Source organism: Paenibacillus tyrphae, assembly GCF_027925525.1.
Taxonomy (GTDB): domain Bacteria; phylum Bacillota; class Bacilli; order Paenibacillales; family NBRC-103111; genus Paenibacillus_G; species Paenibacillus_G tyrfis_B.
Map to the genome: position 1 here is coordinate 173,015 of NZ_BSDJ01000010.1, position 57,671 is coordinate 230,685.

Consider the following 57,671-nt stretch of genomic DNA (forward strand, 5'->3'; position numbering starts at 1 on the left):
AAAGCTGATCGCCATTCAGCGGATTTTCATGCTTGATATGATCGCGTTGGAAATGAGTCTGCAGCAATTGGAGAAGACGAACCCCGATTACGCGGAGGTGCTTCCCGGGAGCGTCCCTTCCCATATTTTGAAGCATGTGGTCTCTAAAGCGGGAGTGCCCATATGGGCCGGAGGCTTGCTGCAGGAAGCCTCGGAAGTGCGCAACGCGCTTGACGCCGGAGTGTCGGCGGTCACCACATCGGCCAAGACCTTATGGCGGCTCGGGAACGCGGTTTAGGTTCGCAGCGAAGAGGGTTGAGGAGCAAGGTAAACTACCTTTGGAGTTTATCAGGACATAAGGGATCTTACGAAAGAGTACGAAGGAGCTACCCGGGACTATCGGGGTAGAGCCACCACAGCCTTAAGCGAAGGCGTTATGATGTATTTCATCTGAATCGAAGAATCGGTGCAGTTGACTGGAAGTGAGTCCGGTCATCCAACACTTCCTTCATCACATTCCTTAAAGTTAGCAAGTGAAAAGAAATCCAGCTGCCACTTACATGCTATAATAGTTGTAAGTAAAATAGAATAACCATTTATGGAGGATATGTAATGGGAACAGGTAAACCGGTAATGATAACAGTAGAAGCCATCGTTCATTCTCCCGTCGAAAGCGTGTGGCAGTATTGGACGGATCCGAAGCATATCACGCAATGGAATAAGGCTTCCGATGACTGGCACACGCCCTTCGCCGAGAATGACCTGAAGGTCGGCGGGAAATTCGTCTCGAGAATGGAAGCCAAAGACGGCAGCTTTGGATTTGATTTCGGCGGAGTATACGACGAGGTGAGCATCAACGAGAGCATCTCCTATACGATCGCCGACGGTAGAAAAGTGAAGATCGCCTTTATTCGCCAAGACAACGATACGAAAATCGTCGAATCGTTCGAAGCGGAAGAGACCAACGCCATCGAGATGCAACAAGCCGGATGGCAAGCAATTTTAGATAATTTCAAAAAATATGTGGAAAATGTTAAAGAACAATAAAAACTTCTCAGAAGCGCATGCCGATGGTCGGCATGCGCTTTGCTATGTCCCCGGCATAGGCAACGACTCGCGAACGATACAAAAAAGCAGAATGAGTATTGACGCTGTCTTGCATTATAGGTATAATCTTCCTTGAATCATTAATAGTAATTATTACAAATTAAGCTGACGGAGCAATAGAAACGCTACATCAAAATGATAGCCAGAGGATAGTTGCGATGAGACAGGAAATCGACTTTATAAAATTTAACCCTACGCAAAATATGACGGTTCTTGTTAAAACGAATCATCCGGTTGAAGAGCATGAGCACATTGCTTCAAAGCTTATGTCTTACGACAACGTGTATGCCGAACAAGTAGGGTTTATTGAACAACCGGTTAAACATGCTGCTGCTGCTCGTCTGCAAATGGCCGGAGGCGAATTTTGCGGGAATGCGTGCATGGCACTGGCCGCTTTTATTGCAGCCGAAGAAGGACTTAAGCCTAATGATGTGACAAAAATCGTATTAGAAGCTTCGGGAACGGATCATTTCGTCATGTGTCAAGTGAGAAGAACTGCAGACGAATATGTTTGTCAAGTGACGATGCCTCTTCCGAAAAAGATAGAACGGACAACCATAACGTATGATGGTCACGATTTGGATATCGTGATTGTGAGATATCACGATTATATTCATATCGTCATTGAAGTGGAGCAATTCCATCAAACGGTGAGAAAAACGGCGCAAGCTTTAGCCAAGTTGCTTGGAGTAACTTTAGGGTCCAGCTTGATCGGCATTTTATTGTATAAGTCCGGCCCGGATGAAATGGCACCGCTCATTTATGTACCGTCTCTGGACAGTATGGTATGGGAAAGGGGGTGCGGTTCGGGTACAGCTTCTTTAGGAGCCTATCTGGCTTGGAAAAATAAAGGGGCCGTTGCTGCGCAAATCAGGCAGCCCGGCGGCACGATTCGCGTGACTGCCGATTGGGATCAAGAAGAATTGACGAGTCTGGCCATTGAAGGCTCGGTCGGAATCGTAGCGCAAGGTAAAGCCTTTATAGAGATTTAGCCACTTACATAGGGAGAGAAACGAATGAATGCGACGGAAAACTTACAGTTACATTTGACGGAATATTCCGAAAATTTTATCGAGCTCGCGGGGAAATATGACCGTACCATCCATCATAGCTCAGAGTTGGAGAAGATCATTAATGATTATTCCAATTTCATAACCAACGAGAGGAATAAAGAAGCTTGGGATCAACTGGAACAGCAAGAGCCCGGCGGATTTCAACAACTGGTGGAGGCTGTGAGAAAAAACTCGGCCCTTTGCGTTGCGATTATGGAGAAATACCGCGCACTGAAGCTGCTGGACGGGCAGGCCGGGATCACCGATTATTTCAAAAATATCGAAGCCTGCATTGAACAAGAATTTGGCAGTTTTCAAGTGACTTCCGAATCCAAAGTATTGCTGATAGGCTCAGGTTCGTTTCCGATGACGCCGTTACTCATTGCCAAGCGGACAGGAGCAGAGGTGGTGGGCATCGACATTGACGATGAGGCGATCGAACTCGGATCACGAGTTGTCGGTGCATTGGGAAAAGGATTGAAGATCAGATTGGAAAACACGTTCGTCGAAAATCTTGATTTTACGAAAGACGCGACCCATATCATCTTTAGTTCGACGGTTGAAAATAAATACGACCTGTTGGATCAATTACATGCGTTAACCAATGAACATGTGATTGTGGCGATGAGATATGGCGATCGGTTGAAGTCTTTGTTCAATTACCCGAGGAGAGCAGTGGACGGGCGGAAGTGGGAGGCGGTTGAAACCGTACTGCGTCCGGATCATGTGTTCGATATTGCATTGTATGCCAAAGCTTAAACTACTTTTTTTGCAGCAAAGGAGCTTGGATGAATGATGAGCGATTTTAGGCGAGTGTTAGTGTTGGGAACGGGTCCTGTATCGATTCAACTTGCCGTTATTTTAAAAAATCGGTTGAATGGCTGCGTAGGCATCGTCGGGAGACAATCCGTCCGTTCGGAATCGTTTTTTACCGCCCTTCAGCAAAATAACCGTTTCATTCGCGCAGACATTCAAAATGAAAAGCACCGGGCAATGAAAGGCGAATGCTTCGTCGATCACGTTTTTCACGGGTACAGAACCATTACGGGGGAATGGGATACCTTGATTTTGTCCGTCACAACGGATGCCTATATCGGGGTTTTAAAGCAAATCGATGAGCAGCTTTTAAAACAAATCAAGTGTATCGTTCTGGTCTCTCCGACGTTCGGTTCTAACAGCTTAATCCGCAATTACATGCACGGCCTTGATTCGGACGCGGAAATCATCAGTTTTTCGACGTACTTGGGCGATACGCGGTGGATGCATGACAGACCGTCCAATCATGTCATCACAACGGCGGTCAAGAAAAAGCTTTTTATCGGCTCGACGCGGCATCCGTCCCGGAATGTCGAAACGCTTTGCGAGCTATACGAACAATTGGGCATCGCTCTGGAAGTCATGCCAGCTCCCCTAGACGCGGAAACAAGAAATATATCGCTCTACGTTCACCCGCCGTTGTTTATGAACGATTTTTCGCTCAGCGTCATATTTGGAGAAGTCCGGACCAAGAAGTATGTGTATAAAATGTATCCTGAAGGACCCATCACACAATACTTGATTCGCGATATGCTAGCCCAATGGAAAGAGATTACGGATATGATCGAAACCATGAATATGAAAGGCATTAATCTGCTTAAATTTATGACGGATGACAACTATCCGGTGAGATTAGAGAGCTTATCGCGTCATGATATCGACAATTTCAACGATCTGGAGACGATACATCAACAATATTTATTGTATATTCGTTATACCTCGCTGTTGATCGACCCGTTCTCCGAGCCGGATCAGGAGGGCAAATATTTCGACTTTTCCGCAGTTCCCATTCGAACCCTATTTGTCAACAGGGAAGGGGAGTGGGACATCCCAAGAATGCCGAAGGAAGACTATTACCGGATCAAGATCATCCAAGGAATCGCAAAATATGTAGGCTCGAAGTGCCCCACCATAGACAAGTTCATTCGGACCTACGAAAGCAAAATTGAACAGGCCGCGCAAGCTCATCAAGGCGAACGGTTGTCCGATGCCTTTGTCGTCCGGAGCTTTGCCGAGGATTTGCAGATGATATGCAGCGAAATCGGAAAAAGCATGGGAATCCAAGCGTTGAAATAGCCGTTATTGTAGGGGGAAACAAAGTGGAAATCAGAAAGCTGTTTTTTTTAATCGTCGTTATGTATGCCATGCTCCTTGCCGGCTGCAGCGACGGAAAAGAAGCGCACACGGGTTCGGACCATACCGGCAAGGAGTTAGTGTATGCAACCGCCAAAGATATAAACGACATGAATCCTCATTTATACGCAGGTTCTATGCCGGCCCAAGGAATGGTGTACGAATCGCTGGTTGAAAATACGAAAGATGGGATAAAACCATGGCTTGCCGAATCGTGGGAAATTTCGAAGGATGGAAAAGTATACACCTTTCATCTGAGAAAAGATGTGAAATTCCATGACGGGGAGCCGTTTAACGCCGAAGCGGTGAAGAAAAATATCGATGCCGTACAGCATAATGCCAAAAAGCATTCCTGGATCAAGCTGTCGACAAAAATAGCGAGCTGCCATGTCAAAGACGAGTATACGGTTGAATTGGTCTTATCCGAGCCCTATTACCCGACATTGCTTGAATTGTCGATGACCCGGCCTTACGTATTCATCTCGCCCAAAAATTTGATCAACGGGGAAACAAAAGACGGCGTAAATGGCTACAAAGGAACGGGACCCTATATTCTCACGGAACATAAAGTCGACCAATATGCCGCTTTTGAAGCAAATGAGAGCTACTGGGGCGGCCCGCCGAAAGTGAAGAAAATTATGGCCAAAGTTCTTCCGGCGGGAGAGACGACCTTTTTAGCTTTGCAAAAGGGAGAAGTGAACTTTGTATTTACGGATGATCGGGGGACCGACAGTCTCGATGTGGAAGCTATGAATACGCTGGTGAATTCAGGCAAGTACCAGATGGTAAGAAGCGAAGCGATGAATACGAAAGTGATCGTAGCCAATAGCGGTAAAGCCGATCATCCGGTACATGAAACCGCCGTTCGCGAAGCGATTTGGTATTCGATCGATAGAGACACCATCAGCAAGCAAATTTTTAACGGTGTTGAAGCGCCGGCTCATACGTTATTTTCGCCCAACGTCCATTATGCGAACGTCGATTTGAAGAAACGGGGCTTTGATTTGGACAAGGCCAAGAACATTCTGGAAGAAGCGGGCTGGCGTTTGGAGAACGGCAGCGCAGTCCGAACGAAAAACGGAAGCAAATTGTCCATGAAGCTGTACTACGATGTCAATTCTTCTTCCCAAAAATCGCAGGCGGAATTTATTCAAAATTCGTTAAAAAAGATAGGGGTCCAACTGGACCTAGTCGGCGAGGAGTCGACATCCATCGCCAAGAGAAGATCAACCGGCGACTACGATTTGTTATTTAATCAAACGTGGGGACTTGCGTACGATCCGCAAAATACAATCTCCGCTTTTACGTCCGAATCTTCTTATTTACATACGACAAAAGGCATGGCGAAAGCGGACGAGCTTTACAAGAAAATCGATGAAGTCATGGTATCTGCGAACGAGGAAACAAGAAAATCGTTGTATGCGGATATTTTAACCATGGTTCATGACGAAGCCGTCTTTATTCCAATTACCAATGGAAGTGTGACTGTCGTTGCTCCAAAGCATTTAAAGGGCATCTCGTTTAAGCAAACGCAGTATGAGCTGCCTTTTGAGCAAATGCACTTTGAGTAGAGGATAAAAGGGGATGCTCTCCCCTTTTTATTTATGAGCAGAGGAGATTTTCGATGGGAAGTTACATCGTGAAAAGGTTGTGCCTGTCCGTTCCATTGCTTGTAGTCATTTCGTTTATGACGTTTGTTCTGGTCAATTTATCTCCTATGGACCCGGCCGAAGTGGTGCTGCAAGCGCAGGGTGTTCCCACAATCACGGATGAATTAATTGCGCAGACGAAAGAAAAGCTGGGGCTGGATAAGCCCTTCCTGATACGCTATCTCGATTGGATCACGGCATGCTTGCAGTTGGATTTCGGGCATTCCTATGTCACGGGAAAACCGGTCTGGTCATTGCTTGGCCCGGCATTTCTGAATACGTTAAAGCTAACGTTAGTTTCCGTAGTTGTCATTATTGCGCTTTCTATTGGGCTAGGCGTGATCTGTGCGATGAAAGAAGGGAAAATGACGGATAAGTCGGTCAGAGGCGTTTCCTTTTTCCTCACGGCCATGCCGTCCTATGGGCTTGCGGCGATATTGATTTGGTATTTTTCCGTGAAGTTGGATTTGCTGCCCACCAGCGGGATGGATTCATACAAAAGCTATGTTTTACCGGTTATTGTGATCGCCGTCGGTTATGCAGGCATTTATTTCAGAATCGTCAGAAGCTCGATGTTAAGCCAGTTAAATGAAGACTATGTTCTGTACGGGAGAGCATGCGGCTTGCCGGAGAACAAAATTACGATGCATATTTTAAGAAATTCGTTGCAGGTCGCCATTTCCGTCTTTTGTATGGCGATCCCCATGATATTGGGAAGTACGGTCGTGGTAGAAAATGTTTTTGCATGGCCGGGGCTGGGGAGTCTGAGCGTTAAAGCGATTCTTGGCCGAGATTTTCCGATAATTCAGGCGTACGTTCTTGTCTTGGCGGCGGCTTTTGTTTTGTTTAACACCCTGTCGGATATTATGAATGCGGCGATGAACCCCAGATTAAGAAAGGATCTCTAAATGACACTATTCAAACATTTACTTAAAGATAAGTTAGCCGCATTATCTTTAGGCGTCATTGTTATAACCATTGTGGTTGGTATAGGAGCCCCATTATTCGCGCCGCATGATCCGGAGGAGGTCAACATGGAACTCCGGTATGCAGCTTCATCGTGGGAATATCTGTTAGGCAACGATCACCTGGGGAGATGTATTTTATCCAGATTAATTTATGGAATTCGCCCCAGCGTGTTATGGGTGTTCGTGGCATTGGTCCTGTGTATTTTGATCGGGGCTGTTCTGGGGTTTATAGCGGGTTATTTTAGAGGCAAAACGGATGCCGTTGTGATGAGAATTTGCGATACGATGCTTTCTTTTCCAGGATATGTGATGACCTTGGCGGTCGTCGGGATTTTAGGCGTGGGACTTGAGAATATATTGATTGCCTTGGTGTTGATGAAATGGGCGTGGTTTGCCCGGGTAATCAGAACGTCCGTTATGCAATATGCCGAATCGGAATATGTCAAGTTCTCCAAAGCATCGGGTGTCCGCGATATCCAAATTATTTATAGACACCTTGTTCCTGTTACATTTGCCGAGATTGCCGTCATATCAAGCGGTTCTTTCGGTTCGACGATTTTGCAAGTATCGGGATTTTCGTTCCTCGGGTTAGGCGTTCAAGCTCCTGCTGCCGAATGGGGCATGATGTTGAACGAGGCAAGGGAAGTCATGTTTTCAAGACCGGAGCTCATGTTAGCCCCGGGGTTAGCCATCATTGTGGTCGTATCGGCGATCAATTTTTTGTCAGATGCACTCCAGGTTGCTTTGGACCCTAAATTAAGAACCTCGCACAATAAGCTTCAAGGAAAAGAGGTGGCTTAGCCGGTTTATGAATATGTTGGAAGCTGCAAATTTGAAGCTATGGGATAGCGTCACCGGGAAAGTGTTGATTGCCAACAGTTCGTTCCAATTAAAACAAGGAAGCTGTCTGGCCATTGTAGGGGAAAGCGGAAGCGGGAAGTCCGTGACCTGCAGAGCGATCATGAGATTGAATAAAGCCTGGATTCGCCAATCCGGAGACGTTGTGTTCAAAGGCGAGAACTTAACCGAGCTTCCGGAAGGAGAAATGAGAAAGAAGCGGGGAAAACAGCTGTGCATGATTGTACAGAACGGCATGAGCGCATTCGATCCCTCGTGTGTCATCGGCGTTCATTTGAGAGAGACGCTTGTCGAGCATTTCGGCTGGAGTAAGAACGACATCGAAGCCAGAATGAAACAGGCGATGGAAAGCGTCATGCTGAAAAATCCGATGGAGTTGATGAATAAGTATCCGCACCAGCTATCGGGCGGAATGCTGCAGCGGGTGATGATTGCGCTGGCTATCGTATTGGAGCCGGACGTGATTATCGCTGACGAACCGACAACGGCACTGGATACCATCTCGCAATTTGAGGTGGTGGAACAATTGATTCGATTACGGGAGCGAATGGGCTGCTCGATGATCTTTGTTTCTCACGATTTAGGCGTTGTCCAAAAAATGGCCGATGAAGTTCTGGTCATGAAGGATGGAGAAATTGTGGAAAGAGGAGCCACCCAAACCATTTTCTCGGAAGCGCAGCATGAGTATACCCAACATTTGGTGTCCACTAGACTGGCGCTGAACCATCACTTTAAAAGAATCATGGGGAGGAGTTAACATTGCTGCGCATTGACGGTGTGGAAAAATCTTACCGAAAAGGCGGTTTGTTTTCCGGAGAAAGGCAAACCGTGTTAAAGAATGTCAGTTTCGAATGTATGCCTAGGGAATGTCTCGGGATTATCGGAGAAAGCGGAAGCGGCAAATCAACCTTGGGACGTTTGATCCTGGGGATTGAAAAGCCTGATCGCGGCGACATTTTTTTTGAGGGAAAGAGTGTACGGGATCGAAGGGTGAGAGTAGGCAACATCAGCGCTGTATTTCAGGATTATACTTCTTCCATTAATCCGTTTTTTACGGTGGAAGAAGCTATTAAGGAGCCTTTAACCCTGCTAGGAAAGGTTCGAACCGATGATCGAAGCAAGATGGATCGTCTGCTGCATCAAGTTGGCTTGAGTTCGTCCTATCGAACAAAATATCCTCATGAGTTGTCCGGCGGAGAGGCTCAGAGGGTGTGCATTGCGAGAGCCATCGCATCCGAACCGAAATGTATTTTATTCGATGAAGCCATCAGTTCCCTAGACGGGTCCGTTCAAATGCAAGTGCTTGAATTATTAAAGGATTTGAGAAAAATGTACAGCATGAGCTATATTTTTATCACTCACGATATTCAGGCCGCCGCCTATATTTGCGACAGAGTCGTTATTTTTAGAAACGGTCAAATCGAAGAGATGGCCCCTATTGAACAATTAAAAGACGTTCGGTCAGAGTATGCCAAAAAATTATTGCAGATGATCATGGCTTAACTGGTATTAGGAGGAGAAAACATTGTGAGCGGAGCTTTATCCTGGCCTTTTCTGCGTTTATATGTATTAACCCTGCTTTATTTTAGCGCCAATTCCATTCTGAATGTGATTATCCCGTTGCGAGGGGAATCGCTGGGAGCCAGCAATACAACGGTCGGTTTCATTATGGGGGCGTATTTATTTACGACCATGTTCTTTCGGCCGTGGGCGGGCCATATGATTCAGAAGCACGGGCCGATCCGGGTGCTGCGCATTATTCTTATGATCAACGGCTTTGCCTTAATCCTGTATACGTTTACCGGGTTGGGCGGCTTTTTGGTTGCGCGTATTTTGCAGGGCGTGTCGACCGCTTTTTTTTCAATGGCGCTGCAGATCGGCATTATTGATGCGCTGCCGGAGAAGGATCGCTCCCAAGGAATTTCTCTATACTCTTTATTCTCGTATATTCCGGGTATCATTGGTCCTCTGCTGGCGTTGGGCATTTGGCAATCGGGGGACACGAATTATTTTACCGCAGCGATGGTAACCATCGCCCTGATTACGGGGGCTTTTGGCTACAGTGCCAAAATGGAAAAAGAAGCGGCCCCGCCTGTTTCAAACCCTGCGGAGCAGAGAGCGAGTATGTTTAAGTCCTTTGGCCAGTTGGTACAAAATCCGCATTTATTTAAATGCAGCGTCTTGATGCTGGTCGCTTCCATCATATTTGGAGCGGTTACCGCCTTTATCCCGCTTTACGCGGTGCAATTAAAAAGCGGCAATGCCGGAATTTACCTCATGCTTCAGGCAGGCACCGTGGTGTTGGCTCGTTTTGTTTTAAGAAAAAAAATTCCTTCGGACGGCAAATGGCATTCGTCTTTTATCATGGGGATGATGCTCCTGCTCGCGGCAGCGGCGGAATGTGTAGGCTTTTCGATGACAGGGGGCGCTATCTTCTTCTATGCGGGCGCCATCTTAATGGGAACGGCTCAAGCACTCCTTTATCCGACGCTGACAACGTATTTGACCTTTGTCCTGCCGCAGGCGAACCGCAATGTGTTAATCGGTTTATTTATTGCCATGGCTGATTTAGGCGTTTCGCTGGGAGGCGTCGTGATGGGCCCGGTCGCGGATCTTTCCTCCTATTCCTTGATGTATACGATTTGCGCTATCTTGGGCGCGTCGATGATCGTATTTGCCTATGATCGAGACAAACGGTTGTCGGGTCCGAATGAAGAAGCGAGCTTGCCGAAGTGATAGCTTTTTCCGCTGCTCCAAATGATTGCGAACAAGTAACAGACTCCCGAATCCGAATTGTTGAAGCGAAACTTGTTATTCGAAAAACCTGTAAAGAAAGAAGCTTCCCATCCCTCTAAGGCGGGATGGGAAGCTTCAACCTCACATCAACATCATGGAATGAATCAACGGAACTCCGCTGTCCGGGTCCGGTTGAATCTTTGCACGCACGCCGAATACAGCGCCTATAGAACCTTCATTCATAACTTCATTTGGCACGCCGTACGCAAAAATGCTCCCTTTGTTCATCATGACGATTTGATCCGAATAAGACGAGGCGTGGTTTAAGTCATGCAAAACCATGACGATCGTAAGGCCGTATGTACGATTCAGTACTTTAACCAATTCCATGATTTCAAGCTGATGGCAAATATCGAGATAGGTCGTCGGTTCGTCAAGCAGAAGGATACCCGGTTGTTGAGCAAGGGCCATGGCGATCCACGCCCGCTGCCGTTCCCCTCCCGACAGCGTTGATACGGTTCTATCCTCGAGATGCTTTATCCCCGTTAAGCTTAAGGCCCAGTCCACAATGTGCAGGTCATCCTCATTCATTCTCTTCATGAGGTTTTTGTGGGGAAAGCGTCCGAATGACACGAGATTTTTGATGCTTATATCCCCGATCTGTTCATGACTCTGCATTAAGAAAGCCAGTTGTCGTGCAAATGGCTTTGCCTGCCACTGTTTGACATCTTTGCCGTCTAAATAAACGGTTCCTTCGTATCTCGGCAATTGACGTGCTAACGCCTTAAGCAAAGTACTCTTCCCGCAGCCGTTTGGTCCGATAATACTGGTCACTTGGCCCTGTTTCAATTCAAGATCAAGAGATTCAATTATCGTAGAGTCTCCATATCGGATCGCGAGATGTTCAGCCTTTAACATTCCTAAGCACCTCTCCTTCTCAGCAGCCATAAGAACACGGGGGCACCGAGGACCCCCATCAAGATACCGGATGGAAGCTCTACAGGAGCGAACATGATGCGGGACAGCGTATCCGTAATGGTCAAAACCGTCACTCCAAGCAAGGCGGAGGCTGGAAGCAAGAACCGATAATCGCTTCCAATTAACAGTCGTGCCGCATGGGGAACGGTAAGCCCGACAAATCCCAGCATTCCCACGACGCTGACGGAGCTGGCGGCAAGCAACGTGGCAACAGCGAGCAGATAAAGGCGCATCCCTTCGACACGCAGCCCCAATGACCTCGCTTCGGCATCGCCCAATAGCAAGACGTTCATTCTTTGGACCCCGATGAGTGCAAGCGTTCCGCCTAGCAACGTGTAAGGGGTCAGCAGAGTTACATGAGGCCAACTCCGAGTCGCCAGTCCCCCGACCATGAACAGAAGCGCTCCATTCACCCGATCGCTGTAAAACGTGAGCAAAGCGGAGATTCCGGAGTTTAAGAAGGCCGACACCGCTACCCCCGCCAAAACAACCCGCACGGGGCTAACTCCTCCCTGCCAGGCCAAGAGGTAAATCACCAACGCTGCACCGATTCCGCCAAGGAAAGCGGCGGGCGTCAATAAATAGGCGTAAGAAGGAAATAAGATTAGCACCGCTATGCCGACAAGTCCCGCCCCGGAAGAAACACCGATGATGTGCGGGTCCGCCATCGGATTTCTCATCACGCCTTGCAATATGGCACCGGAGAGAGACAAGTTGATTCCGATCAATGCGGCGACCAGTGTTCTGGGAAAGCGAATATTCCAGATCACATCCCGGTAAGACGCCGCAGGATCTTGGAGCGCATCCCAGATGTCTGCCAAGCCTATATTTACAGCGCCGGCCGACAAGCTGAAGGCTGTGCCGCCGATGGCACTCAAGGCAAACAAAGCAATGATCGTCAGTTTCCAGGGGTTGGTTGTTATCATTCTTTTGCAGGGAACGTATCCGGGTAGACGAGCTTGGCCATCGTCTCCAAAGATTGATCGATATGCAATCCCGGATTCGTTACAAACAGAGGGGAAGGCAGGAAAAACATCTTCTTTTCTTTTACCGCCCGAAGCGAGCTCCACGCCGGGTTATTTTCCAAATCCGATTTGAGCTTCTGATTGCCGAACTCCTGCGTGCCATGAACAAGAAGAAAAATATAGTCCGGATCCAGAACGACCAGCTTCTCCAAACTATACGGGGCCGAACTTGGCATATTCCCCGAAGGCAAGCCGTCGGCGACGTTCTTCATCTTCAGCATATTCGCCATATCGATGGCTATGGAGGAAGATTTCTGCACGAAGACTCCCATAGGCATGATTGTAACCACAGCGTAGTTGGGACCGTGGCCCGGGAGTTTCGCAACGATATTCTGCAATTTCTTATCCGTCTTATGAAGAGCCGCAAGCGACTGGGCTTCGTTTCCGGTCATGTTGCCGACCCACTTGGCTGCGGTTTGAATATCGCTGTAACTTTCGATTTTGATTAGCGCCAGTGGAATATGGGCGGATGCCATGGATGGTTTGAGATTCGCATGGAACATGGGCTGCCCGATGACCAAATCCGGCTTCAAGCTCATGATTTGTTCGAGGCTTACGTTATTGATGTCGCCGACTTCCTTCGCATCTTTTGCGGCTTCGGGAACCATGATCCCAGGTGCGGTTGCGCGCCCCACGGCTTTACCTCCCAGTTGGTAAAACAATTCAAGTACTTCCGTATTGAGAACCACGATTCGCTCCGGTTTCTTAGGCAGCGCGACTTGCTCTCCTGTGCTGTCCTGGAAACTGTAAAAGTTGGTTTGTGTGGCAGAGGCCGGGTCTTTAGTGGTTGCGGCAGCCTGCCCCATATTTGCCGCCGGTTCCGGTGTCCTGCTGCAAGAAGCAAGACAAGCTGCGAAAATAACAGCCAAGAACAACCATGAGATTTTATTCATTGAAACGAGTCCTCCAACAAATTTAATGGTCCGAATTCCTTACAACAGAAACGTTCATTTCGGGCTTTAATCAAACCTCCAGTGTCATACGAAATCAATATCGTACTCCATATGCTTAGCCGTGGCCTTAGCGACATCAACTCCCAGCAATCTGCGCACGATATGAAACGCCATATCGATCCCCGCCGAAATCCCGGCAGAGCTGATCACGTTTCCTTCGTCTACAAACTTCACATGGTCCAGTACGGTCACCGCAGGGAAGTTCTCCTTCATCCATGGAATGCTCGCTGCGTGAGTCGTTGCTTGCTTTCCATCGAGCAGACCTGCTTTCGCGAGCAAGAAAGCTCCCGTGCAGACAGAAGTCATGAGCTCGACTTGAGGAATCCTGCCGCGAATCCAAGAGATGACGTTATCGTTATGCAGCTCGCGACGAGTTCCCAGTCCGCCGGGTATGACAATAATGTCATAATCCGGTGCGGATTCAAGGCTGTAATTCGGAACCACCTTCAATCCGTTTCGTGCCGTGACCATTTGCCCGGATTCGGAAAATGTAGTTACTAAGAAAGGCTTCAATTCATCCGGCTTCCCCCGGTTTATGGAGGTTACGGCCAACACCTCGAACGGTCCGGCGATTTCCAATACCTCTGCATCGTCGAACAAAAAAATGCCCACTTTACGCTGTTTCATAAGTCCCTCCACTTTGTTCAAAATAAATTTGGTTATCCTCGCAAGTTTCTCCCGCCAGTCTTCATCTGTCTAAAGCAGGAAGACCGTTTGGAAGAAGCTTGATCGGCGCTTTGAAGATGAGGCGGTTAACAACTTCCGCCGCACTCAGGTTGATCGCGATGCTCCCGTATACGCCAAACGTATAGCTTGCCTCGTAATTGAACCCGAGCCAATCATGACCTGCGAACAATAGGATGTGGGTCAGCATGTTCGTAAAGCAAAATACATAGCTGCGCACCATCCATTTGCGATGCGATGTTATATTTCTGCGTTTGATGGCGATAAATGCGGTGATCGAAAAAACGAGCCAGATGATATTCAACAGATTGAAGGCGATGCTGTTCACTTTCCCTCCGGTTGAATGCGGCGCCAAATAACCGGATGTAAAGATGACCGCAATGACGGAAACAAGGTATACAATTCCGTTCACTCTGTGAAGCAAACGGTTTCGTTTCAACAGCCGCATGGAGAAATTGGCGACTCCCGTAATCATCGCAAGACAGCCGAAAATAATATGCACGTGTACGACAGTTAGCCATGCCGGCATGACGAACGAGGAAGAAAGCTTCGTCTTATGGCTTAAAAATTCGGTTAATTGCGGGTCGAACACCAGATTTTTGCCTAGTACATAAACAATAAAGACGACGGTTACAAGTACTAATGCGATATACAATTTCCGGCTCACGGTCCGCTTCATGTATACTCCTCCATCCCGAGTGTTCCGTGCGGTGTGGATTTGATTCCGAACGGTCTCTTTTAAGGGTAGCACACGAAAAAAATACATCAATAGCCACAAGGAGCTATTTATTGGCGTGATCTCGAAGTTTTGTGAACGATCGCCCTTTGTTGTTGGCGGCGTTATAACAATAAATCCGCCTCTTTGATAGCCAAAGCGGCGGATTTTTTCGGAAATTTTGATTTAATTTTTCAAGCCAATTAGCTCAAAGTATTGGACCATGTTCTCCATGCTGTACCGAACATGACTGCTGTTCCCTTCCAGCTTGCTAAGAATGATGCCGCCCTCTAAAGCCGATATCAGAAAGGAGGCCGTCGACTCGATGTTCAGATCGGATCGGAACTCTCCGTTTTGGATCCCTTGCTCGAATATTTCTTTGATTGCACTGTAAAAATGGCGAAAGGTGGTTTGAGCTTTCTCGCGCAGCAAGCGATGTCCGTCATCGCACTCCACCGCCGTATTGAGCATCGGGCACCCGCCTGTAAAGGGCGGATTATGGACGACGTCGGCGTATACCTCAAAAAAGGAGAGCAGCTTGTCTTTCGCCGTTGTCTTGCCGGCCTGCGCTTGCAGAAATTTGTTCCTGACCACTTCCGATGCGTAATCGTACGCCAGCAGCGCGATTTCCTCCTTGCTTGCAAAATGACGGTACAGTCCTCCACGCTTAATTCCGGTCATTTCGGTGATATCATTAAGGGACACGCCATTGTATCCTTGTTGGTTAAACAGTGCCGCCGACTTTTGAATGATTTGCTCCTTTGTCAGTTCACCTTTTCTCATAAATCCATACCCGCCTCCATATCTGAATTGATACCAATCTTTCTGTGGATTGTCAACCCGTGAAATTGAAGTATTCTAGCCGGCATCCCCATTTGAAGACGGACCCTGTTTAACAGGCGTATTATAAAAAATATTTACAAAGCTTTAACCTAGACTTATAATTAGGCATATAAATAAAATAAGTAATATTATGTAAAAATTAAAATATTTTTCTATGATTAAAGGGGGCGAATTATATACAAGTCCAGGAGTACGTCGTCCATTGGGAGGATACGATGCGGCTCCCGGGCAGCGATATGGACGAGAAAATAAAAGGCTTGTCCGTTGCAACGCAGCTCGGAGCCCGTGTGCCTACGGGCCTGATTATCCTTCCGGAAGCTTACCGCGTTTTCGCAAAGGAGGGCGCCGTTCCGCAGGGGCTTCGCGCTGCCTTGACATCGCATCTGTCGGACCTCGAGCGCCGGATCGGGCAAAACATCGGCCGTTTCGAATCGGACAAACCTCCTTTGCTGTTTTCTCTGCGATGCGGGGACAAGAACGGCGACGTACGACTGCCGGAGTCCATGGTCAATATCGGACTGGCCCAAGCCGAGGGACAAGCGAAGCGGCCGGATGCGTTCGCCGATCTTCTTCAAGAAGAATACGCCATGCAAGCGCGGCAATTTCAAGGCAGTGTTCTTGCCGGCGCAGCAGCCCGGAACTCGTCGCACGGTCCGTTCGGAAGCGCGGTTGACGAGCTGCTTTACTACATCGAACGGATCTATGCGCATTTTCAAGAGCTGGAGCAAGCGGGACAGGAGCATTTCAACCGCTGGCTAATCGTTCAGAAAATGGTGTATGCCAATTGGAATGCGCATTCTTGCAGCGGAAGGGCCTACACCCGGAACCCGCGCACAGGACAAGCGGGCGATTTCGGGAAATACCTGATGCGGCAGTCGGGAGCATATTTGAACCTAACCCCGATCGAGAGGAAAAAAGATTTGCGCGAATTGTGGGACGATATCCCTGAAGCGTACGATCAGCTCAAAGCATTTTTCGTCGAACTGGAAAGCTATTACCGGACGCCGAGATATGTGGAGTTTGTCGTTGAGGATCGCAAGCTGTACATTCTGCAAAATACGAGGGGGAGCTATACGGCGAGATAAGCCGGCAACGGCGAGCGTGCAGGATCGGTCAACAGGGATTAGCGAGGTATGGAATTAAAGGGCTCTCCCGGGGGAGGCCCTTTTTCCTTTTTCGCTTACTGCATCTGCCCTTGTCCTTGCGATTGACTTTGTTTGGACACGAAGTCGATCGTCCAATCGATCATCCCGTTCATCATATTGATGATCAGATTGATGACATCCTCGTCCGTTAATTGCGAGCCACGGGTTTGCTTGGAAGCATATTCCTGCATCTTGGTTTGCAGGTCGCTCGTCAGCTTTTTGAGCTTGATGAAATCGTTGGCCATCTCGAACAATGCGTCGGAGCCGTTGTTATTTTTCCCTTCTCCCTGGTTACCCTTACCTTGATTCGAGCTTTGGTCTTGGTTGTTGGACTTGCTTTCAAGCAAGCTTTTGATCTGCTGCAGCTCGTCGCTTAGAAACTGGTTTTGCTCGGTCAATTCTTCGATTTGTCCCTTCAGTTCGCGGTTGCTGATCATGGCGGCTCCTTAACGTAAGATTTTATGGATATTTTACCCTAATTTTGTACATCTATCCGTTCAATATGGAAATTTGGAAATTTCAGTTGGCCTCTCATGCGATCCTCCTATACAATAGAAGGATAGGCATGACGACAGATTACACAGCGAGGGGAAATCAAACATGGTACGATTTGCAGTCATCGGAACGAACTGGATTACGGAAGAGTTTATTCGCGCGGCGCGGGAGTGCGAGGCGTTTGCCTTAACGGCGGTTTATTCGCGGACGGAGGAGAAGGTCGAGGCCTTCGCGGCCAAATTCGAAATCCCGCACAAGTTCACGGATCTGGAGACGATGGCGCGGAGCGATGCGTTCGATGCCGTCTATATCGCCAGCCCGAATGCTTTCCACGCGAAGCAGGCCGTGCTGCTGATGAATCACGGGAAGCACGTGCTCTGCGAGAAGCCGCTGGCTTCCAACCGGGCGGAAGTGATGGAGATGATCGCCGCGGCGAAGGCGAACCGGGTACTGCTGATGGAGGCGTTAAAATCGACGCTGATGCCGAATTTCCGTGCCGTTCAGGAGCATTTGCCCAAAATCGGTCCGGTCCGCCGCTATGCGGCAAGCTACAGTCAATACTCCTCCCGTTACGACGCCTATAAGCAGGGGACGGTGCTCAATGCGTTTAATCCCGCCTTGTCCAACGGGTCGCTGATGGATCTGGGCGTGTACTGCATTTATCCGATGGTCGTGCTGTTCGGTCAGCCGGACTGCGTTCAGGCGAACGGTTTGCTGCTCGACTCCGGCGTGGACGGGCAGGGAAGCCTGCTCCTAAGCTACGGGCAGATGGAAGCGGTGCTGACGCATTCCAAGATTGTCAATTCGTACGCGCCGACGGAAATTCAAGGTGAGCACGGTACCCTCGTCATCGACAAAATCAATCAGCCGGAGCAGGTGGAAATTCGTTACCGTGACGGTTCGATTGAGGTGCTGACCCGTCCGCAGAGCGACAAATCGATGGTTTACGAAGTGCAGGAGTTTATCGACGTATTGCAAGCCGGAAAGCTGGAGTCTGCAACGAATTCGCATGCCAATTCGCTGACTGCGATCTCGATCATGGACGAGGCCCGCAAGCAGATCGGGCTCCGTTTTCCGGCGGATGGAGCGGTGTGAATCAGGAATCAAGGAGGACTGGAGATGGCGGTTGAAGAGATCAGATCGTGGATTGCGGACAGCCGGAACATTGTCTTTTTCGGGGGAGCAGGGACTTCGACGGAGAGCCAGATCCCCGATTTTCGTTCGGCAACGGGGCTGTATCAGACGACCTCCCGGCATGCTTTTCCGCCGGAGGTCATGCTGAGCCGCAGTTTTTTTATGGAGCGTACGGCGGAATTTTTCGACTTTTACCGTGCGTGTATGGTCCACAGGGAAGCCAAGCCGAACGCGGCTCACGAGGTGCTGGCGCAGCTGGAGCAAACGGGAAAGCTTCGGGCCGTCGTCACCCAGAACATCGACGGGCTGCATCAGATGGCGGGCAGCCAGCATGTGCTGGAGCTTCACGGGTCGGTGCACCGGAATTACTGCATGAGCTGCGGCAAGTTTTTTGACCTCAATCACGTGACAAGCGACGAGACGATGGTTCCCCGCTGCGATGCCTGCGGTGGAATTGTAAAGCCTGACGTGGTGCTGTACGAGGAAAGCCTCGATTGGGACATCCTGTCGAAGGCGAGAAAGCATATTGCGGAAGCGGACGTACTGATCGTCGGCGGCACGTCGCTGACCGTCAACCCGGCTGCCGCGCTGGTCGGAGAATATGGCGGCGACAAGCTGGTTCTGATCAACCAGTCTTCTACGCCATATGACAGCCGGGCGACTCACGTCATCCGCGATTCGATCGGGAAAGTGCTGAAAGCTTTGGTGTCTTAAAAGACAGCGGTCATCGCTTGCGGCTTCCTTGATTTCCGTCCTGCAGCAACTGGTACACCTTGACGATGGAGGAAGCTACGTCGGACATCCGTTTGCGCTCGTTCATGGCTTGCTTGCGCAGAAATTCGTAGGCTTCCGCCTCCGAAATGCTTTTGATCTCACACAATATCCGCTTCGCCTGATCGATCCACTTCCGTTCTTCCAGCCGGGATAGGAGCTGCTCGCGTTCCCGCTGCCATTCCGTCCGCTGACCATATTGATTGAAGCCAAGCAGCAGCGCGCAGTGAATTTCCAAGGCGCTCATCCCGGGACCAAGCAGGCCGTCGATGCCGGGGGGCAGTTTGCATTCGTGGCTGGGAAACGTTCGGCGGTCGCACCACCACAGCAGAGGAAGGCTGCGTACGGAGGCAATTTTTTGGCGCCACGGCTCAACTTGTTGGGGGGCCACGTATAAGAGCACGGCATCGGCTTTGCCAGCCAGAAACTGAACTTCGTGGAAGGAAGAAGCCGTCTCTACGCGAAAGCCGAGATCTTGCAATATCGTTGCGGCCGTCGCTTCCAAGCCGGAAGGACCGGAGGGCAGGCCGGATTCAGCGGGCGATAGAGAGGAAGAGGGCTCCGGTTCAAAGCCGTCGATGAGTAAAAAGGAATATAACATAAAATTGCCTCCATCAAGGTTTTTATGTTGATTTTTCGATAAAAATGTTAGTTAATATTACAATAATATAACATAAAACTTTTAAATATGTCGATGTTGTTATTTTTTATAAGCGGTTTTGATTTTTAGCGTCATGTTTATTGACAATCGAGACGGTGCAAATTATAATAATCCCATAAAGCTTACCCGGTTCTTTTTGACACAACGGCGTGTCAATTTTTCGGCAACGAGGCCTATCCCTGAACGAATGTACAGGGGTAGGCTTTTTGTGTTTCGGCTACGATGACGCGGCTGCATGGCAATGAGGCCGATGAGCTGTTCCGTCTTCGTGCGTCCGGTTCGTCGTCTTTGTCACATCGCTTGAAGAGAGATACGGCACGAGGGAAAAGGAGAGATCCATATGATCGAACGCAAAGGCTTTTGGCAGAGCGGGCACAAGGGATCGTTGTTCAGTTCGTTTTTGTACTTCGATATGAGCTTTATGGTTTGGGTTTTGCTCGGACCGCTCGCCGTGATTATCGCAGGGGAATTCGAGCTGAATGCCGCGGAAAAAGCGAATCTGGTGGCCCTGCCGACTCTGGGCGGGTCGGTCCTGCGGCTGGTGCTCGGCTATTTGACGGATAAAATCGGGCCGAAGCTGACTGGCCAGATTGGACTGGGGATCACGCTCGTCCCGTTATGGTGGGGCTGGCAGTTTGCGGATACGATCGGCGAGATGTATGCGATCGCGCTGTTGCTCGGCATTGCCGGAGCCAGCTTCGCGGCTGCCCTGCCGCTGGCGAGCCGATGGTACCCGCCGCAGTATCAGGGGCTCGCGATGGGGATTGCCGGCGCGGGGAACAGCGGGACGATCTTCGCAACGCTGTTTGCGAACCGGATCGCCCAGTACTATGGGGACTGGCACGTCGTATTCGGGATCGCGATGATTCCGATCGCTTTGACGTTGATCGTGTTTTCGATTCTGGCGAAAGACAGCCCGGATCAGCCCGCGCCCAAAAAGCTGACCGACTACAGGAAGGTGCTGAAGCAAAGGGATGCTTGGTTGTTTTGTCTCTTGTACGGCGTGACCTTCGGCGGTTTCGTCGGCTTGTCCACCTATCTGACGATCTTTTTCAATACGCAGTACGGGCTGTCTCCGGTGAAAGCCGCCGATTTTACTACCTTATGCGTCATTGGCGGGAGCTTCTTCCGTCCGGTCGGCGGCTGGCTGGCCGATAAGATCGGCGGAATCCGGATGCTGATGGGTCTATACGGAGTCGTCGCTCTGCTGATGGCGGGCCTCTCCACCCTGCCGCCACTTGCGGTAACGACGGCGCTGCTCTTCACGGCCATGATGTGTCTGGGCATGGGCAACGGCTCGGTGTTCCAGCTCGTTCCCCAACGCTTCCGAGAGGAGATCGGGATCGTTACCGGCATTGTCGGCGCGGCCGGAGGGCTTGGAGGATTTTTTCTGCCCAAAATTCTCGGCAACCTGAAGCTCGCCACCGGCTCTTTTGCATCCGGATTTCTGATCCTAAGCGTCATCGCGCTTTCGTGCGTCGTATTGGTGGCGGTGGTCCAAGGCCATTGGAAACGCACCTGGATCGGAGAAGGCGGCAAAGTGAGCGTGTCCCACAGTTCCCACAGGGAAGCGGTAGGAGCCGAAGTTCCTGTACAGTAAGTCGTTGATTCCCTTAATGAAAGGATGATTGCTCCATGTCGAACAAACAAAAGCTCGTACTCGTCGGGAACGGAATGGCCGGGGTCAACGTGATTGAGCATCTGCTCAAGCTGGCTCCGGGCAACTATGAAATTACGATTTTCGGCAGCGAGCCTCATCCAAACTATAACCGGATTCTGCTGTCCTACGTGCTTGCGGGCGATTCCAGCGTACAGGATATCGTCATTCATCCTTGGGACTGGTACAGAGAGAACGGGATCACTTTGTATACCGGGCATACCGTGACGGGCATCGATACGCAGGCGCGGATGGTCACGAGCGACCAAGGGGTTACGGTTGCTTACGACAAGCTGATTCTGGCCACCGGTTCGAATCCGTTCATGCTGCCGCTGCCGGGCGCGGACAAGGAAGGCGTGATGGCATACCGCACGATCCGCGACTGCGAGATGATGATCGATGCGGCCCGAAAATACAAGAAAGCCGTCGTTATTGGCGGTGGGCTGCTCGGGTTGGAAGCGGCGAGAGGGTTTCTGAACCTCGGGATGAAGGTGGATGTTGTCCATATCGGAGATATGCTGATGGAACGCCAGTTGGACCGTACGGCCTCCAAGCTGCTGCAGGAGGCGCTGGAAGCGCAGGGCATGAACTTTTTGCTGGAGAAGCAGTCCGCCGAAATCGTCGGAGACCAGCGGGTAGCGGGACTCAAATTCAAGGACGGCAGCGTGGCGGAAGCGGACCTTGTCGTCATGGCCGTCGGGATTCGCCCGAACGTCGAGCTGGCCAAGTCGATCGGGCTCGAAGTCAATCCCGGCATCGTCGTGAACGATTACATGCAAACGAGCATGCCGGACATTTATGCGGTCGGCGAATGCGCGATGCACCGCGGGGTTGTATACGGCCTTGTCGCCCCGCTCTATGAGCAGGGGGCGGTGCTTGCGAAGCATTTGGCGGCGGTGGAGACGGCTCCGTACGAAGGCTCGATCGTGTACACGAAGCTTAAGGTGTCCGGCGTGGACGTATTTTCGGGCGGTCAATTTCTGGAGAGCGCGGGGTGTAAGACAATCCGCGTGCACGACGAATATTCGGGCGTCTACAAAAAGGTCGTGATCCGCGACAACAAAATGATCGGCGCGGTGCTGTTCGGGGATACGTCGGACGGCACGCGGCTGATACAGATGATCCGCGACGGCTCCGACATCAGCGGCATGGAGAAGGCATCCATCCTTCGGGATTCCGCCGATTCGGGAGGGAGCGCCGGTTCCGGTGTCGCCTCGATGAGCGACGATACGATCGTTTGCGGCTGCAACGGTGTCAGCAAAGGCGCGATCTGCTCGGCCATCCGGGAGCAGGGGCTGACGTCGGTCGAGGAAGTGAAGAACTGTACCGGCGCTTCACGTTCCTGTGGGGGCTGCAAGCCGTTGGTCGGCGAACTGCTGGCCTATACCTTGGGCGATTCCTACGATAGCGCGACCGTCAAAGAAACGATGTGCGGCTGTACGGAGCACTCCCGGGAAGAGATTGTGGCTGCCATTCGCGAGAAAGGACTGGGCTACGTCCGAGAGGTGATGAACGTGCTCAGCTGGAAAACGGAGGCGGGCTGCTCGAAGTGCCGCCCTGCGCTTAATTATTACTTGGGTATGGTGCATCCGACTGTTTACGAGGATGACCGTGCCTCCCGGTTCGTGAACGAGCGGATGCACGCCAATATCCAGAAGGACGGCACGTATTCCGTTGTGCCCCGGATGTATGGCGGCGTAACGAGTCCGGCCGAGCTGAAGCGGATCGCCGAGGTGGCGGAGAAATTAAACGTCTCGACGGTGAAGCTGACCGGCGGCCAACGGATTGATCTGCTGGGCGTGAAGAAGGAGGATTTGACCCGCATGTGGGAGGAACTGGATATGCCGTCCGGGTATGCCTACGGGAAGGCACTCCGTACCGTCAAAACATGCGTCGGCGCGGACTATTGCCGGTTCGGCACCGCCGATTCGATGGGCATGGGCATCCGGCTGGAGAAGCGCTTCGAACGGCTGAACACGCCGGCCAAGGTGAAGATGGCCGTGTCCGGGTGCCCGCGAAATTGCGCGGAATCCGTTATTAAAGACCTGGGCGTCGTCGCCATCGACGGAGGCTGGGAGCTGTATGCGGGCGGCAACGGCGGCGTGAAGGTGCGGGCTGGGGATCTTTTGACCACGGTGAAGACGGAAGATGAAGTCGTGGAGTATACGGAGGCGTACCTGCAATATTACCGCGAGAACGCCAACTACGGCGAACGGACCAGCGAATGGGTCAAGCGGGTCGGCATCGAAAGCATCCGCCAGATCGTCGAGAATGCGGAGGAGCGCCAAGCGCTCTGCGAGCGAATGGACATCACCCTGTCGGTCACGAAGGACCCTTGGAAAGAAGCGATCGAAAGCGAGAAAATTCAAAAAGACCTCTACGAAGTCGTTGAGCTGTAAGGAGGAGAAGCGCATGAGCGTAACACAGGAAAGGGAAAGCATCGTTTGGATCTGGGCGGCCTTATACGAGGAGCTGCCGGTCAATACCGGGAAGACGGTCCGTTATCAGGGCGACGAAGTGGCGCTGTTCCGGCTTGGCAGCGGCAGCGTCAAAGCGATCCGAAACCGTTGTCCGCATAAGAATGGGGTTCTGGCGGAAGGGATTGTCTGCGGCGAGCATGTGTTCTGCCCGATGCATGATCGCAGGATCGACCTTTCCTCCGGACTCGTTCAGGCGCCGGATACGGGATGCGTTCGCACCTATGCGACCAAAATACAAGATGGAGCCGTCTATATCGGGTTTCCGGCACCGGCAGAAAAGGCCGGCTGATGTGATGTTCACGGGGGTGCGACGACGATGGCGAATGCGCCGGATTTGTTAAGTACGAAGGCAGCGGCGAGCGGGGAAACAGCCGCAAAAACAAGCACGGCGGAAAGTCGGTCATCGCACTGCTGCTTTTGCAGTATGCAATGCCAGATGGTGTTGACTCCCAGCGATGATAGTCCGGGCCTGGTCATTAAGCCGAGCCCGGATTTTCCGGTGGCTGCGGGGCGTCTGTGCCAGAAAGGGCTTAATGCCCTGGAGCATGTGCTTCATCCGGAACGGATTACCGAGCCTTTGCGAAGGGTGGACCGGTTTGAGTCTGTCGTTTCGCGAGGCGCTGCGGCAGGCGGGCTTCGCCCGGAATCTTGGGATACTGCCTTGAAGGAGATTGCCGGGCAAATCCGTCGTATCCAAGCGAAATACGGCAACGACGCGGTTGCCGTCTATGGCGGGGGCTCGCTGACCAACGAGGTCGGCTACCTGCTCGGCAAGTTTGCGCGGGTGGCGCTGAAAACGAAATATATCGACTACAACGGGCGGTATTGCATGTCCTCGGCGGCGGCTGCCGCCAATCAGGCTTTCGGCCTCGACCGGGGCATGACGATGCCGCTTCATGAAATTCCGCACGCGCGGTACATTATCCTCGCCGGCACGAATATTGCGGAATGCCAGCCGACTATGATGCCTTACCTGCTGGCGGCCAAGAAGAACGGCGCCACGATCGTCACCGTCGATCCGCGCAATACGATGACCTCGAAGGCAGCGGACATTCACGTGCGGCTGCAGCCGGGCTTTGACTCTGTATTCGTCAACGGCTTGCTTCATGTGATCGTGGCGGAAAAGCTGTACGCGGAATCGTTTGTCCGCGAGCGAACGCACGGCTTCGAGCAGCTTGTCGAGACCGTTAAGGCCTATACGCCGGATTATGTCGAGCGGTTGACCGGCGTTCTCGAAGGCGTCGTTCGCACCATTGCCCGCGGATTTGCCAAGGCGGAAACGGGGATTGTGCTTACGGCGCGGGGACTGGAGCAGCAGGTCAACGGCGTGGAGAATACGCTCAATTACATCAATCTGGCCTTGATCACCGGCAAAATCGGCCGGACCGGCTGCGGCTACGGCGCGGTGACCGGCCAAGCGAACGGACAGGGCGGCCGCGAGCACGGACAGAAGGCGGACCAGCTTCCCGGCTACCGCCTGATCGAGGACCCGGCCGCTCGCGAGCATGTGGCGAAGGTGTGGGGGATCGACCCGACTGAGCTGCCGGGCAAGGGCGTCTCTGCCTACGAAATGCTGCAAAAAATCGACGAAGGCGAAATCAAAGCGATGATCGTACTCGGCTCCAATCCGGTTGTATCGAGTCCCAACAATTCGATGGTCGAGCGCGCCCTGCGGAAGCTGGAGCTGCTTGTGGTCATCGACTTGTTCGAGACCGAAACCGCACGTTATGCCCATTGGTTGTTGCCCGGATCTTCGTTTCTGGAGGGGGAAGGCACCCTGACGAATTTGGAAGGCCGAGTGTTCCACCGGGGAAAGGTGCTTGAACCGCCGGGGAACAGCAGGCTGGACTACGAAGTCCTATGCAACTTGGCAGAAGAGCTGGGGAGAGGGGCTTTTTTTCGCTATGGCGGCATTGAGGAAGTCTTTAATGAATTGGCTATGGCGACAGCCGGGGGCAAGGCGGATTACAGCGGCATCACGTATGAACGGCTGAAGCGGGAGAAGGGCATATTTTGGCCTTGTCCGGCACCTGAGCATCCGGGTACGCCTTATTTGTTTCAGGAACGCTTCCATCATCCCGACGGGAAAGCCAGACTGTTCGGCATCACGCCCAAAATGCCTGCGGAGCCGGCCGACCGCGACTATCCGTATGTGCTGACAACCGGGCGCGTAGCGAGTCATTACTTAAGCGGCGCGCAAACGAGGCGCACCGAGGGACTGAACAAAAAAGCGCCAGTACCCGTGGCGGAAATTCATCCTTGGCTGGCGCAAAAGATTGGCTTGCGTCTGGAGGACCGCATCCGGATCACGAGCCGTCGAGGCTCGTTGGTGTTTCAAGCGAAGGTGACGGAAGGTATCCAGCCGCGTACGGTGTTCGTGCCTTTTCATTGGGGGGAGCAGCTGTCGGTAAACCGGCTGACCAACGACGCCTTGGACCCGATCAGCAGGATGCCGGAATTTAAGCTGTGTGCCGTGAAGGTGGAGCGTGTGCCGTAGTTGTAAGGGGATTTTTATTAGTTTGCATGTAACTGCTATTTCACTGTTATCTGAGAGCAATCTTCCGAACCATGGTTAAAGTGGTGAGAGGGTTGCTCTTTTTGTATGTTTGGGTATATCGCGAAAACCTGTTTTGGTCGCATGAAATGTTGCGACAATTATACTTCATGCAATTCTTTGTCGTCTTCAAAAACAAGTAATTCATGCAAGTCAATTTCTAGCGCTTTACATATTGCGTCTAATGTACTTAAGTGTACGCGGTCAATATTTTCAGAACAGTAGTGATTAATCGTGTTTGGTGTTAATCCTGTTTTTCTTGCTAATTTACGCTGAGACATTTCTCTTTGTTCGAGTATTTCTTTTAACCGAACCTTAATTGCCATGTTACTACCTACTCTCCGAACATCTTTTCATAAATTATAAGATGAAAAGACGGTAAAAGAAAGAATGTATTGATTGTATCGGCTAGATGATATAAAATGTATTCATTAAATAATACATTTTGTCATTCCTAGTGATTACAAAATTCTAAATTTCTGTAGCGGAGGGAATTTTCAATGGATGTGATCGGTTATGTTCGAGTCTTCACAGCGGGTCAAGTAAGAAGTGGTTACAGCTTATCGTATCAACGGAAAGACACCGAAGCGTATTGTCAGGAGCAATGCAAAGCGTTCACCAGAATACATGTGAAATATAGCAGTTTTTATGGCAGGATGTACCCATATGATGCTGACGTTGAACTCGACAAGCATCGGGTGATCTTATGAGAGGTGAAGATATGAATATGAAAGTTACCCTCATGAACAGATTGGATGCCGAGGAACGGGAACTGATGCAGCAAATTCAAACGTACGAAGCTTGCACCATGGCCGTCTTAAACATGGCGAGCGATCAAATAAGACCATTACATAAATTTGCGGTGGAAGACATTGTTTCGAGCCTTCACCGAATGACTATTGAATTGCAAACAGAATTACTTTATTTAAGGCTAGAAAAGGCACTATGCCAACTTAGTGGGATATAAATGAGAGTAGGTTATTGCTGGCGTATCTTTGTAGTTTTCCGCTCGAATATCCTACAACAAGGAAAATTCTAGCATACGAAAAAGGGTTGTTTACGGTTAGGTAGGTATCTTTATAAAGAATTAAGTTGATTTTTTAAGGTCCACTATATACATAAATTATCTCATAGAGGTATAATTTTACAGGAGAAATATTCTTGAATACATACAATGTTCTGCTTCAGTTATCAATGAGTAGAACGATCATTACGATTAAGACAGAGCCCACTTCAAGCCCCTCATTTACGCAAATTTGTAACTGCTTTGTAACCTTCCTATAGTACAAATGAATGGACAGATCATGGACTATAGGGGTCGAGCATATGAGAAAGGATTCAATGGATTGGCTGGCCGCCAGAAGTGCCTTAACTCCCCATCGAACGGCGGCCATAAACGCAGAGACAGGAGAATCGTGGAGCTACGCTCAAATGAACGAACGAGCCTGTGGTCTGGCAGGTTATTTGGAAGCGGCAGGCGTAGCACCCGGTGATCGTGTCGCTGTGCTTGCGCAGAATGATCTTTGCTGCTGGGATGCGCTGTTTGCGTGCATCAAGCTGCGCGCCGTATTCGTACCGCTGAACTGGCGTTTATCCGGCAGCGAATTAAACGCTATTGTAAGCGATTGCAAACCGAAGGCTTTGTTGTACCATCGTGAACTGGAACCGTTGGCGTGCGGCCTGTCCGCTCCAATCACGCTGCAAGCAGGCGGAGTGGAATACGAGGGCATCATCAGCGCGGCAATTCCGCTGAGACATCTGGAAGCGGAACGCGACGATGAAGCGGCAGAAAGCTGCATGATGATCTATTCCGGCGGAACGACCGGAAAACCTAAGGGTGTCGTGCTGTCGCACCAATCGGTGCTGTGGAACATGTTGAATACGATTGTAAGCTGGAATTTGACGGCAAGCGATGTTACCGTGACGTCACTGCCATTGTTCCACACGGGAGGAATTAATGCGCTTTGCTTGCCGGTTTTGTACGCCGGCGGCACCGTGGTGGTAAGCAAAGAATCCCGGGCGGAGCCGCTAATGGAACTGATTCAGCGCTATGCCTGCACGATCGTGCTGATGGTGCCGACGATGTACCGGATGATGATCGATTTGCCTGCATTTGCGCATGCGCAATTTCCGCATGTGCACACGTTTCTCTCCGGCGGCGCGCCATGCCCGATTGCCATCTACGAAGCCTTCGAGAGCAAGGGGCTGACGTTCAAAGAAGGCTATGGTTTAACGGAGGCGGGGCCGAACAATTTTTATATGGACCCGTGCGCTGTCGTCCATAAGCGGGGATCGGTCGGGAAGCCGATGATGCTGGTGCAGGTGAAAATTGTGTCAGACAGCGGCTGCGAAGCGGCGGTTGGAGACGTGGGCGAAATATGGCTGCGCGGCAAGCATGTGTTCCAGTGCTATTGGAATCAGCCGGAGACGACGCAATCCGCCTTTGTTGACGGCTGGCTGCGAACAGGCGATCTGGGCCGGCGGGATCAGGATGGCTTCTACTACATCGTAGGTCGTAAAACAGACATGATCATCACAGGCGGAGAAAATGTATATCCCGTCGAGGTGGAGCAGATCATGCTGGGGCATCCCGCGGTTAAAGAAGCGGCAGTCGTCGGCCTTCCCGATCCCAAATGGGGGGAATCTGTCGCCGCGGCGGTTGCCTTGCACCCGAATCATGGGCTTACTGATGAGGAGTTGAGGAATTACTGCATGGGCAGAATCGGAAAGTATAAGATTCCTAAAAGGTTTTTGTTTATGCAGGAGCTGCCCAAAACACATGTAGGCAAAGTGGATAAGAAACGGATCTGCCAAATGTGCCAAGAAATGTAGTGGAGACATATTCGGTTGTAAAAGGCGGTTGATTAAAGCGATGTCTGCGGCAATTGTCCAAACGAAGCTGATACCTCCCCCGCTCAAAAAAACGATACTGCTGCGGCCGACTCTTAGCAAAAAGCTAAAGCGCTGCGAGCAGCACCCGTTAACGCTTGTTTACGCCGGTGCGGGATACGGAAAAAGCACAGCACTCTCTGCTTTTTTCCAAGTCGAAGCCACAGCTTGCTGTTGGTACAGCGTAGGCGCGGAAGACAGGCAACTGGTCACGTTTGTCCTATATTTGATCCATGCCGTTCGGACAAACCATCCGCATTTTGCGGACGGATGGATGAATACGGTAAACGAACAGGTATGCGGTTGCGAATCGCAAGAGAGTGTCCGCTTGCTTTGCTCTTTGTTCGTGAATGAGCTTTTGGCGCTATCTCAGGAAGTGATCCTTGTGATCGATGATTACCACCATGTGGCACATCATCCGCTAATCGACGATTGGATGCAAATGTTTGTGCAGTACGCGCCGCATCACGTCCATGTCATACTGTCGAGCAGAATCCATCCGGCGTGGGATATGCTTGCGACGTTGAAAGTGAAAGGAAATCTGCTGGAAATCGGGGAGCATGACCTTGCATTCAGCATGGAAGAGATCGAAACCTTGTTTGCCGATGCTTATGAATTTTTGCTGCATGAGGGCGATATTCAGGAAATTTACCGGCAAACGGAAGGCTGGATTACGGCTATCCATTCGATGTGGCAGCAGATGTCTGCCGCCAGAAATACGTCGGCCGATTTGCATCGATATCTGATGCTGGAAGTGTGGCGGCACCAGAATGATGCGGTTCGCGGGTTTGTTGAACAAACCTGCGTGCTGGAAACGTTTGCGCCTGCTCTGTGCGATGAGTTGCTAGGCTTGCAGCCTCTTCATTCCCGGCACATGATCGAGCGAATCGAGCGCTTGGGGCTGTTTTTGCAGGCCTATGCCGATACCGGCTATCGCTATCATCCGATGTTCCGCGAGTTTGTCAGGCAGCAGCTTCAGGCCAAACCGCAGCAGTATACGCTTGCTCATCAGCGTGCCGCCGATTACTTCGAGAGCAAACAAAAATGGCTGGAAATGATCGATCATCTGTGCGCTCTGGAGCAGTACGAGAAAGTCGCGCAAGCTATTCATGAACAAGGCCACAAGCTGCTTAGGCTCGGCCAGCTTGAACATTTGCTCGCGATCATCGCCCGCCTTCCCAAGCCTTTGAAAGACCGCTACTACATGGTGTGGATGTATGAGGGGGACGTGCATCGGTACCGCTATTCATATGAGCGCGCCATTTTTTGTTACACGAAGGGCGAGCAGTTGGCTGTGCAAGCGGGCTATTCCTCCGCTTCCAATCTGGCCCTTGAGCGGAAAGCCCATCTTTTCCTCGATACGATCGAGCCGGGGAAGGCGGAACAGCTTTTGCAGCAGGCGCTTGTCGTGATGGAAGCTGACGGAGTGTCAGAGCAGGGCAGTGTTCGTCTGTACAGCTTAATCTGCGAAAATCTCGTCAATGCCGGACGATTAAAGGAAGCGGAAGTGTGGTACCGAAGATGCAAGGCGCTGCAAGCCGATTTTCAGGATCATGTGCTGGAGGCGCGGCTTCATTTGCGTTCCGGCCGTCTGCAGGAGGCGCGCCAAGCGCTGGAGCGGAAATTGCGTTGCGATGAAGGTGCGGCAGCAGACGGACACTTGCCCAAATCGCACCGTGAAACGTCGGTTTTATTGTCTTTTATCGAAGCGTTGGCCGGCAACTCGGAAAGCTCCAAGAAATGGGCGGAGCGCGGCATCATGCAGGGGGTATCCGGCAAAGCTCCTTACATGGAGGCTTGCGGATGGATGCGCATGGGAAATGCTGCGCTGCTCCTGCCGCGCTATGAGCTGGGGCTGCCTCTTACTTGCTATCGCACAGCGATTGAGATGATGGAAGGGCTTCAAGTTTCCAGAGGAAAAGCGGAGCCTTGGATGGGGCTATGCTTGCTGTACGGTCGTGAAGGAGCGACAGAGCTTGCGATGGAGTACGGGGCGCAGGCGCTATTGGAAACGGAGAAAGCGCACGATCTCTGGTTATCCGCGTGGATTCGGCTTGGCATGGGCATTGCCGCCGTCTGCGATAGCAGATGGGAAGATGCAGCGGAAAGGCTTGCCCTGTGCGAATCGGACTTTCAGGCGTGCGGCGACGGGTACGGGATAACCGTGGCGATGCTGTGGCAATGTTTGCTTGCGTACCATACGAAGAGGGAGCATTTGCGGGATCGCTGCGCTTCGCGTTTTCTGAAGCTGATGAAAGAAGGCGGCTACGAGTTTTTACTGCATAAGCGTACGCTATTCGGCCCGCGCGATCTGAGGCAGCTTGTTCCGATCCTGCTGGAAGCGCACAAGAAGAAGCTGGACATCAGCTACACCTCCGTACTGTTGTCCGATCTCGGAATCGAACAGCTGACGTACCATCCCGGCTATACGCTGAGGATTCAGACGTTAGGCGGCTTTAAAGTGATGCTTGGGGATAGAGAAGTGACGGAAAAAGATTGGCAGCGCGGCAAAGCGAAAGAGCTTTTTCAGCTATTTGTCACAAGAAGAAAGCACATGCTGCCCAAAGAGGAAGTGATGGCGCTGCTCTGGGGTGATCTGGACGATAAGGCGGCCTATCGCGATTTTAAAGTGGCGCTAAATGCGCTCAACACGGCATTGGAGCCTGAGCGGCAGGCGAGAGCCGCCCCCTTTTTCGTTGAGCGCAGCGGCACTTTGTACGGGCTGAGCCTTGCTTCCGGTTTCGAGCTTGATGCCGCCGCCTTTGAGAATGGAATCAGGCACGGCCTGGATGCGAAGGATCGTCAGGAAGCCATAGACATGCTGCAAAAAGCATTAAGCTTATATGCAGGAGAGTATATCCCCGAGAGAAGATATGAAGACTGGTGCACGCAGGAGCGGGAGCGGCTGAAAGTGCTGTTCTTGAGAGGAGCGCAGCGTTTGGCGGAGCTTCATGCGGCTCAGGGCGATTTCGATAAGGCCATTTGCTGGTGCGAGCGGATTATCGAGAAAGATCCGTGCTGGGAAGAAGCGTATCGCTTGGGGATGAAGTGCCACTATAGCAACAATAACCGCCACCAAGCGCTTAAATGGTATGCCCGATGCAGCAAGGCGCTGGAGTCGGAGCTTGGGGTGGAACCGATGCCGGCGACAAAACAGCTATATGCCAAAATGACACAACAGAAGTGGAGCGAATCATGATGACGAGCGCAGTACCCATAGGTATCGTAAGTACGGGGATGTACATCCCGGAGACGTTCCAGACAAGCCAGGAAATTAGCGAGCTGTCCGGCGTGCCGCAGGACGTGGTCGAGAATAAGTTCGGCATTCTCCGCAAGCCTGTGCCGGGAGCCGATGACCACAGCTGCGAGATGGGAATTCGTGCGGCAAGGCTGGCCATTGCCAGAGCTCAGCTTGATCCGGCAGACATTGATCTGGTCATCTACATCGGCGAAGAACACAAGGAGTATCCCGTTTGGACAGCGGCTATGAAGCTTCAGCAGGAGGTTGGGGCGACCCGCGCTTGGGCGTTTGACGTCGGTATGCGCTGCAGCACGACGGTGATGGCTTTAAAGGTGGCGCAGAGCATGATGATCGCCGATCGTTCGATTCGCACCGTACTCTTGGCGGGCGGTTACCGCAATGGCGATTTGATTGACTACGGCAATCGGCATACGTCATTTATGTTTAACCTCGGAGCGGGCGGAGGGGCGATCCTGTTACAGCGCGACTATGGGCGCAATCGTGTGCTGGCAAGCCATTTGATCACGGACGGCTCATTTAGCGAAGATGTGATCGTACCGACCGGCGGCACGAAGCATCCGCTTACGCTCGAAGCGATAGAGGAGAGAAAGCATTTTTTCCATGTTCCGAATCCGCAGCGGATGAAAGAGCGCCTTGAAGAAAAGTCCATGGGCTACTTTTTGGAGGCGGTCCGGCAATCGCTTGCGAAGAGCGGTTATACCGAAAAGGACATCGCCTATGCGGCGATGCTGCACATGAAGAAATCCGCTCATGATTACGTGCTTCGCCAGTTGGGATTATCCGACGATCAGTCCATTTACTTGAACGAATTCGGCCATATCGGACAGTTCGATCAAATTTTATCTTTAGAGTTAGCTGCAAGCAGTGGAAAGCTAAAAGATGGAGATGTGGTTGTTCTGATTAGCGCCGGCATCGGCTATGCATGGGGGGCGACGACGATCCGATGGGGGGAAGCCGATGCTGGAAATTGAATTCAAATCGTTACAGCTCTCTAATGGCGAAACGATGGCCTACCGTTTGCGCAGAGGCGCCGGAACGGCGACCGGCCGGACGCTGCTGCTCGTGCACGGCAATATGACTTCATCCGTGCATTGGGATCTGTTTATGGAAAGCTTTGAGCCGTCTCATACGCTGATTGCTGTTGATTTGCGAGGCTTCGGCGTTTCTACGTATCATGTGCCGGTCCGCAGCATAGCTGATTTTTCGGATGATCTTCGGTTGTTTGTTGACGGGCTGAACCTCACTTCATTCACGCTGATGGGCTGGTCGATGGGCGGCGGAGTCGCCATGCAATTCGCAGCTTCGTATCCGCAGTACGTCGAGGCGTTAATTTTACTGGCGTCCATGTCAACAAGAGGCTATCCGTGTTACCACGCGGAAGAGAAGGATGAGCAGTCTGGGCAAGTACGGGCGAGAAGGCTTCGCACCCGAGCGGAAATTGCCGAAATGGACAAAACGAAGCTGGTGCAGCGGGCTTATGATCACCGGGACAAAGCATTTTTGCGCAATTTGTGGAATCGTCAAGTGTACGTCATCCAAGAGCCGGATGAAGTCCGGTACAAGACGTATCTGAACGACATGCTGACGCAAAGAAATTTGCTGGATGTCTACGATGCCATGAATCGCTTCAATATGAGCGCCAAGGATCATGAAGCAGGGGGCGGCAGCGGCGATGCGGCACGCCTTTCGATGCCAACGCTTGTTTTATGGGGGAACCAAGATAAAGTCGTCACCCGTCAGATGACGGAGGAATTGGTAGAGGATTTGGGCGAGCATGTGGTTTACAGGGAAATGGATCATACAGGCCATTCGCCTATTGTGGACAATCTGGTGCTGCTCTGCCAGGTTGTAGCCGAATTTATGGAACGGAGGAGATAAGCATGAGACTGCAAGGGAGAACAGCGCTTATTACGGGAGGAGCCGCCGGCATCGGGCGAGAGACAGCAGCGCTTTTTGCACAGGAGGGAGCGCGCGTCGTTATAGCCGATTATAACAAACAACAGGGGGAGGAAGCGATTCAGGCCTTGCTGCAAAAGGGAGCGGATGCGCATTTTATCGAAGTGGACGTATCCGACAGCGGCAGTGTCACCAAAATGGCGGCAGAAGCGCTGGCGCGATACGGTGCGGTCGATGTGTTGATCAATAACGCGGGGATTACGCAGGATCGTACGCTGGCCAAAATGACCGAAGAGGAGTGGCATCGGGTCATTCAAGTGAATTTGAACGGCGTTTTCTATTGTACCAAGGCGCTGGTCCATTCGATGATCGAACGCGGAAGCGGGAAAATTATCAGTACGGCATCGATTGTAGGCGTGCATGGCAACATCGGGCAAACCAATTATGCCGCGGCCAAAGCGGGGATTATAGGAATGACGAAAACGTGGGCGAAGGAGCTTGGTCCGAAGGGCATTCAGGCCAATGCGGTTGCCCCTGGCTTTATTGAGACGGGGATGGTCGCAAACATGCCGGAGAAAGTGGTTCAGCAGATGCTGGAGAAAATTCCGCTCCGCCGCCTTGGGCGGCCGATGGATGTCGCGAATGCGTACTTATTTCTTGCTTCCTCCGAATCGGATTACGTCAATGGCACTGTACTGGAAGTAAACGGAGGTTTAGTCATCTAAGCAAGCCTAAACAAGCACTCACCGTCTTCTGCAACTGAAATGCAACCGCTTCCAATTATGATGAAGCCATGCGTTTAGGGACGCATAAAAACACGGTGCGGCTGTGACTTTTGGATATGCGTGAACAGTCGCCATGAAGGGAGATTGGATACATGTACAAAAGATGGTTGCCATCGGTAACAACGGCGCTGTTGATCGTCTGCGCGCTGCTCGTACCTAACGCCGGAGTGAGCGGAGCACAGGAAGCGGGAGCCGCGGGGGCTGCGGAAGTTGCAGGAGGAACTGCAGGGGCAGCAGCATCCAATTTGGTGCTGGAGCAGACGTTTACAACGGTTAGCAATGGATGGAGCAAGGTGGAACGTTGGAAGGACAACAATCCGATGTTCGCTGCCGAGGACTACCCCCAAGATGGGCGAGGCGATCAGGACGGACAACGCCTTACGTTTTTCGGAGGGGTGAAAAAACCGCATTCCAGCCGCTTCTTGCTTTACTACGCTCCGAGGTACGACACCAATCCGGTAAAAACGCCGGTTCTGCTTGTGCATGGCGCTAACGATAACGCGGATCGCGCTTGGGCGAATCCGAATGAGCTTGGGTCCTACGGCTGCGGCGCAATATCGTGTCCTGGCACCGGCATGATGCAGGACTTGGTCGGCAAAGGCTACAAAGTGTTTGCGATTAATTTTCCGCATAAGCAAGGGGACAACTATTACAGCGCCGAACAAATTCACGATGCGATTACAATTATCCAAAACGTAACAGGCGAAAGCAAAGTCGATGTTATCGGATGGAGCAAAGGCGCCTTCGCTTCGCGGATGTATGCTTCCTCTGTCAAAAAAGCGGGGGGCACGAGCTACAGCCAAGATATTCGCAAGCTGGTCTTGGTCGGCAATCCGAACAAGGGATTCGATTACATCTTCCGCCATGGCTGGTCGCATAATCTTAGCATTTTCCCTGAATGCGGCGGTGTTGTCAATGCGCCTTCTCCGCACACGCAAATGGTATGCTGGGGGATATCGAGGAACCATCCCGAGCTGTCGATTTACAATACAGCGTCAGGCAATTTTTTCCCGGGGCAAAAGCAAATGCTTGGCAAATGGGTAGACGAATATCCGCTTCCTGCGCTTGAGCAGGATTGGTATACGACTTACTACGGCGGTCAGGGATTCTTTACGAATAGCAACGGGATCGACGCTGCGATTCAGCAGGGATCGTTGGTTGAACCCATTTTGAATGCGGGAATTCCGGCCAGTATTCAGACCTATTTGCTGTCGGGAGATAAAAATGACATTCCGGCGATTCACAGCGAACACACGGGCCCGAGCGATGGCGTCGTCTTCATTGCAAGCGCGGCAGCGGTGCAAGGTATCGGCAATGTCGCCGGCAACGTCACGGTGCAGCATAATCATTTGCAGCTTGGCTGGGCGGCTGCTTCTGTGAAACAGATTGATCAGTGGCTCAAACAAAACTAACGATCCATAGGAGGTATCTGCATGACCCTAACGACTTTACAGCCTGAATCGATCCAAACCGACCGCTTGCATGTTTTCTATTTATCTGCGGGCAGCGCTGAAAATCCGCCGCTTCTTCTTATTCATGGCAACGTTTCTGCGAATTTATTCTGGGACGAGACCCTTCGTACATTGTCCGAGGAGTACTGGGTGCTTGCTCCGGATTTACGCGGATACGGTCAAACGGAAGCGCTTCCTATCGATGCAACGCGGGGGCTGCGCGATTGGTCCGACGATTTGAAGTCGTTTTTGGATGCTCTCGGCATGAGTCGACCCGTACATGTACTGGGCTGGTCGCTGGGAGCAGGAATTGCCATGCAGCTTGCCATCGATCATCCTGCGGCTGTTCGTTCGCTCGTTTTGATGTCCCCGCTTTCGCCATACGGCTTTGGCGGCACCAAGGACGATAGGGGGACGCCTTGTTACGATAATTACGCCGGTTCGGGCGGGGGAACGGCAAACCCGCAGTTTGTCGCCTGCCTCAGCGGCAAAGACCGCAGCGAGGGAGAGCCGAACAGCCCGCGCAATATCCTGAATCAGTTTTATTTTAAATCGCCGTTTCGCGTTAGCGGCGAGCGGGAGGAGCGTTACTTGGACGCGATGCTGTCCACCCGCATTGGCGACGCTCATTACCCTGGCGCCTTTGAGACTTGCGAGCATTGGCCCGGCGTAGCTCCGGGAGCGGAGGGGATCAACAATGCGATGTCGCCCAAGTATGTCAATCTTTCGCCGATTATACATATCGAACCTAAACGGCCGATCCTATGGATCCGGGGCGCAGACGACGCGATCGTGTCAGACAGCTCATGGTTTGATTTTGGGTATTTAGGCAAGCTTGGCTACGTTGAAGGCTGGCCCGGCGAAGAGGTGTATCCGCCGCAGCCCATGGTTTCCCAGATGCGCTGCGTTCTTAAACAGTATGAGGAAGCAGGCGGCAGTTTCGAGGAGTTTGTCGTTGGGGACGCAGGGCATGCCCCGCACATTGAGCAGCCTGAATTTGTATTCGCGAAGCTGAGGTCATTCCTGAAATAATTGAGTAGAGGGATGGAGCCGCTGCCGGCGGGGCACGCAATAATCAATGGATGGATTATGACGGACCCCGCTTGCAAACATACCGGCATGGCTGTGACGCTTTATTTTATAGGGAGCGGTAAAGCATAATGGCCAAACGCTTTATCCAACAGTGCGGCTGCCTCCTGCCGAAGCAAAGGCTGGTTGGAACGGAAATCGACGCTGCCATCCGCCTGTACGGTTGTATCCGGATCGATAATGCCCTGCGAAACCAGTGCAGTAACGGCCTCAACCGCCGACGCATCCGTTTGACCGCTCAATTGAACTTTGGACGCAGGCTTGAGTTCTTTCAGGGCTTGAATCATGACCGCTGCCGTCTGCCTTGTAATGATCGCATTCGGATCAAAGGAAGGGAAACCGGTTTGCAGTTGTCTCTTCATGCCATCGAAGGCCCATGGGATCCCATACCATCCTTGGGCACGAAGCAGCACGTCGGCAAACTCGCTTTGCGTCATGGTTGCCTGCGGCTCAAAGCGGCTGCCTGATTTCGCACCCATGATATCCAGGGCGTGCAAATCGTCAATAAAGCTTTTATATTTGCTACCCTCCGCTACATCCGAAAACGGCTGCTTCCCATGGATTTTTTGCGAATCCGAGACAAAGTGATTCCCCTCCATAGTATTGTAATAAAAATATTCAATCGATCCGCGATGGTCTTTTTTAAACGCTAGCTTGTTGCCTGATTCGTCTTCAAACAGCAGTGGAGTAATCATCTTGAAGGTGTGCTTGCCCATTCCTGTCTCCATCTGCAATTTCCCGTCGGCGTACGAAAATTTCGATTTCAAGAACATAAAGCGCGTATTCTGATACAGTCCTACGTACTTTTCCGCATCCTTTTCATCCAAATTGACATAAACAGGTTTCTCGAGTGTTTTTGTTTCGGGAAAATAATGGTCCATAAACGCCTCATACACGTCCATACTCATCATCACTGTTTCGTTGTTGTACGACATAGAAAATGCCGTATTCTTCTCGGGTATTACTACGATCAAGGATTGATGGCCCGTTACATTCCCGCCTTTTATAGCGACACGCTGGCCATTCGCCAGTTCGTTGCGGTAGCCTTCGAATCCCCCTACGGTGGTCTGCGGAATGCTTTTATCGGCGACCACCTGGTACGTGAGCATCTGCTCGGCCGTCTTTTCGCTTACCAACTGTTTGTCTCCGTATTTTCCTTTTTGCAGCAGCATAGTCAAGTACTTGGACATATCATCGCCAGTCGATATGATGCTCCCCTGCGGCCCGTCGGTTGGGGCATTCCAGTCCATTGGAACGAGTTCACCAGTCAGACCATAGTGAGCGGCCATGCGATTGTTAAGCTCCGGGGTTAGGCGTACGCTAGTCGAATTCATGCCGAGCGGCTTGAACACATTTTTGTCCATATACTGATGAAACGGCATGCCGCTTACATTCTCTATCGCATATCCTGCCAGCAAGAAACCAAAGTTGTCGTACGTATAAGCTTCACCGGGGGGCCGGACCACCGTCGGCATATGATCCAGGATGAACTGCTTCATCGGCATGTCTTTATTTGCAAACTCGGGTGAATAGTAAGAAGCAATATCCGGAAAATCAAATCCGGTCGTGTACGTGAGCAGATCAAACATGGTCAGTTTTTTTTCGGTCTTGTTTGGAATCTTCATTCCTCCCAAATACGTTTGGATGTCCTCATGAAGGTTAATTTTCCCTTGATCGGCAAGCTGATTTGCGGCCAGCCCGGTGAATGTCTTCGTGACGGAACCGATTTGGAAGACGGTATTTTTATCGACAGGAGTTTTCTTTTCCTTATCGGCATAGCCGTATCCCTTATTTACCAATACTTTTCCATCCTTGACCACAACGAAATTCGAACCATTAACATTGTGTTTTTTCATTACTTCTGCAAATAAAGGATCGGCAAACGCCTCTACTTCCTTGGCATCCTGCGGGCCATTCAGGTTCGTTTTTTCCACCGCCTGTGCCGATTCTGGCTTTTCATCGGATGGTGTGCATGCCGTCATCAAGGTCGTCGCACATAAGAATAGTGCCGCCATATTCAACTTGGGTTTCATCTTTCTCATCGTTAGTTCTCCCTCTCATTGTTTTCCTAAAATCATTGTTTTCCTAAAACTTTGGTTCGGTACTGCCCTTCCTCCTTCTCTTGGGTTTAGTATGGCAAACAACGTGTCATAGGAGAGAGTTATTTTCTGTCACCGTTTTTTATCCCGCGACCCGCAAGCGAACTCCCCGCCGAGATGACAAAATGTCATATGACGCTCATGCTGGGCAAATGCACCGGATAAAATAAAAAAGCACGGGCCTGTTCCTTCTTTCAAAGGTACAGACCCGTGCTGTCTTCCCAAACCATCTATCCTTGATTCCCGAAAACTTTTTGTACGGCCTCTTCTCGATTGCGAACGCCAAGCTTGGTATAAATCGTGGAAGCATAATTTCGGACGGTTCCTTCGGACAAATACAATTTGGCCGCGATCGTTTTATAGCGAAGCCCCTTGGATAAACATTGCAAAATATCCATCTCCCGCGGGGTCAACCCCAAAGGAGGAGGAAGCGGCTTGTCCGGCTCTGCCGGTTGCTCCCGAAGGGCTCCTCCCCCATAATTTTGAATCAACTGGTTGGTGACATCTTGGGCGATCATCATCACCCCGCGATGTACGAGACGTATCGTTTCGGAAAGCTCCCGAGGCTCCGAAGACTTTAATAAATACCCGTCCGCCCCGCTCCGCAAAGCTTCAACCGCCTTTTCGGTCTCTTGAATCGTGGTCATGATCAGTACGCGGACACCCGGATGCTTTTGCTTCACCCGTTTGGCCGCTTCCACACCGTCCATGCGGGGCATATGTAAATCCATGAGAACGACATGAGGGCGAAGCCGCTCGCATTGTTCCAGCGCCTGCTCCCCGTCCTCCGCAAGTCCCACGACTTCGAAATCTTTTTCTCTCGCCAAAATCATTTGAAGGCTTTCCCGGATGGATGGCTGACCGTCAACCAACAGCAGCCGGATCGCTTCCTCCTGCTGCTCCGCCTGCCTGGGCAATGTACAGGTCACGACCGTTCCTTCGCCCGGCTTCGAGTGGATGTGCACCTGTCCCTGCAAATCGGATGCCCGCTCCTTCATCGCCGTTAAATCAAAACCCGCTTGAAGTTCTTCGGTGCCAAGCCCGTTGTCCTGCACTTCCAGCCGAAGCTGCTTCTCCTCGAAATGCAGGCTGACCGCAATTTCACCCGCCTGCCCATGACGTACGGCATTTGTCAGCGATTCCTGCAGACACCGATGCAGGGTCATCTTGACCTGTTGGGATACCTGATCCTCCTCGCCCAAGGTCCTTAGTCGAACCGTCACTTTAGTCAACGCCTGAAATTCGGCCGTCAATGCCTGCAACGACTCTACAAGGGTACGCGAATCTTGCGCAGCCCCAACCTGATGCACATATTGGCGGACCTCATCCAGGCTGCCGCGGGTTAGTTTTAACAAGGACTCGAGCTTCCGCGCCCCTTCCGAGGTGTTCACTTCCGGGCGTAACGTTTCAAGCCCCATCATAATAGAGGTAAAGGAATGTCCCATCGTATCATGAAGGTCCTTCGAGAGCCGGTTTCGCTCTTCCGCCAATGTCAGGCGCTCCACTTGCGATGAATATTGTTCCAGCACGGCATATTGATCACGAATCATTTCACTTTGCCGATGGTTCACCACCAGCAATTGAAAGGCAAACCCTACAGCGTAAATGAGGCCGAATTGTAGGATCATCGTCATCAGGTTGCTTGGTTCAGACAGTTCCGCCAATAAGGCTGGGATGACAAAGATGGTCATCGGGCCTGCCCAACGGTATGACTTTTGGGCGCTATTGCTGGCAATCATAAAAGTCGGACCTAAAAAAGCCACGTAGGCTTCGGGGAACAGGGAGACCGCGTATAAGCATAATCCTCCGGATATGACCATTTCCGAGATCAGGTAATACGTATAGTGCCTTTGCAAACAAAGCCAAGGAATGGAAAAAGCTGCAATCCCCCACAGAGCCCCTAACCAGAAAGGGATGGTCAGCTGTTCGGAAAAATGTTCCAAAGTAAAAAGAAGAGAAACGAAAAGGATGGTCCGAATGACGAACATCATCCAGTCATACCAAAACCAACGCTTTATAAAGTCCAGCAATGAATCACCCTCAGTGCGCTTTATTATGTATTTTTTTATCCTACTAATAGAGGAGCTTTTATGCAAGGGAAAAGGGGGAGTCGTGTTTTTCGAGAAATGAGCGGGCTCAAAGAAATAATTTTAAGCTTTTTCTCTACGAAAATAAAGGGTGATAAATGGGAATGTCGAATCTACTGAAAAAGTGGTTTTCATCAGTTACCGCTAACTATATTTTTGGAGGGAATATCCTATTAATAGAAAATTTTATTTGGATAATGTTGGAAAAGCGGAAGACATTTACGCATCTAACGGAGAAGCTACTTCAGGATTTGGTTTGTGTGTTTTATCTAACGAACGTGTAGAATACCATTTTAGAGAGGAGGACATGAATTTAGACGAAGCGGAGTCATATATCGAAAATTATTTGAATAATCTGCCTGACGAAACTATCTATGAATTATGCAAAAAAATGTGCGCATGGAAAGATGATGTACTAACAGAGTGTCCAGCTATGAAATGTCCAGATGGTTTGTCGGATGCCCAGGGCAGGGATATCTTACGTTTTATTTCAGTAAGCGATATCTATATCTACAGAAATCCTTATGATAAAAATGATACCCTATTTGGAGCAAGCGTTTTGGCCGGTATGCAATGGGAATTTGAAGATGGTATTGAAATTATTATCAAAGGCAAGGAAGTTCTTGAAGTACGCGAGTTTCTAGGTTATGGGGAATACGCGATTTGGGAAGAAAAATGACTACAGATAATCAGCATTTGCAAGACTCTACTTTCCGATTCCAGCTGCATAGTCTCGATTATGCGCCGGTTTGCGAAATAGCTGCTTTTCAGATTCATACCCATTGATGCTCACTTTCCCTGAATCCTCATTAAACTTCCCCACGCATTGTGGTTTTTCCGTAACCCCCATTCTAAAGATTTTACAAAGATGCTCACTTCCTGCAACCATTCATCCGAAGAAACGTTAAAGACCACAAGCGGACTCCATATCTAACGGATCCTGGTTGCGAGGAGGATGGGGAGGGCAACAGCGATGCTTCATGTACTTATTGTGGAGCCTTATACGGGTAAACGCGCGAGAATCAAAAAAATGGTGCAGGAGATGGGGCATATCGTCGTCGGGGAGGCGCGTGACCGGGGAGAAGCTTTAGGATTGATGGAGCAGGGATGGCCGACGCTTCTCCTGACCGATCTTATGCTGCCCCGGCTTGAGGGACTTGCCTTGGTGAGGCAGGTGTACGAACAGCGTATTCCCGTGGTAACGATCGTACTGAGCGACAATACGCGTTTTGACTACGTACGGCAGTCCATGCAAGCAGGCGCCATCGATTACTTGCTTAAGCCGGTGAAGGCCGAAGAACTGAGACGCGCGCTGCAGCGGGCGGAAGAGCGGGTGGGGTATTTCCATGCCGCGCATCGTGAATTTGTTCAGGCGCAGCAATTTTTCGAGAGGCTGGACGTTCTCCAGCCGGGCGAGGTCATTCAGAGGCATGCCGAGATGATCCAAAGCATGCAGAGCTTCGAGGAGGGCCAGCAGGGGGAGCGGCTGGGCTTGTTTCGCATGCTTTATGCCAAATGGCACTACGTTCTCAAGAAACACGGGCTCAATTTCGACGAGCCTTTTTCATGGGAGCGCGAAGAAGAGGCCATCGCCTATTTTCAGCGGCTGTGCGAATTTTGGATCGCCCAGTCCGCCTCGCCGGCGGATAACAGCGTGAAGCTGAACGTGAAGCGGGCCTGTGACTATATCCGGGAGAACTACCGGAGCGATCATACACTGGCCGAGGTCAGCGAGCGCTTCGGGATGAGCGTCTCTTATTTCAGCGTACAGATTAAGAAGTATACGGGCTATTCGTTCATCAATTATTTGAATCGCGTCCGAATCGAGAAGGCAAAAGAGCTGCTGCTGCAGCCGAACTTGAAAATTTACGAAGTGGCCGGCGAAGTGGGGTATGACACGCTGCAGTATTTCAATAAAGTGTTCAAGCAAGCCGTACATATGACGCCGGGAGAATACCGGAGAAGACTTGGGATTTGAGGTGGCGTTTAAAAGTCCAGTGAATAAGTGAGCGCTACTCGCTCGGATCATTCTTCCGATCGCTGCTCCACCCCACAAAGTGAAGTCCATCCAAGGAAGTCATTTCAAGTACTTTGTGGGGACCCCGGCCCTCCAGATTCTTGGATTCTATAAGGCATGAAGTGGTTAGAATCCGGAGACAAAGGCGAACGCTGACGCTTCTCCAGAACGATTCCGCACGTTCCGCTATGTATTCACAGGACTTTTAAAGATTTCGTTAAGAAGAAAATCGGCTCAGAAACAATAAGATCGATTCATTACTTTTCCTGCCTTGCATATTATACTAGGACAGGTCGTTCAGGCGACTGGAATCCAGCGAGGAGGAAAAGAAACGAGATGAAACGAAAGACACGCAGTATGGCTTTATTGCTCAACCTTTTTATCATGTTCTCTTTGGTTTCTCCTTTGGGACAAGCTTTGGCGGCGGACAGTCTCCAGGCGGCATTCGGACAAGTTCTGGATTCGCGCCAGATGGAGCTCGGTCCGGGTGTGAAGTACACTTGGCAGGACATGAAGCTGCCGCAGGGCTTGGAGAAAATTCATTCTGTCGAATTTGATCCGAAAAATACAGCGCTCGACCTGCAGCCGGGCAAAACGTATGGAAAAGTGTACGGGATGCAGGGCGTAACGAAAATGGCCGACGATGCCGACGCCCCCGGGAACCGGGTCATTGCGGCCATCAACGGCGACTTTTACGACATGGCGACCGGCGTTCCGCTCGGTTTGTTTATGGGGGACGGCGAGATTCTGACCAGCCCGCCGGAGAAATGGAGTTGGCTTGCCTTCGGTCTGAAGAACGACGGCACAACGATTTACGGCTTGAGCCCGGATCTGACCCGGACGCTCACGATCGGGGGCAAGACGATACCGATCTCCCACATCAACCGGATGCGGGAAAATAGCGAAGCGCTCATGCTGTACACCGCTTCCTTTCATACTTCCACGATGACGAACGATCTCGGCGACGAAGTTGTGCTCGATGTGCTGGAAGGCGAAGTGAAGAGCGGCAAAAGCTTGAGGCTCAAAGTGGCCGAGATTCATAAGGATAAAGGAAATACGCCTCTGAAGGCCGGACAAGTCGTTTTGTCCGCATCGGGCAGCCACCGGGCCGAGCTGGCCGGACTTCAAATCGGCGACGAGGTCACCGCAAGCTTCGAGCTGGAAGACGAATGGAAAGACGTCAAAATGGCGATGGGCGGCGTCTTCATGCTGGTGAAGGACGGCGTGGCGCAAACCCACGATGACAAAGCCTTGTACCCTCGGGTCGGGATCGGCACCAAAGCGGACGGTTCGATCATCATGATCGAAATCGACGGCAGAGCGCCGGGCTTTAGCGAAGGCGTATCTTATGACGATCTCGCGAAGATCATGAAGGATATGGGCGCCGTGAACGCGCTTTGTCTGGACGGCGGCGGCTCTGCGACGTTCGTAGCCAAGCTTCCGGGAGAAACGAAACGGCAAATTCTGAACCGGCCTTCCGACGGTTCGGAGCGGAAGACGGCAAACGGGCTCCTGCTCGTGAACAAAACGCCGGAAGGCGCTGCATCGAAGCTGGTCGTGCAGCCGAACTTGGAGCGGGTACTGGTCGGCTCTTCCGTTACGTTCAAAGCGGCTGCCGTGGATGCGAACGGTCATCCCGCTTCGTTCGGTGGAACGCCAGAGTGGAGTCTGAGCGCCCCGCTCGGAACGATCGATAACACAGGAAAATTTACGGCGGGCAACCAGGCGGGTATGGTTGACGTTACAGCGACCGCAGGCGGATTGACGGACAAAGGGCAAGTGGAAGTTGTAAACGAACTGACGGAGCTGAAGTTCTCCGACGCGGTGAAAACCTTCACATCCGGCGAAAAAGTTACGCTGAGCGTCAGCGCTCTCCGCAACGGTCAACTCATTCGCGCGCAAAACAACAAGCTCGAATGGCGGGTAGAGGGACCGATCGGCAGCATGGATGCGGACGGCACGTTTACCGCGACAAATGCAACGGAGCAGAGCGGCAAAATTTTCGTGAAATACAACCATGTTGAAGCGTCGATGGACGTCAAGGTCGGACTTCCGCCGGTCGTGCTGGAGGATTTCGAGAATGGCACAGGCAAATATTTGACCGAATCCGGCGCACGTTACAAGACGATGAAGCTTAGCGAAGAAACGAATGAGGACTTCGTCCGTTTAGGGAATAAAGCGGCGAAGCTGGAGTACGATTTTACCGAAACGATCGGGACTTCCGGGGCTTATGTAACAGCGAAAGATCTGGAAAGCAATATTCAAATTCCGGGCTATCCGGAGAAAATCGGCCTGTGGGTGTATGGCGACGGCAAAAAGCATTGGCTGCGCGGACAAATCCGCGACGGTAACGGATCGGCCGTCGGCATTGATTACGTAGACCAGACGGTCGGCGTCGATTTTACGGGCTGGCGATACTTGGAGGCTGTCGTGCCGAAGGGGCGTCCGCTGCCGCTGCGCATGGATCAGCCTGTGCGTTACATGGAAACGAAAAACGATAACAAGACAGCGGGCGTCCTCTACATCGACCAAATCCGGGCGGTTTACGGACCGACCAATGACGACATGGACCCGCCTGTGTTGAAAAACTTCAAGCCTGCGGAAGGCAGCACAGTCACGACGAATACGCCGAAAATCGAGGCGATTGGCGAAGATTACGGCTACGATCCGGTGAAACATCCGGCAACGACACTGATCGACCCGGATAAAATCCGCTTCTATGTCGACGGTGTCTTGGTGCAGCATACGCTGTATCCTCCGAAAGGACAAATTCACTATACGCCGAACGTGCCGCTGGCAGACGGGCTTCACTCGGCGAGGATCAAGATTAGAGACTTGTCCGGCAACGTGACGGAGAAGGAATGGACATTTACGGTAGATACGGGCTCGTCGAAGATTGTCTACGACGCTCCGACGACCGTTTATGCAGGAAATACGTACACCGTCGATATTAAAGCGCTGAAAGCGGCGGATATCAAGGGCGGAACGATGGAATTTGGCTTCGATCCGGCGAAGGTGGACGGATTGAACGTGTTGAAAGGCGGCAAGCTGGCGGAAGGCCAACTCGTCTCAACGGTCGATGAAGCCACAGGTGCCGTAAAGTTGAATTTTAACGACATTTATACGGCAGGGTTGACCGACCAGGATCTGCTTGGCCAAATTCAATACCGGATAAAGCCTGATGCGAAGGATACGGTCAAAATTGCTTTTAAAACGGGAGCCATTACATTTAAAGATAAAGGCGATACAAGCTTCGGCTTCTTCGGCTTGCCGGTGGAAGCGGCCATTAAGCATCATTTGCAGCTAAGCTGGGATGAGCACGGCGTCGTTCAAGGGATGTCTACCACGTTCAAGGTAGTCGGCGAGAACGGAACTCCGGTCGAAGGAGCGAAAGTAACCGTTGTTGGCGGTGCCGAAATCGGTGTGACTGACGCTCAAGGTACGCTGATTACAGGAGCTCTTACTTCCGAAGTGAAGGAGTATCAGCTTCAAGCGGTCAAGGGCGACTCCTACAGCCCGATCTCGAAGTTTAAAGTATCGAAGCTGGCGGGAAGCCCGATTCCGAGCAACGTCAGCGTGACGATGGGAGCGGACACGACGACCTCCAAAGCCTTCACCTGGCATACGGACCCAGCTACGAGCGATACGGTAGTCGAGGTCGTGAAGAAATCGGAGTTTACGGGTTTCAGCGGACCGAACATGAAACGGTTTACCGGCAGCAGCTACTTGTTCAACACCACGGATACGGGAACCGTTCGAGTCCATAAGGCGATTGCGAACGGCTTGGAGCCGGGAACCCAATATGTGTTCCGTGTAGGCGACGGTCATGGCAACTACAGCCCGAAAGGGTCGCTTCAGACTGCGGCTGCCTCGGGCGAACGCACGAAGTTCATTTTCCTGGCAGATTCGCAGGCATCGAACGAAGCGGGCTTCAAGCTGTGGGGAGATATTTTGAAAAAAGCGATGACCGATCATCCGGATACGGAGTTCGTCGTGCAGGGCGGCGACTTGGTCGAGGACGGCTTTAAGGAAAACGAGTGGAACATGTGGTTCAATGCTGCTCAAGGCATCCTGATGCAAACGACCGTCGTGCCTGTCGTCGGCAACCATGAAGTGACCGGTACGCGGAAAACGGAAGATTACCTGGCTCACTTCAACCACCCGCAAAACGGGATCGACAGTCTCAAAGGAAGCAACTTCTCCTTTGATTACAAGAACGCCCATTTTGTGGTGCTGAACAGCGAGTATGATTTCGAGCAGCAAAAGGAATGGATGCGCAAAGACTTGGCTGCGACCGACAAAAAGTGGAAGATCGTTGCTTTCCACCGTGGACCGTTCGGCAGCATGTACGATTCCGAGCATATCCGCAACACTTGGACGCCGATTTTTGACGAGTTCCAGGTCGATCTGGTCATGAACGGTCATGATCACGTGTATGTGCGGACGTATCCGATGAAAGACAAAAAGCCGGTCGCCGATGGCGAAGGCACGACGTATATCGTCGGCGGGTCGTCAGGTCCGAAGTTTTACCAAGTATGGGCAAGAGATTGGCAGAAGGCGACGGACGGCGAGCAGGTGCAGATGTACGTCGCTGCCGAGATCGACGGGGATGAGATGAAATTCGTCGTCAAAACGATTAACGACCGCGTGGTTGATCAGTTCAGACTGCTCAAAATTCCGGCGCAGTCGGTTGTGATCGATAACCCGAAGGTCAATCTGGCCGTGAACGAGAGCGTTCAATTAAATGCTGCCGTGCTGCCGGCCAATGCCAGCAATAAGAGCGTAACGTGGTCCGTTTATAGCTCTTCTGCGGACAATGTTGTTAAGGTGACCGCGGACGGCTTGGTGACTGCACAAAATTTAGGCAGTGCCGTCGTCCGGGCGACAAGCGTATGGAGCAACGTATACGCCGACAGCGTCATTACGGTGGATCGCTTGCCTGTGATTCGCGTGGATGAAGTGCGGCTGGATCGTATGAGCGGAAAATTGAAAGTAGGCGAAGAGCTTCAATTGAACGCAGCGGTTCTTCCGGCGAATGTAACCCAATCCGTCTATTGGACCGTATATGGGGAATCGTCGAAAGGGATTGCCACTGTCAGCGGCAGCGGTTTGGTTAAGGCGGCTGCGCCTGGAACCGCGACGATCCGCGCGATGAGCGCAGTGGATACGACGAAATACGCGGACTTCCAGCTGACGGTGGAAGAAGCGGACAAGCCGACCAATCCGCAGGTTAGCGAGGTTAGGCTGGATCGCGAGGTTGCGGTGCTGAAAGTAGAAGAAACCCTGCAATTGTCTGCAACAGTGCTGCCGGAGAACGTGCTTAACAAAAACGTCATCTGGTCGGTGGACGGTCCGGCGGGAATCGCTAATGTCACCGACAAAGGTCTGGTTACCGCATTGAATCCAGGAACGGTATCCATTCGCGCGACCAGCCAGATGGACACGACCAAGTACGCACAGCTGGAGCTGATCGTGAAAGAAGCGGACAGACCAGAGCCTGTTGTGGATGTCGCGGAAATAAAGCTGGATAAAGTAAAAGCGGAACTCAAAGCAGGAGAAAAGCTGCAATTGACGGCCACCGTGCTTCCGGAAAATGCAAGCAACAAATCGGTCACATGGGCCGTATACGATGTGGCTTGGTCCGGAGTGGCGACCGTCACCGACCAAGGTCTGGTCACGGCGCTGAAGCCGGGATCTACAACTATCCGTGCCATTAGCCAGCAGAAGCCTGAGATCTTTGCCAGCTTCGAACTCACTGTAAAAGAAGCGAATAAATCCGACGACTCGGATTCCGGAAGCTCCGGAGATTCCGGCACGCCGGCAACGTCGGGCAGCTCCGGCAGCGCCAATACGCAGCCTCCGGCTACGAAGCCGGGCACGGCTACAGTAACGCAAGGCAGCATCTCCGTTGAGGCGAAGATCGAAGCGGGAACCGCGAAAGTCGAGATTCGTGCGGAAGATCTGGAGCTTGCACAGAAGGAAGCTAGGTCGGACTCCGACGGCGCTAAAGTGGTTCGTGTTGAGGTGAAAGGCGCTCAAAACGCGAACCACGTGGAAATATCGCTGCCTAAGAAATCGGTAACGAAGACGGCGCCGGACAACAAGTTCGTGATCGTAACGCCTATCGGCATCGTGACCGTGCCTTCGGACTTCCTGAAGGACAAGAATATAGCGGATACCGACTTCGTAAGCTTGGTGATCAGTAAAGAGGACCCGTCTTCCCTAAGCGAAGAGGCGCGGAAAGAAGTCGGCAGCCGCCCGATCGTCAATTTGGAGGTTAGGGAAAAAGGGGCATTCCGCGCATGGAACAACCCGGATACGGTCGTACGGATTGCCATTCCGTATAAACCGACAGCGAAGGAGCTGGAGAAACCGGGCGGCATTGTTATCCGCTACCTCGATGCGGCGGGTCGTATCCTTCCGGTGCCGAGCGGCATCTACGATTCGGCAGCAGGAACGGTGCGGTTTGAAGTGAAGCATTTTAGCAAATATGCCGTAGCGTTTGTCGATAAGACATTTGCCGATATTGCAGCTTATGCGTGGGCTAAACCGTCGATCGAGGCTTTGGCGGCGCGCGACATCATCCAGGGGATGGATGCGGACACGTACGCCCCGGCGCTGAACATGACGAGAGCGGACTTTGTCGCGATGCTCGTTCGAACGCTGGAGCTGAAAGCATCCGTGACCGGAAACTTCACAGACGTGAACAGCGGTGATTATTATTACGAAGCGCTGGGCACGGCCAAAGAACTGAAAATCATTGAAGGAACCGGCGACGGGATCTTTCATCCGAAAGAAAAAATCTCGCGCCAGGATATCTTTACGATCACGGCAAGAGCGCTGGGCACGGTCAGAAACATGAAAATGACCGCAAGCGCAGAGGCGTTGGCCGGTTTCGCGGATCGTGCGAAGGTCGCAGCCTATGCGACGGACAGTCTGGCCGGGATGGTCAAGGAAGGTCTGATTCAAGGCGACGGCCAGGCGCTGAATCCGGAAGGTAACGCCACGAGAGCGGAAGTCGCCGTGTTCATGTACCGCATCTTGAACAAGATCTACAAGTAATCCGAAATCGAATAAGAGCCCGATCCGTACGCCGACAGCGTGCGGGTTGGGCTCTTCTCTTTTCAACTGGGCTGCGGCGATAGCGTAGTGGCTACGGCTGTTTCGCAGCAGCGTCAATCATTTGCGGCGGCTTCACGCTGCGCAGAATGCTGACTTCGACGCGGCGGTTTTTCGCACGGCCGGCTTCGGAATCGTTCGTATCGATCGGATGATACTCGCCGTATCCGATAGAGCGGAAGCGCTCCGGACCGATTTTATCGTTTTCGAGCAAAATTTTCATGAAATTTAAAGCACGCTTGGCGCTTAAATCCCAGTTGGTTTCGAATGCCGCGGTTCGAATCGGCACGTTATCCGTATGGCCGGCGACCTCGATCCGATAATCCGGATATTGGGCGAGCATCTCGGAGATCGTGCCCGCAAGCTGCTTCGCCTCCGGCTTGACCGTAGCTGATCCGGACGAGAACAAGGCGTTGTCGCGAATCGTGAGCATCAGGAGATCTTCGGTCAGCTTCGTTTCCAATTGGGTGGACAATTGGTTTTCGGCTATGTACTTGTCCAATTTTTCTTTCAGCTGCTGGAGGTCAACCTGTTCCTTCGCCATTTGGCTGTTAAGCTGTTCCTGCTGCTTCTGCTGTTGTCCCGAAGTGTTCGGCGTCGCCGGATTAGTCGGCTGATCGTACTTCTTTTGGTCAATATTCGGCTCGGTCGTCAGCGGAATGAGATTCGAGAAGTTGAATTGTCCTATCCCGCCGGTAAAGGCGGAGTTGAACGATTGCATGATGGTCTGGTATTTCTTCTGGTCCGTCTGGCTGGCGGCGAACAAAATAATGAACAGCGCAAGCAGCAGCGTCAGCAGGTCGGCGTAAGGAATCAGCCACGATTCGTCAACGTGTTCTTCGTGATGCTCTTGTCGTTTTTTACTCATCCGTTTTCACCGCATCGTCGTTATTTTTTTCCCGCTGGGACGTCGGAATGAAGACCATAAGCTTCTGTTGGACGGCAGTTGCGGAAATGCCGGTCTGAATGGAAAGGAGTCCTTCCACCATCATTAGACGCAGCTCCACTTCTTTCTTCGACTTTTGCTTCAGCTTATTTGCGATCGGATGCCATAACACGTACCCCGAAAAGATGCCAAGCAGCGTAGCGACGAAGGCGGCGGAGATCAAATGTCCGAGCGCCTCGATTTCGCTCAAGTTGCTGAGTGCCGCGATCAAACCGACAACCGCCCCGAGAACGCCGAGGGTCGGTGCGTAGGTACCGGCTTGCGTAAAAATTTGCGCGCCCGTCCGATGCCGCTCCTGCATCGTATGTATATCTTCCATTAATACGTCGTGAACGAACTCCTGATCGTTTCCGTCGATGATCATCCGCATCCCGTTACGCAAGAACGGATCGGGGATTTCCTCCACCTTGCTTTCCATAGCCAGCAAGCCTTCGCGGCGGGTAATCGCAACCCAGTCCGTGAACATGTCGATCAGTTCCATCTTCGAGATCGTCTTTTGCTCGGTAAACACAATTTTCATTAATTTCGGAAACAATTTCATCTCTTCCAGGGAAAACCCGATAAAGAGCGCTGCTGCCGTTCCGACGAAAATGATGAGGATCGCCGCCGGATTGACTAGTGCGGACAGGCTTGCCCCCTTTAATACCATGCCCACCCCCACTGCGATAATTGCGAGAATAATGCCGATGATTGTTGATTTTTCCACGCGAGGAACACCTTCCGCTTCTGTTTATTCAGGCATGATATGCCAATTAGATGAGCAGTTCACTAGTTCGACATAAAATGACACAAATCCTGCTAAATCGACCTGGCGAAATTTAAATTTTTTTATGACCTGGGAAAAAGAAAGAGCCCCCCGTTTTCAACAAGAGAAAACGAGAGGCTCGCCTGGATATTGAAATAACAGATACGGCTTCATCCGGCGTTCGCGGCTTCTTCGACAGCGGGCAGCGGAACCGTTTTGCGGCTGGCGCGGACGTAGCTTAGGGAGACGAGCAGGGAAACGGCAGCGACCGCAGCCATGACCCAGAAGATGTTCCGGTAAGCGGCTTGCAGCGGAGCGGACGCTTGCCAGACGAGCGAAGCGCCGGTGAGCGCCACGCCGAGCGCGCCGCCGAAAAACTGCGTCAGCTGCGCCATGCCCATCCCGCCGCCGACCTCATGCTTTGCGAGAATGCGCGACATTTCGTTCGAGACGCTCGATCCGATCGCGGACACCGATACGCTCATCAGCATGTACGCTGCGGTGATGGCGTACAAGTACTGCGTGGAGAGCAGCGCAAAAACGAAAGTGGCGGCAAGCAGCGTCGCATGTCCGGCCAGGATGACCGGAGAATTTCCCACCCGGTCGATCAAGCGGCCGATCCGGGGCGAGAGCAGCGCGGTCAGAATCGCCCCGGGGAAAATCAGAAATCCGGTGATGGCGGGGCTCTGTCCGTACAGGCGGATGATCACGAGAGGCATGAGAAACAACGTGGCAAAATGAAGCACGTAAGCCACAAATCCCATCACCGTCAGGTTCATGTATGGCCGGTTGCGCAGCAGCGAGGGCTGCAGGAAAGGCTGGTCGACCCGGTGAATTCGAATCCAGAAGGCGGCCAGCGATAGCAGTCCGAGCACCAGAGCCCACCAAGGATGCAGCGTCAGAAAGAGCAGTAGACCGGTAACGCCGACACCAATGAAGAGAGCGCCCCATCCGTCGAATTGAATGCGGGAATACGGCTGCTTGGGCAGATTGCGGTAAAATACAGGGATCGTTAGCAGCACCAAAGCCGTCACGACGAACAGCGAGTTCCAGCTGAAATACTGCGTCATCGCACCCCCGACGATCGGGCCGAGGCCGAAGCCGAACGACGCCGCGGAAATAATGACGGACATCGATTTCCCCCTGCGCTCCAGCGGGATATATCGGGTAACGAGGACGATCCCGAGACCGGGCGCGGATGCCGCTCCGATCGCCTGGAGCAGGCGGGCGGCCAGCACGCCGTAGAAATTGTGCGCCAGCAGGCCGACGACGGAGGCGATGCCGAGGAGCACAAGGCCGATCATCAGCAGCGTCCGAATCGGGACGAAGTCGGTCAGGCGGCTGTACGTGATGGACGAAATGGCGAACAGGATCGAGTAGCCGGTCACGATCCACGAAGCGGCTGTCGCGGTCAGCCCGAGATCATGGGCTACGGTCGGCAGCGCGACGTTGAACATGGTCGTGTTCATGACGACCAGCAGGACGGTGAGACCCCAAAGGGGGATAATTAACGATTCTCGAAACGACGGGCTTGCGGCCTCAGGCTTCATAACAAATGGCAGCCTCCTTATGAGAAATGGAAGTGAATACTTTTCTGATAATACTATTCTAGAAATAGTATTTGTGCTAAAATATATATCACACGCCTGGATGTTGTCAACGGGGTCTTTGTTAAATTTTTCTTTTGCCTTAGGTATAGTGTAGTATGGAAAGAAGAGAACGATTTTAAGGTGGGTCGCTTATGCCTTCGAATTCCATGAATACGTTGTGGCACAGCCTTCTGGATATGAACCGCAAGCTGAACCAGACGCTGTGTCTGCTCAGCTCGGCGGAGGAGGTTCCTCCGTCCGCGGTGGCGCTGATCTTCAAGCTGGAGCATAAGGAATCGATGAAAATCAACAAAATTGCCGAGGTTCTGGGCATTACCATCGGCGCAGCCTCCAATCTCATTGATAAGCTGGAAGAAAAGCAATGGGTGGAACGGGTGCGTTCCGAAGAGGACCGACGCATTATGAATGTCCAACTGACGAATCAGGGGAAGGAGCAATTGCTTCGTTGGAGGCAGCAGTTTTCCGAGCACGCGGACGTTATTTTTGCACAGGTGCCCCTGGAGGAGCTGGATCATTTTAGCGAGCGGGTTGTTCGTTTAAGCCAACACTTAAGCGATTACAATCGCCGCTTGGAGAGCGGGCGGTCCCGCAAGGACGGGTAACAGCAGGGAGGGAAAACATCGGATGAAGCATGTCGTGGCGATTTGGGGCGTGAATTGTCGCTCGGAAGAGGAGTTTGCTGCCTTCGTCCGGTTGGAATATACGGAGGATGGGGAGGCTATCCCGTCCGAATTCATGAGCAGCACCGGGTTGTCTTGGATCGATGAGGATTTTATGGAGATTCATTGGCTGCCGGATGAGGAGAGCCGTGAGGTATTCGTGCGATACTTGAAGCAAGATTATGCCTCTGATCCGGACCGGTTTGCGCCGCAGGTTCCGGATTCGCTCGGGGAGAGCATAGCGCCGTATCCTTCGGTGATCGTGCTCTACGGAAACGATTCGCGGTATGGCTCCATTAACGAAGTGTTGTTTTCATTGGCCGAGAGCGGCTCCGAGGTTGGGCAGCAGCCTGTCCCGCTCATCGCGAAAATCGTTTACGAAACGGAAGAGAGATAGCGGGGGAATAAGGAATGAACGATACTGCGGAGTCGATCGAAAAAATTAAAAGCCGACTGAAACGGCCGGCCGTCGTGTTCGAAATCGGCGGCTTTCGCCCGCCGGATGACCCGCTTGCACCTTGGTTCGGCAAGGTAACGGTCGCCGCGCGCGACGAAAGGTGGCCGACGCTTTCGGACGGAACGCCAATGTGGGCTTTGGGCCAAGTGAACTTGTCCGCGCTGGATTGCGTTCCCGAGGCGCTAAAGGATGTTGCGTTTCTCACGATCTTTTTCGGGCCCAAGCATCCGCAGCAGGAAGACCCGAACGGAACGAACTGGCTGATCCGCACCTATGCATCGTTGGAAGAGCTGGCGTCGTTAGAGCAGATGAAGACGAGCTCGCATTTGAAGCCGTTTCCGATGCGGCCGGGCGAGCCGGTCGAAGACTATCCCGTCTGGGATGGGGGAGACATTCCGGAGGACATCTCGGAGTTGATCCTACGGCTGGAAGACGAAGGCAAGATTGAGGGCTATCATGATCTGATTGAGCTGCATGGCGGCTTTAAACTCGGAGGCCACCCTTGCTTTATCCAGCCCGGCACGTCGGTTAGCGAGTCGTTCGAGTTCGTGCTGCAGATCGATTCGACGGAAAAAGGCAACCTCATGTGGGGACATGACTCCGGCTGCGCCTACTTTTTCCGGGACCCGCGAACGAACGAATGGCGCATGACCTGGGACTGTTATTGAGCAGCCGCGGGCTGTAGAAACATACATAAAAATAGCCTGATCCTATGCCATGGAAAGATGGATAGGACAGGCTATTTTATGTCATTTTGGAATGGTTCCATTGTGTTTTATACTTGCGGAGCAGAAGCAGGTTTTCTTTCAAATATTCGGCTTCTTCGTCCGTCAAATTTTCCTTCTCTTCGCCGAAAAAAACAACATTCTTATATTCGTTGGTTGGCACAGCGGCGTTGTTCGTCCGACCAAGCAAGTCATCCAAACTCACTTCAAAATAGTCGGCTAACGTAACGAGCGTTTGGAAATCAGGTTCTCTGGTGCCTTGTTCATAATTGGCTAACTGAGCCCGGGTGAACTGTAACCGATCTGCTAGTTCGTATTGGCTGATTCCCTTTTTGTTTCGCAGTTCCGCTAATCTTTTTCCGAACAAGCAGAGCACCCCCTCGCTTCATTATAGGAAACTGTAAAATTTCAAACCATAAAGGACACAATAAGTTTCCTTATGCTTGACAAACTTGTGGATGATTATGTATATTTTGAATAAATAGACACAAAACGAGTCTTTATTCGGTGTTTATGCATAGAGCTGGAGGGCTTCAAATGAAAATAAAGCGTCCCATTTATTTCAATAATGCTTGAAACGAATTCGCACAATAGGCATGAAAAGTCGCAACAGTTGATGGAACTGGCTTTACTTTTCTTTCAACGTGGATTGTACTGGCAGAGCGTTTTACTTGCCGATGAGGCTTTAAAAACCATGCTTCAAGCAGTGTACATAAAAACAAACGAAACCTTACCCCCACCGCAGCTTTCAGTCGAGAGCCTGATCCAACATGTCCGATCCTATGTTAAGCTTGACTTAGATTCAGAATTGTTTTTAATCAATGTTCATTTATTCTTTTGTTCTGAATATGATCGGTCTGCTTATTTACCAACTATGGAATCGGTCTCGAAGGTGCTGGTTAAAGCCGAGGCTATTTTGTATCGCATGTCGTTAATGACAGCAGAAGAGTGTGAGGGCGGATATCGCTTTGTTTTTCAACTTCCATGCCTGCCCTTGCCGCATATCGAGAGCTCTCCCTAAAAGTCTCTCTTCTACGTCAGACCTCTAGCCTCGCAACCGCAGATTTAGCCTATTGTATAGTGACTGCATCCCCGCCATCCCCTGCCACCCTCCATTTTCCAGTAGGCCTTAGGGCTAGTAACCGGTTTCAACTTGTGCCATAATTACTAGCAAACGATTGTTCGGGGGGCCTGGGGGACATGGCGAACTGGATACACAAAC

Annotated in this window: 49 protein-coding genes (2 of these 49 running past the window's edge); 34 read left to right on the forward strand and 15 right to left on the reverse strand. The window is 51.6% G+C overall.

What is annotated here, in order from left to right; genetic code table 11:
• The 11 genes from QMG93_RS14315 to cntE all read left to right on the forward strand — a co-directional run.
• Positions 1-277, forward strand: the final stretch of a protein-coding gene (locus tag QMG93_RS14315) for a glycerol-3-phosphate responsive antiterminator (protein ID WP_281937500.1). 287 nt of this gene lie to the left of the window's left edge; only the last 277 of its 564 coding nucleotides appear in the window; its start codon lies off the left edge, out of view; it ends in the stop codon at positions 275-277.
• A 314-nt stretch (positions 278-591) separates the two neighbouring features.
• Positions 592-1,026, forward strand: a complete 435-nt coding sequence (locus QMG93_RS14320; protein ID WP_281937502.1) for an SRPBCC family protein — start codon at positions 592-594, stop codon at positions 1,024-1,026.
• 218 nt (positions 1,027-1,244) lie between these two features.
• Positions 1,245-2,078, forward strand: coding sequence for a diaminopimelate epimerase (locus tag QMG93_RS14325; protein WP_281937504.1), 834 nt, complete (start codon positions 1,245-1,247; stop codon positions 2,076-2,078).
• Positions 2,079-2,102: 24 nt separating this feature from the next.
• Positions 2,103-2,897 carry an SAM-dependent methyltransferase gene (locus QMG93_RS14330; RefSeq protein WP_281937506.1) on the forward strand — a complete coding sequence of 265 codons (795 nt, stop codon included), beginning with the start codon at positions 2,103-2,105 and terminating at the stop codon, positions 2,895-2,897.
• A gap of 36 nt (positions 2,898-2,933) precedes the next feature.
• The gene (locus QMG93_RS14335) at positions 2,934-4,250 is read left to right on the forward strand and encodes an opine metallophore biosynthesis dehydrogenase (RefSeq protein ID WP_281937664.1); all 1,317 of its coding nucleotides are present in this window, start codon (positions 2,934-2,936) and stop codon (positions 4,248-4,250) included.
• Between the two features lie 23 nt (positions 4,251-4,273).
• Positions 4,274-5,878, forward strand: a complete 1,605-nt coding sequence (gene cntA, locus QMG93_RS14340) for a staphylopine-dependent metal ABC transporter substrate-binding lipoprotein (protein WP_413789296.1) — start codon at positions 4,274-4,276, stop codon at positions 5,876-5,878.
• Positions 5,879-5,931: 53 nt separating this feature from the next.
• Positions 5,932-6,864, forward strand: coding sequence for a nickel/cobalt ABC transporter permease (gene opp1B / locus QMG93_RS14345; protein ID WP_281937508.1), 933 nt, complete (start codon positions 5,932-5,934; stop codon positions 6,862-6,864).
• Positions 6,865-7,725, forward strand: coding sequence for a staphylopine uptake ABC transporter permease subunit CntC (gene cntC, locus QMG93_RS14350; RefSeq protein WP_281937510.1), 861 nt, complete (start codon positions 6,865-6,867; stop codon positions 7,723-7,725).
• Positions 7,726-7,732: 7 nt separating this feature from the next.
• Positions 7,733-8,539 carry a staphylopine uptake ABC transporter ATP-binding protein CntD gene (gene cntD, locus QMG93_RS14355; RefSeq protein WP_281937513.1) on the forward strand — a complete coding sequence of 269 codons (807 nt, stop codon included), beginning with the start codon at positions 7,733-7,735 and terminating at the stop codon, positions 8,537-8,539.
• Between the two features lie 2 nt (positions 8,540-8,541).
• Complete coding sequence (locus tag QMG93_RS14360) at positions 8,542-9,285, forward strand: ABC transporter ATP-binding protein (protein ID WP_281937515.1); 744 nt, start codon at positions 8,542-8,544, stop codon at positions 9,283-9,285.
• 24 nt (positions 9,286-9,309) lie between these two features.
• Positions 9,310-10,518, forward strand: coding sequence for a staphylopine family metallophore export MFS transporter CntE (cntE, locus tag QMG93_RS14365; protein WP_281937517.1), 1,209 nt, complete (start codon positions 9,310-9,312; stop codon positions 10,516-10,518).
• Between the two features lie 141 nt (positions 10,519-10,659).
• Here cntE and QMG93_RS14370 read toward each other — a convergent pair whose 3' ends face one another.
• From QMG93_RS14370 to QMG93_RS14395, 6 genes are all read right to left on the reverse strand, one after another.
• Positions 10,660-11,436, reverse strand: coding sequence for an ABC transporter ATP-binding protein (locus tag QMG93_RS14370; RefSeq protein WP_281937519.1), 777 nt, complete (start codon positions 11,434-11,436; stop codon positions 10,660-10,662).
• Between the two features lie 2 nt (positions 11,437-11,438).
• Positions 11,439-12,422, reverse strand: a complete 984-nt coding sequence (locus QMG93_RS14375; protein WP_281937521.1) for a FecCD family ABC transporter permease — start codon at positions 12,420-12,422, stop codon at positions 11,439-11,441.
• Positions 12,419-13,414, reverse strand: coding sequence for an ABC transporter substrate-binding protein (locus QMG93_RS14380; RefSeq protein ID WP_281937523.1), 996 nt, complete (start codon positions 13,412-13,414; stop codon positions 12,419-12,421). The genes QMG93_RS14375 and QMG93_RS14380 overlap by 4 nt, the downstream gene beginning before the upstream one ends.
• Positions 13,415-13,498: 84 nt before the next feature.
• Positions 13,499-14,101 (reverse strand): DJ-1/PfpI family protein, encoded by a 603-nt coding sequence (locus QMG93_RS14385; protein WP_281937525.1) that lies wholly within the window; start codon positions 14,099-14,101, stop codon positions 13,499-13,501.
• 61 nt (positions 14,102-14,162) lie between these two features.
• The gene (locus QMG93_RS14390) at positions 14,163-14,837 is read right to left on the reverse strand and encodes a DUF2306 domain-containing protein (protein WP_281937527.1); all 675 of its coding nucleotides are present in this window, start codon (positions 14,835-14,837) and stop codon (positions 14,163-14,165) included.
• A gap of 222 nt (positions 14,838-15,059) precedes the next feature.
• A complete protein-coding gene (locus tag QMG93_RS14395; RefSeq protein WP_281937529.1) occupies positions 15,060-15,656 on the reverse strand; it encodes a TetR/AcrR family transcriptional regulator in 597 nt (198 codons plus the stop codon).
• Positions 15,657-15,931: 275 nt separating this feature from the next.
• Between QMG93_RS14395 and QMG93_RS14400 the strand changes: the two genes are divergently transcribed.
• Complete coding sequence (locus QMG93_RS14400; protein WP_281937531.1) at positions 15,932-16,801, forward strand: hypothetical protein; 870 nt, start codon at positions 15,932-15,934, stop codon at positions 16,799-16,801.
• 95 nt (positions 16,802-16,896) lie between these two features.
• On the opposite strand, the gene QMG93_RS14405 is transcribed toward QMG93_RS14400, so the two are convergent.
• Positions 16,897-17,298 (reverse strand): hypothetical protein, encoded by a 402-nt coding sequence (locus QMG93_RS14405; RefSeq protein ID WP_281937533.1) that lies wholly within the window; start codon positions 17,296-17,298, stop codon positions 16,897-16,899.
• 163 nt (positions 17,299-17,461) lie between these two features.
• Here QMG93_RS14405 and QMG93_RS14410 point away from each other — a divergent pair, with 163 nt between their 5' ends.
• Both QMG93_RS14410 and QMG93_RS14415 read left to right on the forward strand, forming a co-directional pair.
• Complete coding sequence (locus QMG93_RS14410) at positions 17,462-18,451, forward strand: Gfo/Idh/MocA family protein (protein WP_281937535.1); 990 nt, start codon at positions 17,462-17,464, stop codon at positions 18,449-18,451.
• 24 nt (positions 18,452-18,475) lie between these two features.
• Positions 18,476-19,204 (forward strand): NAD-dependent protein deacylase, encoded by a 729-nt coding sequence (locus tag QMG93_RS14415; protein WP_281937536.1) that lies wholly within the window; start codon positions 18,476-18,478, stop codon positions 19,202-19,204.
• A gap of 10 nt (positions 19,205-19,214) precedes the next feature.
• Here the strand turns inward: QMG93_RS14415 and QMG93_RS14420 are convergent, their stop codons facing one another.
• The gene (locus tag QMG93_RS14420; protein WP_281937538.1) at positions 19,215-19,862 is read right to left on the reverse strand and encodes an ANTAR domain-containing response regulator; all 648 of its coding nucleotides are present in this window, start codon (positions 19,860-19,862) and stop codon (positions 19,215-19,217) included.
• Between the two features lie 403 nt (positions 19,863-20,265).
• Here QMG93_RS14420 and QMG93_RS14425 point away from each other — a divergent pair, with 403 nt between their 5' ends.
• The 4 genes from QMG93_RS14425 to QMG93_RS14440 are packed head-to-tail and all read left to right on the forward strand — an operon-like array spanning position 20,266 to position 26,556.
• Positions 20,266-21,522, forward strand: a complete 1,257-nt coding sequence (locus tag QMG93_RS14425; RefSeq protein WP_281937668.1) for a nitrate/nitrite transporter — start codon at positions 20,266-20,268, stop codon at positions 21,520-21,522.
• A 35-nt stretch (positions 21,523-21,557) separates the two neighbouring features.
• Positions 21,558-23,978, forward strand: coding sequence for a nitrite reductase large subunit NirB (nirB, locus tag QMG93_RS14430; RefSeq protein ID WP_281937540.1), 2,421 nt, complete (start codon positions 21,558-21,560; stop codon positions 23,976-23,978).
• Between the two features lie 13 nt (positions 23,979-23,991).
• A complete protein-coding gene (gene nirD, locus QMG93_RS14435) occupies positions 23,992-24,348 on the forward strand; it encodes a nitrite reductase small subunit NirD (RefSeq protein WP_281937542.1) in 357 nt (118 codons plus the stop codon).
• A gap of 27 nt (positions 24,349-24,375) precedes the next feature.
• Positions 24,376-26,556 carry a molybdopterin oxidoreductase family protein gene (locus tag QMG93_RS14440; RefSeq protein ID WP_281937544.1) on the forward strand — a complete coding sequence of 727 codons (2,181 nt, stop codon included), beginning with the start codon at positions 24,376-24,378 and terminating at the stop codon, positions 26,554-26,556.
• A 158-nt stretch (positions 26,557-26,714) separates the two neighbouring features.
• Here QMG93_RS14440 and QMG93_RS14445 read toward each other — a convergent pair whose 3' ends face one another.
• Positions 26,715-26,939 (reverse strand): helix-turn-helix domain-containing protein, encoded by a 225-nt coding sequence (locus QMG93_RS14445; protein ID WP_253410845.1) that lies wholly within the window; start codon positions 26,937-26,939, stop codon positions 26,715-26,717.
• Positions 26,940-27,334: 395 nt separating this feature from the next.
• Between QMG93_RS14445 and QMG93_RS14455 the strand changes: the two genes are divergently transcribed.
• The 8 genes from QMG93_RS14455 (at position 27,335) to QMG93_RS14490 (ending at position 37,928) form a co-directional block, all read left to right on the forward strand.
• A complete protein-coding gene (locus QMG93_RS14455; protein WP_281937547.1) occupies positions 27,335-27,580 on the forward strand; it encodes a hypothetical protein in 246 nt (81 codons plus the stop codon).
• A gap of 359 nt (positions 27,581-27,939) precedes the next feature.
• Positions 27,940-29,445 carry a class I adenylate-forming enzyme family protein gene (locus QMG93_RS14460; protein ID WP_281937549.1) on the forward strand — a complete coding sequence of 502 codons (1,506 nt, stop codon included), beginning with the start codon at positions 27,940-27,942 and terminating at the stop codon, positions 29,443-29,445.
• A 40-nt stretch (positions 29,446-29,485) separates the two neighbouring features.
• Positions 29,486-32,701 carry a BTAD domain-containing putative transcriptional regulator gene (locus tag QMG93_RS14465; RefSeq protein WP_281937551.1) on the forward strand — a complete coding sequence of 1,072 codons (3,216 nt, stop codon included), beginning with the start codon at positions 29,486-29,488 and terminating at the stop codon, positions 32,699-32,701.
• Positions 32,701-33,735: a 3-oxoacyl-ACP synthase gene (locus QMG93_RS14470; protein ID WP_281937670.1), complete on the forward strand. Its 1,035-nt coding sequence runs from the start codon at positions 32,701-32,703 to the stop codon at positions 33,733-33,735. The genes QMG93_RS14465 and QMG93_RS14470 overlap by 1 nt, the downstream gene beginning before the upstream one ends.
• On the forward strand, positions 33,722-34,642 hold the full coding sequence (locus QMG93_RS14475; protein ID WP_281937553.1) for an alpha/beta fold hydrolase: 921 nt from the start codon (positions 33,722-33,724) through the stop codon (positions 34,640-34,642). The genes QMG93_RS14470 and QMG93_RS14475 overlap by 14 nt, the downstream gene beginning before the upstream one ends.
• A 2-nt stretch (positions 34,643-34,644) precedes the next feature.
• The gene (gene fabG / locus QMG93_RS14480) at positions 34,645-35,385 is read left to right on the forward strand and encodes a 3-oxoacyl-ACP reductase FabG (RefSeq protein WP_281937555.1); all 741 of its coding nucleotides are present in this window, start codon (positions 34,645-34,647) and stop codon (positions 35,383-35,385) included.
• A gap of 152 nt (positions 35,386-35,537) precedes the next feature.
• Entirely contained in the window at positions 35,538-36,857 is a 1,320-nt protein-coding gene (locus tag QMG93_RS14485; protein WP_281937557.1) for an esterase/lipase family protein, read from the forward strand.
• 21 nt (positions 36,858-36,878) lie between these two features.
• Complete coding sequence (locus tag QMG93_RS14490) at positions 36,879-37,928, forward strand: alpha/beta fold hydrolase (RefSeq protein ID WP_281937559.1); 1,050 nt, start codon at positions 36,879-36,881, stop codon at positions 37,926-37,928.
• A gap of 101 nt (positions 37,929-38,029) precedes the next feature.
• On the opposite strand, the gene QMG93_RS14495 is transcribed toward QMG93_RS14490, so the two are convergent.
• Both QMG93_RS14495 and QMG93_RS14500 read right to left on the reverse strand, forming a co-directional pair.
• Positions 38,030-40,027: a serine hydrolase gene (locus tag QMG93_RS14495; protein WP_281937560.1), complete on the reverse strand. Its 1,998-nt coding sequence runs from the start codon at positions 40,025-40,027 to the stop codon at positions 38,030-38,032.
• A gap of 287 nt (positions 40,028-40,314) precedes the next feature.
• The gene (locus QMG93_RS14500; RefSeq protein WP_281937562.1) at positions 40,315-42,114 is read right to left on the reverse strand and encodes a hybrid sensor histidine kinase/response regulator transcription factor; all 1,800 of its coding nucleotides are present in this window, start codon (positions 42,112-42,114) and stop codon (positions 40,315-40,317) included.
• A gap of 313 nt (positions 42,115-42,427) precedes the next feature.
• Here QMG93_RS14500 and QMG93_RS14505 point away from each other — a divergent pair, with 313 nt between their 5' ends.
• The 3 genes from QMG93_RS14505 to QMG93_RS14515 all read left to right on the forward strand — a co-directional run bounded on the left by QMG93_RS14505 (position 42,428) and on the right by QMG93_RS14515 (position 51,250).
• Entirely contained in the window at positions 42,428-42,850 is a 423-nt protein-coding gene (locus QMG93_RS14505; RefSeq protein ID WP_413789298.1) for a DUF6985 domain-containing protein, read from the forward strand.
• 294 nt (positions 42,851-43,144) lie between these two features.
• Positions 43,145-44,149: a helix-turn-helix domain-containing protein gene (locus tag QMG93_RS14510; protein ID WP_281937566.1), complete on the forward strand. Its 1,005-nt coding sequence runs from the start codon at positions 43,145-43,147 to the stop codon at positions 44,147-44,149.
• Positions 44,150-44,524: 375 nt separating this feature from the next.
• Entirely contained in the window at positions 44,525-51,250 is a 6,726-nt protein-coding gene (locus QMG93_RS14515; RefSeq protein WP_281937568.1) for an Ig-like domain-containing protein, read from the forward strand.
• Between the two features lie 91 nt (positions 51,251-51,341).
• Here QMG93_RS14515 and motB read toward each other — a convergent pair whose 3' ends face one another.
• The 3 genes from motB to QMG93_RS14530 form a co-directional block, all read right to left on the reverse strand.
• Positions 51,342-52,175, reverse strand: a complete 834-nt coding sequence (motB, locus tag QMG93_RS14520; protein ID WP_281937570.1) for a flagellar motor protein MotB — start codon at positions 52,173-52,175, stop codon at positions 51,342-51,344.
• Positions 52,168-52,959, reverse strand: a complete 792-nt coding sequence (gene motA, locus QMG93_RS14525) for a flagellar motor stator protein MotA (RefSeq protein WP_281937573.1) — start codon at positions 52,957-52,959, stop codon at positions 52,168-52,170. The genes motB and motA overlap by 8 nt, the downstream gene beginning before the upstream one ends.
• 209 nt (positions 52,960-53,168) lie before the next feature.
• Positions 53,169-54,548, reverse strand: coding sequence for an MFS transporter (locus QMG93_RS14530; protein ID WP_281937575.1), 1,380 nt, complete (start codon positions 54,546-54,548; stop codon positions 53,169-53,171).
• A 191-nt stretch (positions 54,549-54,739) separates the two neighbouring features.
• Between QMG93_RS14530 and QMG93_RS14535 the strand changes: the two genes are divergently transcribed.
• Genes QMG93_RS14535 through QMG93_RS14545 form a run of 3 tightly spaced genes read left to right on the forward strand, consistent with a single transcriptional unit; the run spans position 54,740 to position 56,392 of the window.
• Positions 54,740-55,210, forward strand: a complete 471-nt coding sequence (locus QMG93_RS14535) for a MarR family winged helix-turn-helix transcriptional regulator (RefSeq protein ID WP_281937578.1) — start codon at positions 54,740-54,742, stop codon at positions 55,208-55,210.
• A gap of 22 nt (positions 55,211-55,232) precedes the next feature.
• Positions 55,233-55,664, forward strand: a complete 432-nt coding sequence (locus QMG93_RS14540; RefSeq protein ID WP_281937580.1) for an immunity 22 family protein — start codon at positions 55,233-55,235, stop codon at positions 55,662-55,664.
• 14 nt (positions 55,665-55,678) lie between these two features.
• Positions 55,679-56,392, forward strand: a complete 714-nt coding sequence (locus QMG93_RS14545) for a DUF1963 domain-containing protein (protein WP_281937582.1) — start codon at positions 55,679-55,681, stop codon at positions 56,390-56,392.
• A gap of 76 nt (positions 56,393-56,468) precedes the next feature.
• Here the strand turns inward: QMG93_RS14545 and QMG93_RS14550 are convergent, their stop codons facing one another.
• Entirely contained in the window at positions 56,469-56,816 is a 348-nt protein-coding gene (locus QMG93_RS14550; RefSeq protein WP_281937584.1) for a helix-turn-helix domain-containing protein, read from the reverse strand.
• 249 nt (positions 56,817-57,065) lie between these two features.
• On the opposite strand from QMG93_RS14550, the gene QMG93_RS14555 reads away from it, so the two are divergent.
• Both QMG93_RS14555 and QMG93_RS14560 read left to right on the forward strand, forming a co-directional pair.
• Positions 57,066-57,470: a hypothetical protein gene (locus QMG93_RS14555; protein ID WP_281937585.1), complete on the forward strand. Its 405-nt coding sequence runs from the start codon at positions 57,066-57,068 to the stop codon at positions 57,468-57,470.
• Between the two features lie 179 nt (positions 57,471-57,649).
• A protein-coding gene (locus QMG93_RS14560; RefSeq protein WP_281937588.1) for a sensor histidine kinase crosses the window boundary here: on the forward strand, positions 57,650-57,671 show its 5' end (the start). 1,796 nt of this gene lie beyond the right edge of the window; only the first 22 of its 1,818 coding nucleotides appear in the window; its start codon is at positions 57,650-57,652; its stop codon lies off the right edge, out of view.

Coding starts and splice junctions, on each gene's coding strand:
- QMG93_RS14400 (WP_281937531.1), top strand. CDS start 15,932: ATGCGGCTCCCGGGCAGCGATATGGACGAGAAAATAAAAGGCTTGTCC.
- QMG93_RS14465 (WP_281937551.1), top strand. CDS start 29,486: ATGTCTGCGGCAATTGTCCAAACGAAGCTGATACCTCCCCCGCTCAAA.
- QMG93_RS14320 (WP_281937502.1), top strand. CDS start 592: ATGGGAACAGGTAAACCGGTAATGATAACAGTAGAAGCCATCGTTCAT.
- opp1B (WP_281937508.1), top strand. CDS start 5,932: ATGGGAAGTTACATCGTGAAAAGGTTGTGCCTGTCCGTTCCATTGCTT.
- QMG93_RS14510 (WP_281937566.1), top strand. CDS start 43,145: ATGCTTCATGTACTTATTGTGGAGCCTTATACGGGTAAACGCGCGAGA.
- QMG93_RS14530 (WP_281937575.1), bottom strand. CDS start 54,548: ATGAAGCCTGAGGCCGCAAGCCCGTCGTTTCGAGAATCGTTAATTATC.
- QMG93_RS14405 (WP_281937533.1), bottom strand. CDS start 17,298: ATGATCAGCAACCGCGAACTGAAGGGACAAATCGAAGAATTGACCGAG.
- QMG93_RS14415 (WP_281937536.1), top strand. CDS start 18,476: ATGGCGGTTGAAGAGATCAGATCGTGGATTGCGGACAGCCGGAACATT.
- QMG93_RS14515 (WP_281937568.1), top strand. CDS start 44,525: ATGAAACGAAAGACACGCAGTATGGCTTTATTGCTCAACCTTTTTATC.
- QMG93_RS14485 (WP_281937557.1), top strand. CDS start 35,538: ATGTACAAAAGATGGTTGCCATCGGTAACAACGGCGCTGTTGATCGTC.
- QMG93_RS14540 (WP_281937580.1), top strand. CDS start 55,233: ATGAAGCATGTCGTGGCGATTTGGGGCGTGAATTGTCGCTCGGAAGAG.
- QMG93_RS14440 (WP_281937544.1), top strand. CDS start 24,376: ATGGCGAATGCGCCGGATTTGTTAAGTACGAAGGCAGCGGCGAGCGGG.
- nirD (WP_281937542.1), top strand. CDS start 23,992: ATGAGCGTAACACAGGAAAGGGAAAGCATCGTTTGGATCTGGGCGGCC.
- fabG (WP_281937555.1), top strand. CDS start 34,645: ATGAGACTGCAAGGGAGAACAGCGCTTATTACGGGAGGAGCCGCCGGC.
- QMG93_RS14395 (WP_281937529.1), bottom strand. CDS start 15,656: ATGAGAAAAGGTGAACTGACAAAGGAGCAAATCATTCAAAAGTCGGCG.
- QMG93_RS14470 (WP_281937670.1), top strand. CDS start 32,701: ATGACGAGCGCAGTACCCATAGGTATCGTAAGTACGGGGATGTACATC.
- QMG93_RS14495 (WP_281937560.1), bottom strand. CDS start 40,027: ATGAGAAAGATGAAACCCAAGTTGAATATGGCGGCACTATTCTTATGT.
- QMG93_RS14390 (WP_281937527.1), bottom strand. CDS start 14,837: ATGAAGCGGACCGTGAGCCGGAAATTGTATATCGCATTAGTACTTGTA.
- QMG93_RS14380 (WP_281937523.1), bottom strand. CDS start 13,414: ATGAATAAAATCTCATGGTTGTTCTTGGCTGTTATTTTCGCAGCTTGT.
- QMG93_RS14460 (WP_281937549.1), top strand. CDS start 27,940: ATGAGAAAGGATTCAATGGATTGGCTGGCCGCCAGAAGTGCCTTAACT.
- QMG93_RS14475 (WP_281937553.1), top strand. CDS start 33,722: ATGCTGGAAATTGAATTCAAATCGTTACAGCTCTCTAATGGCGAAACG.
- QMG93_RS14420 (WP_281937538.1), bottom strand. CDS start 19,862: ATGTTATATTCCTTTTTACTCATCGACGGCTTTGAACCGGAGCCCTCT.
- nirB (WP_281937540.1), top strand. CDS start 21,558: ATGTCGAACAAACAAAAGCTCGTACTCGTCGGGAACGGAATGGCCGGG.
- motB (WP_281937570.1), bottom strand. CDS start 52,175: ATGAGTAAAAAACGACAAGAGCATCACGAAGAACACGTTGACGAATCG.
- QMG93_RS14375 (WP_281937521.1), bottom strand. CDS start 12,422: ATGATAACAACCAACCCCTGGAAACTGACGATCATTGCTTTGTTTGCC.
- QMG93_RS14455 (WP_281937547.1), top strand. CDS start 27,335: ATGAATATGAAAGTTACCCTCATGAACAGATTGGATGCCGAGGAACGG.
- QMG93_RS14490 (WP_281937559.1), top strand. CDS start 36,879: ATGACCCTAACGACTTTACAGCCTGAATCGATCCAAACCGACCGCTTG.
- cntC (WP_281937510.1), top strand. CDS start 6,865: ATGACACTATTCAAACATTTACTTAAAGATAAGTTAGCCGCATTATCT.
- QMG93_RS14555 (WP_281937585.1), top strand. CDS start 57,066: ATGGAACTGGCTTTACTTTTCTTTCAACGTGGATTGTACTGGCAGAGC.
- QMG93_RS14330 (WP_281937506.1), top strand. CDS start 2,103: ATGAATGCGACGGAAAACTTACAGTTACATTTGACGGAATATTCCGAA.
- QMG93_RS14410 (WP_281937535.1), top strand. CDS start 17,462: ATGGTACGATTTGCAGTCATCGGAACGAACTGGATTACGGAAGAGTTT.
- QMG93_RS14535 (WP_281937578.1), top strand. CDS start 54,740: ATGCCTTCGAATTCCATGAATACGTTGTGGCACAGCCTTCTGGATATG.
- QMG93_RS14545 (WP_281937582.1), top strand. CDS start 55,679: ATGAACGATACTGCGGAGTCGATCGAAAAAATTAAAAGCCGACTGAAA.
- QMG93_RS14385 (WP_281937525.1), bottom strand. CDS start 14,101: ATGAAACAGCGTAAAGTGGGCATTTTTTTGTTCGACGATGCAGAGGTA.
- QMG93_RS14325 (WP_281937504.1), top strand. CDS start 1,245: ATGAGACAGGAAATCGACTTTATAAAATTTAACCCTACGCAAAATATG.
- QMG93_RS14370 (WP_281937519.1), bottom strand. CDS start 11,436: ATGTTAAAGGCTGAACATCTCGCGATCCGATATGGAGACTCTACGATA.
- cntD (WP_281937513.1), top strand. CDS start 7,733: ATGAATATGTTGGAAGCTGCAAATTTGAAGCTATGGGATAGCGTCACC.
- QMG93_RS14445 (WP_253410845.1), bottom strand. CDS start 26,939: ATGGCAATTAAGGTTCGGTTAAAAGAAATACTCGAACAAAGAGAAATG.
- QMG93_RS14335 (WP_281937664.1), top strand. CDS start 2,934: ATGAGCGATTTTAGGCGAGTGTTAGTGTTGGGAACGGGTCCTGTATCG.